56 protein-coding genes and 1 pseudogene (2 of these 57 running past the window's edge) are annotated in these 57,671 nt (G+C 34.3%); 10 read left to right on the top strand and 47 right to left on the bottom strand.

Annotated elements, in window-relative coordinates:
• On the top strand, positions 1-547 hold the 3' portion of the coding sequence (locus MKY02_RS08845) for a 2,3-butanediol dehydrogenase (protein ID WP_038182783.1). The gene continues 503 nt to the left of window position 1, outside the view; only the last 547 of its 1,050 coding nucleotides appear in the window; its start codon lies off the left edge, out of view; it ends in the stop codon at positions 545-547.
• A 157-nt stretch (positions 548-704) separates the two neighbouring features.
• Entirely contained in the window at positions 705-1,223 is a 519-nt protein-coding gene (locus MKY02_RS08840; RefSeq protein ID WP_076035255.1) for a hypothetical protein, read from the top strand.
• Positions 1,224-1,288: 65 nt separating this feature from the next.
• On the opposite strand, the gene MKY02_RS08835 is transcribed toward MKY02_RS08840, so the two are convergent.
• From MKY02_RS08835 to MKY02_RS08770, 14 genes and pseudogenes are all read right to left on the bottom strand, one after another.
• Entirely contained in the window at positions 1,289-1,921 is a 633-nt protein-coding gene (locus tag MKY02_RS08835) for a TIGR04104 family putative zinc finger protein (protein ID WP_076035254.1), read from the bottom strand.
• Entirely contained in the window at positions 1,902-2,429 is a 528-nt protein-coding gene (locus tag MKY02_RS08830; RefSeq protein WP_038182788.1) for a sigma-70 family RNA polymerase sigma factor, read from the bottom strand. The genes MKY02_RS08835 and MKY02_RS08830 overlap by 20 nt, the downstream gene beginning before the upstream one ends.
• An 837-nt stretch (positions 2,430-3,266) precedes the next feature.
• Entirely contained in the window at positions 3,267-3,806 is a 540-nt protein-coding gene (locus tag MKY02_RS08825) for a GNAT family N-acetyltransferase (RefSeq protein WP_340710990.1), read from the bottom strand.
• A gap of 525 nt (positions 3,807-4,331) precedes the next feature.
• Entirely contained in the window at positions 4,332-5,624 is a 1,293-nt protein-coding gene (gene hutI, locus MKY02_RS08820; RefSeq protein WP_038182794.1) for an imidazolonepropionase, read from the bottom strand.
• A 6-nt stretch (positions 5,625-5,630) separates the two neighbouring features.
• Positions 5,631-7,301 carry a urocanate hydratase gene (hutU, locus tag MKY02_RS08815; protein ID WP_076065267.1) on the bottom strand — a complete coding sequence of 557 codons (1,671 nt, stop codon included), beginning with the start codon at positions 7,299-7,301 and terminating at the stop codon, positions 5,631-5,633.
• A 15-nt stretch (positions 7,302-7,316) separates the two neighbouring features.
• A pseudogene (locus tag MKY02_RS08810) lies at positions 7,317-7,484 on the bottom strand (YjiH family protein); the annotation flags it as partial.
• 443 nt (positions 7,485-7,927) lie between these two features.
• Positions 7,928-9,097 carry a hypothetical protein gene (locus tag MKY02_RS08805; RefSeq protein WP_038182802.1) on the bottom strand — a complete coding sequence of 390 codons (1,170 nt, stop codon included), beginning with the start codon at positions 9,095-9,097 and terminating at the stop codon, positions 7,928-7,930.
• A 34-nt stretch (positions 9,098-9,131) separates the two neighbouring features.
• Positions 9,132-10,310, bottom strand: coding sequence for an amidohydrolase (locus tag MKY02_RS08800; protein WP_051448661.1), 1,179 nt, complete (start codon positions 10,308-10,310; stop codon positions 9,132-9,134).
• A 71-nt stretch (positions 10,311-10,381) separates the two neighbouring features.
• Positions 10,382-11,899: a histidine ammonia-lyase gene (gene hutH / locus MKY02_RS08795; RefSeq protein ID WP_076035252.1), complete on the bottom strand. Its 1,518-nt coding sequence runs from the start codon at positions 11,897-11,899 to the stop codon at positions 10,382-10,384.
• Between the two features lie 35 nt (positions 11,900-11,934).
• Positions 11,935-13,251 (bottom strand): Na+/H+ antiporter family protein, encoded by a 1,317-nt coding sequence (locus MKY02_RS08790; protein WP_076035251.1) that lies wholly within the window; start codon positions 13,249-13,251, stop codon positions 11,935-11,937.
• A gap of 58 nt (positions 13,252-13,309) precedes the next feature.
• Entirely contained in the window at positions 13,310-14,470 is a 1,161-nt protein-coding gene (locus MKY02_RS08785) for a M20/M25/M40 family metallo-hydrolase (RefSeq protein ID WP_051448662.1), read from the bottom strand.
• A gap of 13 nt (positions 14,471-14,483) precedes the next feature.
• Positions 14,484-15,752 carry an imidazolonepropionase gene (hutI, locus tag MKY02_RS08780; RefSeq protein ID WP_340708928.1) on the bottom strand — a complete coding sequence of 423 codons (1,269 nt, stop codon included), beginning with the start codon at positions 15,750-15,752 and terminating at the stop codon, positions 14,484-14,486.
• Positions 15,753-15,767: 15 nt separating this feature from the next.
• A complete protein-coding gene (locus tag MKY02_RS08775; protein ID WP_340708927.1) occupies positions 15,768-17,105 on the bottom strand; it encodes a YjiH family protein in 1,338 nt (445 codons plus the stop codon).
• Between the two features lie 61 nt (positions 17,106-17,166).
• The gene (locus MKY02_RS08770) at positions 17,167-18,888 is read right to left on the bottom strand and encodes a urocanate hydratase (RefSeq protein WP_038182817.1); all 1,722 of its coding nucleotides are present in this window, start codon (positions 18,886-18,888) and stop codon (positions 17,167-17,169) included.
• Between the two features lie 314 nt (positions 18,889-19,202).
• Between MKY02_RS08770 and MKY02_RS08765 the strand changes: the two genes are divergently transcribed.
• Entirely contained in the window at positions 19,203-20,891 is a 1,689-nt protein-coding gene (locus MKY02_RS08765; RefSeq protein WP_083669573.1) for a sigma-54 interaction domain-containing protein, read from the top strand.
• Between the two features lie 254 nt (positions 20,892-21,145).
• Here the strand turns inward: MKY02_RS08765 and MKY02_RS08760 are convergent, their stop codons facing one another.
• Entirely contained in the window at positions 21,146-21,823 is a 678-nt protein-coding gene (locus MKY02_RS08760; protein WP_038182820.1) for a hypothetical protein, read from the bottom strand.
• Positions 21,824-23,032 carry a pyocin knob domain-containing protein gene (locus tag MKY02_RS08755; RefSeq protein WP_051448664.1) on the bottom strand — a complete coding sequence of 403 codons (1,209 nt, stop codon included), beginning with the start codon at positions 23,030-23,032 and terminating at the stop codon, positions 21,824-21,826. It lies immediately after the preceding gene.
• Positions 23,033-23,689: 657 nt separating this feature from the next.
• On the opposite strand from MKY02_RS08755, the gene MKY02_RS08750 reads away from it, so the two are divergent.
• On the top strand, positions 23,690-25,165 hold the full coding sequence (locus MKY02_RS08750; protein ID WP_340710987.1) for a helix-turn-helix domain-containing protein: 1,476 nt from the start codon (positions 23,690-23,692) through the stop codon (positions 25,163-25,165).
• Positions 25,166-25,251: 86 nt separating this feature from the next.
• Here the strand turns inward: MKY02_RS08750 and MKY02_RS08745 are convergent, their stop codons facing one another.
• The 8 genes from MKY02_RS08745 to MKY02_RS08710 all read right to left on the bottom strand — a co-directional run bounded on the left by MKY02_RS08745 (position 25,252) and on the right by MKY02_RS08710 (position 32,324).
• A complete protein-coding gene (locus MKY02_RS08745) occupies positions 25,252-25,908 on the bottom strand; it encodes a uridine kinase family protein (protein ID WP_038182824.1) in 657 nt (218 codons plus the stop codon).
• 442 nt (positions 25,909-26,350) lie between these two features.
• Positions 26,351-27,136: a GNAT family N-acetyltransferase gene (locus tag MKY02_RS08740; RefSeq protein ID WP_038182827.1), complete on the bottom strand. Its 786-nt coding sequence runs from the start codon at positions 27,134-27,136 to the stop codon at positions 26,351-26,353.
• Positions 27,137-27,472: 336 nt separating this feature from the next.
• Positions 27,473-28,483 carry a hypothetical protein gene (locus tag MKY02_RS08735; protein WP_340710986.1) on the bottom strand — a complete coding sequence of 337 codons (1,011 nt, stop codon included), beginning with the start codon at positions 28,481-28,483 and terminating at the stop codon, positions 27,473-27,475.
• Positions 28,484-28,675: 192 nt separating this feature from the next.
• Positions 28,676-29,659 (bottom strand): glycerophosphodiester phosphodiesterase family protein, encoded by a 984-nt coding sequence (locus tag MKY02_RS08730; protein WP_076035242.1) that lies wholly within the window; start codon positions 29,657-29,659, stop codon positions 28,676-28,678.
• A gap of 212 nt (positions 29,660-29,871) precedes the next feature.
• Positions 29,872-30,291, bottom strand: a complete 420-nt coding sequence (locus tag MKY02_RS08725) for a hypothetical protein (protein ID WP_038182837.1) — start codon at positions 30,289-30,291, stop codon at positions 29,872-29,874.
• A gap of 243 nt (positions 30,292-30,534) precedes the next feature.
• Positions 30,535-30,921 (bottom strand): hypothetical protein, encoded by a 387-nt coding sequence (locus MKY02_RS08720; protein ID WP_038182840.1) that lies wholly within the window; start codon positions 30,919-30,921, stop codon positions 30,535-30,537.
• 395 nt (positions 30,922-31,316) lie between these two features.
• On the bottom strand, positions 31,317-31,742 hold the full coding sequence (locus tag MKY02_RS08715) for an HIT family protein (protein WP_038182842.1): 426 nt from the start codon (positions 31,740-31,742) through the stop codon (positions 31,317-31,319).
• A 66-nt stretch (positions 31,743-31,808) separates the two neighbouring features.
• A complete protein-coding gene (locus tag MKY02_RS08710) occupies positions 31,809-32,324 on the bottom strand; it encodes a GNAT family N-acetyltransferase (protein WP_038183267.1) in 516 nt (171 codons plus the stop codon).
• A gap of 583 nt (positions 32,325-32,907) precedes the next feature.
• Between MKY02_RS08710 and MKY02_RS08705 the strand changes: the two genes are divergently transcribed.
• Both MKY02_RS08705 and MKY02_RS08700 read left to right on the top strand, forming a co-directional pair.
• The gene (locus tag MKY02_RS08705) at positions 32,908-34,296 is read left to right on the top strand and encodes an alkaline phosphatase (protein ID WP_038182843.1); all 1,389 of its coding nucleotides are present in this window, start codon (positions 32,908-32,910) and stop codon (positions 34,294-34,296) included.
• A 67-nt stretch (positions 34,297-34,363) separates the two neighbouring features.
• The gene (locus MKY02_RS08700; protein ID WP_038182844.1) at positions 34,364-34,999 is read left to right on the top strand and encodes a DUF4352 domain-containing protein; all 636 of its coding nucleotides are present in this window, start codon (positions 34,364-34,366) and stop codon (positions 34,997-34,999) included.
• Between the two features lie 169 nt (positions 35,000-35,168).
• Here MKY02_RS08700 and MKY02_RS08695 read toward each other — a convergent pair whose 3' ends face one another.
• From MKY02_RS08695 to MKY02_RS08685, 3 genes are all read right to left on the bottom strand, one after another.
• Positions 35,169-35,495 carry a YnfA family protein gene (locus tag MKY02_RS08695; protein WP_038182847.1) on the bottom strand — a complete coding sequence of 109 codons (327 nt, stop codon included), beginning with the start codon at positions 35,493-35,495 and terminating at the stop codon, positions 35,169-35,171.
• 257 nt (positions 35,496-35,752) lie between these two features.
• Positions 35,753-36,787: a phosphotransferase family protein gene (locus tag MKY02_RS08690; protein WP_038182851.1), complete on the bottom strand. Its 1,035-nt coding sequence runs from the start codon at positions 36,785-36,787 to the stop codon at positions 35,753-35,755.
• Between the two features lie 57 nt (positions 36,788-36,844).
• Entirely contained in the window at positions 36,845-37,387 is a 543-nt protein-coding gene (locus tag MKY02_RS08685; protein WP_038182854.1) for a DJ-1/PfpI family protein, read from the bottom strand.
• 237 nt (positions 37,388-37,624) lie between these two features.
• On the opposite strand from MKY02_RS08685, the gene MKY02_RS08680 reads away from it, so the two are divergent.
• A complete protein-coding gene (locus MKY02_RS08680; protein WP_051448666.1) occupies positions 37,625-38,002 on the top strand; it encodes an NUDIX hydrolase in 378 nt (125 codons plus the stop codon).
• Between the two features lie 70 nt (positions 38,003-38,072).
• Here the strand turns inward: MKY02_RS08680 and MKY02_RS08675 are convergent, their stop codons facing one another.
• From MKY02_RS08675 to MKY02_RS08630, 10 genes are all read right to left on the bottom strand, one after another.
• The gene (locus MKY02_RS08675) at positions 38,073-38,909 is read right to left on the bottom strand and encodes a DUF6612 family protein (protein WP_340710984.1); all 837 of its coding nucleotides are present in this window, start codon (positions 38,907-38,909) and stop codon (positions 38,073-38,075) included.
• A 153-nt stretch (positions 38,910-39,062) separates the two neighbouring features.
• Positions 39,063-39,464, bottom strand: coding sequence for a hypothetical protein (locus tag MKY02_RS08670; protein ID WP_038182856.1), 402 nt, complete (start codon positions 39,462-39,464; stop codon positions 39,063-39,065).
• A gap of 304 nt (positions 39,465-39,768) precedes the next feature.
• Positions 39,769-40,698: a GNAT family N-acetyltransferase gene (locus MKY02_RS08665; protein ID WP_340710982.1), complete on the bottom strand. Its 930-nt coding sequence runs from the start codon at positions 40,696-40,698 to the stop codon at positions 39,769-39,771.
• A gap of 135 nt (positions 40,699-40,833) precedes the next feature.
• Positions 40,834-41,280, bottom strand: a complete 447-nt coding sequence (locus MKY02_RS08660; RefSeq protein ID WP_038182858.1) for an ASCH domain-containing protein — start codon at positions 41,278-41,280, stop codon at positions 40,834-40,836.
• A gap of 135 nt (positions 41,281-41,415) precedes the next feature.
• Positions 41,416-41,979 (bottom strand): nucleotidyltransferase family protein, encoded by a 564-nt coding sequence (locus MKY02_RS08655; protein ID WP_340708921.1) that lies wholly within the window; start codon positions 41,977-41,979, stop codon positions 41,416-41,418.
• Positions 41,980-42,223: 244 nt separating this feature from the next.
• The gene (locus tag MKY02_RS08650; RefSeq protein ID WP_038182864.1) at positions 42,224-43,057 is read right to left on the bottom strand and encodes an MBL fold metallo-hydrolase; all 834 of its coding nucleotides are present in this window, start codon (positions 43,055-43,057) and stop codon (positions 42,224-42,226) included.
• An 85-nt stretch (positions 43,058-43,142) separates the two neighbouring features.
• Positions 43,143-43,706, bottom strand: coding sequence for a GNAT family N-acetyltransferase (locus MKY02_RS08645; RefSeq protein WP_038182867.1), 564 nt, complete (start codon positions 43,704-43,706; stop codon positions 43,143-43,145).
• A gap of 113 nt (positions 43,707-43,819) precedes the next feature.
• On the bottom strand, positions 43,820-44,731 hold the full coding sequence (locus tag MKY02_RS08640) for a GNAT family N-acetyltransferase (RefSeq protein ID WP_038182870.1): 912 nt from the start codon (positions 44,729-44,731) through the stop codon (positions 43,820-43,822).
• A 101-nt stretch (positions 44,732-44,832) separates the two neighbouring features.
• On the bottom strand, positions 44,833-45,126 hold the full coding sequence (locus MKY02_RS08635; RefSeq protein ID WP_038182872.1) for a CD3324 family protein: 294 nt from the start codon (positions 45,124-45,126) through the stop codon (positions 44,833-44,835).
• A 207-nt stretch (positions 45,127-45,333) separates the two neighbouring features.
• A complete protein-coding gene (locus MKY02_RS08630; protein WP_340710981.1) occupies positions 45,334-46,212 on the bottom strand; it encodes an AraC family transcriptional regulator in 879 nt (292 codons plus the stop codon).
• 967 nt (positions 46,213-47,179) lie between these two features.
• Between MKY02_RS08630 and MKY02_RS08625 the strand changes: the two genes are divergently transcribed.
• On the top strand, positions 47,180-47,632 hold the full coding sequence (locus MKY02_RS08625) for a hypothetical protein (RefSeq protein WP_076035234.1): 453 nt from the start codon (positions 47,180-47,182) through the stop codon (positions 47,630-47,632).
• Positions 47,633-48,101: 469 nt separating this feature from the next.
• A complete protein-coding gene (locus MKY02_RS08620; RefSeq protein ID WP_076035233.1) occupies positions 48,102-48,953 on the top strand; it encodes a DegV family protein in 852 nt (283 codons plus the stop codon).
• A gap of 460 nt (positions 48,954-49,413) precedes the next feature.
• Here MKY02_RS08620 and MKY02_RS08615 read toward each other — a convergent pair whose 3' ends face one another.
• The 6 genes from MKY02_RS08615 to MKY02_RS08590 form a co-directional block, all read right to left on the bottom strand.
• A complete protein-coding gene (locus MKY02_RS08615) occupies positions 49,414-50,163 on the bottom strand; it encodes an ABC transporter permease (RefSeq protein WP_076035232.1) in 750 nt (249 codons plus the stop codon).
• Entirely contained in the window at positions 50,164-50,925 is a 762-nt protein-coding gene (locus MKY02_RS08610) for an ABC transporter ATP-binding protein (RefSeq protein WP_340710980.1), read from the bottom strand. It lies immediately after the preceding gene.
• Positions 50,926-51,096: 171 nt separating this feature from the next.
• Entirely contained in the window at positions 51,097-51,441 is a 345-nt protein-coding gene (locus tag MKY02_RS08605; protein WP_038182879.1) for a DUF1048 domain-containing protein, read from the bottom strand.
• Positions 51,442-51,512: 71 nt separating this feature from the next.
• Positions 51,513-51,833: a PadR family transcriptional regulator gene (locus tag MKY02_RS08600; RefSeq protein WP_076035231.1), complete on the bottom strand. Its 321-nt coding sequence runs from the start codon at positions 51,831-51,833 to the stop codon at positions 51,513-51,515.
• A gap of 686 nt (positions 51,834-52,519) precedes the next feature.
• Complete coding sequence (locus MKY02_RS08595; RefSeq protein WP_038182882.1) at positions 52,520-52,774, bottom strand: hypothetical protein; 255 nt, start codon at positions 52,772-52,774, stop codon at positions 52,520-52,522.
• Positions 52,775-52,975: 201 nt separating this feature from the next.
• The gene (locus MKY02_RS08590; RefSeq protein ID WP_076035230.1) at positions 52,976-53,314 is read right to left on the bottom strand and encodes a hypothetical protein; all 339 of its coding nucleotides are present in this window, start codon (positions 53,312-53,314) and stop codon (positions 52,976-52,978) included.
• Between the two features lie 186 nt (positions 53,315-53,500).
• Here MKY02_RS08590 and MKY02_RS08585 point away from each other — a divergent pair, with 186 nt between their 5' ends.
• Complete coding sequence (locus MKY02_RS08585) at positions 53,501-55,165, top strand: ribonuclease J (RefSeq protein WP_038182883.1); 1,665 nt, start codon at positions 53,501-53,503, stop codon at positions 55,163-55,165.
• A gap of 286 nt (positions 55,166-55,451) precedes the next feature.
• Here the strand turns inward: MKY02_RS08585 and MKY02_RS08580 are convergent, their stop codons facing one another.
• The 4 genes from MKY02_RS08580 to MKY02_RS08565 all read right to left on the bottom strand — a co-directional run.
• Positions 55,452-56,072, bottom strand: a complete 621-nt coding sequence (locus MKY02_RS08580; RefSeq protein WP_076035229.1) for a class I SAM-dependent methyltransferase — start codon at positions 56,070-56,072, stop codon at positions 55,452-55,454.
• Positions 56,073-56,363: 291 nt separating this feature from the next.
• Entirely contained in the window at positions 56,364-56,741 is a 378-nt protein-coding gene (locus tag MKY02_RS08575; protein WP_038182885.1) for a hypothetical protein, read from the bottom strand.
• A gap of 57 nt (positions 56,742-56,798) precedes the next feature.
• Complete coding sequence (locus MKY02_RS08570; RefSeq protein WP_076035228.1) at positions 56,799-57,056, bottom strand: hypothetical protein; 258 nt, start codon at positions 57,054-57,056, stop codon at positions 56,799-56,801.
• A 229-nt stretch (positions 57,057-57,285) separates the two neighbouring features.
• On the bottom strand, positions 57,286-57,671 hold the 3' portion of the coding sequence (locus MKY02_RS08565) for a HEAT repeat domain-containing protein (protein ID WP_038182887.1). The gene runs 52 nt beyond the window's last position; 386 of the gene's 438 nt are visible here — the last part of the coding sequence; its start codon lies off the right edge, out of view — the gene reads right to left on this strand; it ends in the stop codon at positions 57,286-57,288.

Genomic DNA, 57,671 nt, shown 5'->3' with positions numbered 1-57,671 from the left:
TGATACAGTAGCTATTTTCGGTGCAGGTCCAATTGGATTATTAACTGCTATCGCAGCAAAAGCAGCGGGTGCTAGTAAAATTATCGTGCTAGATTTATCTGAAACTCGCCTAGCAAAAGCAAAAGAACTTGGTGCTACTCATGTTATTAACTCTGGTGAAGTAAATGGTGTTGAAGCTATTCACGCTATCGTACCAGATGGTGTCGATGTATCATTTGAAGTAGCTGGTGTTGCACCTACATTTAAACAAGCAATTGATGCAACTAAAGCTCGGGGTACAATGGTAATCGTCTCTATCTTTGCTCGCCCTATTGAATGGAATCCAATCCATTTAACAAATACAGGTGTGAAAATCACTTCAAGTATTGCTTACACACCAACATCATTCCAACAAACAGTAGACTTAATGGGTACTGGTCAATTAAAACCACAAGGTATTATCACAGACCGTATCCAATTGGATGATATCGTAGAAAAAGGCTTTGAAGCTTTAACAAACGATAAATCACAAGCTAAAATCTTAGTAGAATTAAGCGGAGCAAAATAAGTCTAATATATATAGAAAGGCACTCGGGATATCGAGTGCCTTTTTTTCTTACTCTTATGATGAACGAATAACATCTCCCCCCCCTTCGCAATCAACTTTCTATCACTAATCACAAATCTTTGATATGATATAAAAATGACGAATGGAGGTCAATACAATGAAACATAGTGAATTACGTAAACGTATGTTAAAAAATGAAGATCAAATCAAATACTTAGATGCCGACCTACGTGTTGTCCAATCAAAATATAATATTGAAGTAACTCGTTTTTTTAAAAAACATGGCTTAATTGATTTCGATGAAATTTTTGAAGGTAAAACAATCGGAAAATTATTCCAAGAGCTACCTGAAAGTAGCCCTATTAAAAAGGCTTATCAAAAACACTTCAAACATTTCCTATTTGAAATGTTCTTCAATCTTTCTATTGAAAATGAACAATTTAAAATCGAAGTTTTCTTAAATAACGATGAATATATCGTATTAGATGAAGAAAAAGAAAAAATTTCGCCAATGATTATGGACATGCATAAAGCAATTGAACGTATGCAAACTGAATTTATGGAAATTCAACAAAAGTTCGTAGATATGCGCCAAGAATATATTATACGTGGAGAAGAACTTTCAAAAGAAAAACAATACATTCAAAGTGAATTAAATCAAACCCAACTGAACTAATTATTACCTATTATTCAAAACAGCTAAGTGATCATCTTCTTAGCTGTTTTTCTATTCAAATACAGTCACCATAAATTTAAATCCTCATCGTTTTGAAGCTTCAAATTATATGGCAGTAATATAAAAGCAGTAGCGATAATAGCGACATACATTAAAACAATTTCCCACCAATAGAAATCAAAAAATGCATTGATCAATAAGACTACGTTGGATAACAAGACTAATTGACTCATACGAATTCTTGATTTCCTTGTCTGATATTGATTTTCCCCACAACTGGGACAACTCATTGCTCGATTGAGGATGAACATCTTTTTAATCGAAACTCGCCAACTCCACTCTTCATGACAGTTCTCACAAACTGGTAACTCAAATGGTTGAAAGAATTTAACCATACTCAAAATAATAACCCCAAAAATGACAAAAGGCAGTAATTCGATTAGCCAATCCAGCTGTAAGCCTGAATCTGCTTCTGCGCCTGTAACTACTTTTTCATATCCACCAACATCTTGGAATAGTAGTATTGCAAAAAGAATTAGAACAGATGTACAAGCTACGAGTACAACGGGATACCGCCAATTAGAGTGCAATTTTTTAGTTGGATTTTCCGCCTGTTCAAGCATTCTTCTTTTCACATCATTTTTTAAGAAAATTTGTTGCTGAAGCTCACGATCTAGATCATCCTTTAAACGATTCATGTTGCCACCCCTCCCATTCATAACCTGCTAATTGCTTATGTAATAACTTACGTGCCCGCTGCAATCTTGTACGAATCGTTGCCTCTGGACAATCTAATATTTCAGCTATTTTCACCGTATTTATTTCTTGATAATAATATAAAATGATAACTTCTCGGTACAATATCGGTAGCTGCATTAGAGCCTCTGTCACTCGCATTCGGTCCGCTGCTTCTAAAACGAGATATTCTGGTGTTCTACTATCACCCTTCCCAGTCATTTTATCCATTAAAATCAGACGTTTTCGCTTCCAACTTCGTAAATAATCATGACAGCGATTGACTGTTATTTTCACTAAATATGTTTTTAAAGATGCATTACCTTTAAATTGACTTTGCTTTTTATAAAATGCTATAAAAACATCTTGCACGATATCTTCAGCAATCGTTAAATCTTTCACATATAAGTAAGCAACACGTAGTAAGTAATCGCCATACTCTTCAATAATTTCTTCCAATTGTTTAGCCAATCCACGCCCTCCTTTCAAGCAACCAACCTATAGACGCCGGTCGACTCATTTCCGATTCATTATTTTTTTAAAAATATATACTTCTCTATTAAACCATAGAAAAAACCTCTGATTAAAAAATAATATAGGGTAAATAATATAATAAAATAAAATTAGACCTTATATTTAGAGGTTTTGGGTTTGATTATATATAATCAAACTTTATAATCAAACTTTTTATTTGTATAGGGGTACAGCCTGTATTTTGGAAATTTTGAACGTTAAGAAACGTTAAAAATATGCACGATTCTATGCAACATCATAATGAACGCAGCCAGCACCAAAACACGCTCAACTTGTTGCTGCGACTAGCTTTGTAGAAACGTGCATAAAAGTATGTATAAATAAAGTTCCACTAAAAAAGCGACAAATGTTGATTTAACAACGTTTGTCGCTTTTTCGTGTATTACCAAACTTGCGTTTGGGAACGTTTATTGAATTTGTAATGTATATAGTATGTAGTGCTACAACAATGCCACCTGAACTTGCCAAATGATCTAGCGTAGTTATATACTTGCAGTAATAAGAGTGCATAAAAAAAGACATTAGTGCTACAACACTAACGTCTGGTAACAAGTGACTTTTTATCAGAAGCTGATCAAAAGGCGATGATATTTACAGATTCATTGATTGAAATGGAACAGTACATAAAAGAGTTTATACCTGTAACCGTTAGAACATATTAATCAGACAGAATGAGCCCATCTCTTAAAAGATGGGCTTTAATATTCTCAAACGGACGTTTGACTTCGCATAGTTGGTCTTATACTGTACGATGCACTATTCAAATTGTTAGCTTTATAATCCGAGTCTGGCACCTACTTCAGCATACTCTATATCTTTTCTTTCTGCATTCCAATTACCCCCTGTTTGTCCGTCCCATATCGCTCCTGTTTCAACGAAACCGACAGACGCAAACAACTTCCGGACGGCTTCGTTTACCATCCAATATGATGTAGCAACTGCATCGGCTTTTCCTTGTGGAAACGACTTTATGTAATCAATAACTTTCATCATTGCTTGTTTGCCAAATCCTTTGCCTTGATGCTTTTTATCAATCATAAAGCGATTAAGTCCATAAGTAGATTTATCTCCATATTTTTCACATAAAAATGCACTTTCCTCCAGTTCGAAAAATCCAATATCGACATATCCTATAACTTCATCATTGTTGCATATAGCGAAGATCATAGGAGGTTTTTCGTCGTTGAGTATCTTTACATAGGCTTTAGCCAAACAATATATGCTGGAATCCACATTTCCTTTCTGCTCGTCTGTTATGCTTAACTTCAACACTGCCTCAAAATTATCGTGGGTAATTTTTCTTAATTCAATCATTTTTCTTCCCTACTTCCGAAAATATAAATTCGCTGCATCTGCCCGTAACGCCGTTCCCGTCCCCAAGGGCAAGGGCGAAGCGCCGACAGGCGGCGCGTCCTTTTGTGCCTGCCTTAAACATACATCCTTAGCACCACCCCCAATAATCTGGATTAGCATTCATTACAGCTTGTACTAACTTCTTATGCCAAATTCTGCTTTTACTATGATTCTTTATTTGATATCTGTGTAATTGCTCAAAAAACATTGTCTTTCCATTATACTCAACTAGAAGAGTAGGAAAGTTTATGCTCCTACCTGTATTATCCCTATATGTTTTTGAAGATACCTGAACGTATACCATATATATTCACCTATACCTAAATTTTGATTATAATATTACATATAATACCATAAATATTTCTATATAAATACAATAAAAAAGGTACTACATCATTAAAATGTAATACCTTTTAATAGTTTGATTATAAATATTTCACCCTAGATAAGTAAACAATCAGAGGCTCTTCCATAATTATATTATGCTCAATCTGTAACGTTTTGTAATTCACTACATAGCACGCCATTCTCAACAACAACTCGACCATTCTTAATGACCGTATGTGTATGATTCATACCATAGAAGTACTGCAGTTGCTGATAATTTTCAACATCTAGGATGAGTACATCTGCTTTTTTGCTCGCTTCAAGTGAGCCAATTTCATGCCCTCTATTAATCGCATAGGCTGCATTGATAGTTGTTGCTGTTAATACTTCCTCCATTGTCATGCCCATATTCATACATGCTAAATTCATGATAAATGGCAGAGAGATTGTTGGTGAAGAACCTGGATTAAAATCAGTTGAAATCGCTACTGGAACGCCTTCATCAATCATTAATCGTCCTCTAGCGGAATCTGCTTTTAAAAAGAATGCAGTCCCTGGTAATAATACCGCAACCGTACCAGCTTCGGCCATATCACGAATGCCTTTATCAGATGCCACTAGTAAATGCTCTGCTGAAATAGCTCCCACTTCAGCAGCAAGCTCAGCGCCTTCATATGGCTCAATTTCATCTGCATGAATTTTAGGGATCAATCCATGTTCTTTCCCAGCTAATAATATCCTGCGTGACTGCTCAGGAGTGAACACACCTTTTTCACAAAAGACATCATTAAACTCGGCAAGATTGCCTTCCGCTACTCTCGGAATCATGTCATTGATAATAATGTCTACAAATGCATCTGGATTGTTTTTATATTCAGCAGGAACTGCATGAGCACCCATGAAGGTACTCACTACATCTACTACATGATTTTCCTGAAGCTTTTTCGCGACTTGGAGCTGCTTTTCCTCAGTAGTCCAATCTAAGCCATAGCCACTTTTCGACTCAACAGTTGTGATACCATGTTTTAAAAAATTATTGAGATGTTCATATGTTTTTTCATAAAGATGTTCAAATGTTGCTTCTCGTGTTTTTTTCGTCGTAGCATGAATTCCACCACCGGCATTCATAATGTCCATATAGGTTGCACCGTTTAGACGCATTTGGAATTCATTTTCTCGAGTACCACCAAAGACTAGATGTGTATGTGCATCCACTAAGCCTGGCATAACCACTTTACCAGTAGCATCAATTATTTTCGCTTGTGATACCAATTCTGGATAATCTGCTCTTATAGATGCTTTTGTACCTGTTGCTATAATACGATCTCCACTTATTAATACACTACCATTTTCAATGATTTGTATATTGCTCATTTCTTCTTTTATGCGAGCTTTTTTCTTCGTGCCCTGTAAAGTAATTAATTGATTTGCATTTTCAATCAGTATAATCATATGTGATCACCCTTCTGTTTTTAACATTGGCATATGCACATTCTTTTCTTGTGCTGTTTTGATAGCGATGTCATAACCTGCATCCGCATGACGAACAATGCCCATTCCAGGGTCTGATATTAATACTCTATTAATCTTTTCTGATGCCATTTCTGTACCGTCTGCGACAAGCACTTGCCCTGCATGTTGTGAATACCCCATTCCTACTCCGCCACCATGGTGGACACTTACCCAACTCGCGCCTCCTGCAGTATTGACTAAAGCATTCAATATTGGCCAATCAGATACTGCATCTGAACCGTCTTTCATACCCTCAGTTTCACGGTTTGGTGATGCAACTGAACCTGAATCTAAATGATCACGGCCGAATACGATTGGTGCTTTTAACTCACCAGATGCAACCATTTCATTTACTTTTAAAGCAAAACGGTGACGGTCTCCATATCCTAACCAACAAATACGTGCAGGTAGACCTTGCCATTTGACCATTTTCTGTGCCATATCAATCCAGTTCACAAGACCTTCATCATCTGCAAACATTTCTTTAGCAAGAGCATCTGTTTTGTAAATATCTTCTGGATCACCTGAAAGTGCAGCCCATCGGAATGGTCCTTTTCCTTCGCAGAATAATGGACGAATGTATGCTGGAACAAAACCAGGGAAATCAAATGCATTTGCTACACCCATTTCTTGAGCGTATTTGCGAATATTATTACCGTAGTCAAATACTTCTGCTCCTGCAGTTTGGAAATCTAGCATGGCTTGCACATGATCAGCCATCGCTTGCTTTGCCTTTTGCTCATACTTTTTTGGATCACTCTTGCGTAACTGAAGTGCTTCATCAAGTGTCATATGATTCGGAATATAGCCATTTAATGGGTCATGCGCACTTGTTTGATCCGTTACGAAATCCGGAACAATCCCACGGTCAAAAATTTCACGATAGACATCCGCACAGTTACCTACAAGGCCTATTGAAGCAGGTTCATTTTTGCCTTGAAGCTGTTTAGCTAATTTCAAGGCTTCATCTAAATCTTCCGCTAAATAGTCACAATACCCTTCCTTGATTTTACGCTCAATACGTTTTTTATCGACTTCAACAACTAAAATAACTGCTCCAGCCATTTTACCAGCTAGCGGTTGAGCGCCACTCATACCACCCATGCCACCAGTTAAGATTAATTTCCCTTTTAAATCTGCTGTGCCAAATACTTTTTTGCCCGCTTCCACAAAGCTTAAATATGTGCCTTGCAAAATGCCTTGTGCACCAATATATATCCAACTTCCAGCTGTCATTTGTCCATACATCATTAAGTCTTTATCTTCTAATTCATAAAAGTGCTCCCAATTTGCCCACGCAGGAACTAAGTTTGAATTTGCGATTAATACACGTGGTGAATGCTCATAAGTGCGGAATACTGCTACAGGTTTCCCTGATTGCACAAGTAAAGTTTCATCATTTTCCAGCTTTTTCAATGACTCAATAATTTGTGCGTAGCTTTCCCAATTACGAGCAGCTTTCCCTATTCCCCCGTAAACAACAAGTTCATCAGGGTTTTCAGCTACTTCAGGATCCAAATTATTCATTAACATACGCATAGCGGCTTCTTGCGTCCAGCCTTTACAAGTTAATTCACTGCCAGTTGGTGCTTTAATATTTTGCATAACATTTTCCATCATGACACACTCCCTTTAAAATAGTAAAAATGCGATTGGTGTTACTAGAATTAGTGTTAAAACAACACGTTGGAACCAAATGATAATTAGTTGACGTATCGTTAAAGGAATAATTGCTGAGAAAAATAAAATAACGGAAATAGACACAACAGCTACAATAAATTTTGTCACGACCGTTGCTTTCACGTTAAAAGATGAGTATATTGTAGAGCAAGGTGATTCAGAAGTAATTGTAACTGAAAAAAGACTATCATTTTCTCGAATGTCCTCCATTTCAACCACTCCCCTTTTTATAATTTTAAAATTCTGACCATTAAATATATATGTAAAAAAGTTTTAAAAAAGAGGAATTATTTTGGATTACATGGAATTATATTAGATTAGGCAAGGAAATTCTTTAAAATATTCATTAATATCGTGTTAATCATAAAAAATCATTTATCATCTTAAATAGAAAGTACTACATTGTTTATTTATTAATATTAGAATTCGCTAAAAGATTGTCATTTATATAACCTGCTATTTAATATAAAACAATAAAAAAGAGTAGACCAATGCCAGATGTATGGCATTGGTCTACTCTTTGTAATTTAATAAATAATTAAATTTAATTGAATATTCTGGATTTAAAGGGTGTTAATTAGTATAGAAGATATAACTACAGAGCCGATTGTAACTGTGGTGAATCCTCCAACTAACATTGGTGTTAATACCTCATTGAATATTTGTTCTTGTTCTTCTTCGTTTCTTCCAATACTCCGTCCTACTTCTTCACAGATAATATAATCCCCTGGAAAACCGAATGTCGATGTTAAGGCGACTGGAATAGCTTTGTTAGGATCCCATTTAAAAATTTTTGCCCCTATAAATCCACCAACAATTATTCCTATCACGCCAATTATTAAAATAGTTGCTACTGCTGGCAAATAATCTATAAACATACTAAACGTAATATCATTGCTCATAGCAATAACCATTACAATTATCCCTGCCATACCAACTGTAAAACTGTTTGAACGCTCCATAATTCGATCAGGGAAAATCTTAACAAGTCTACCTATAATACCTATAGACAATGCCCATAAGCTGTAAGGGATTCCTGTCATTTTAGCAAGGGCAACTGCTAATGCACCACCAACAAACAACATAAATAATAACACTAAGTTAGAAAGATACTTTTTAGGAATGACTAATTTCATTTCGTTTTCTTCATCAAATTTTTCACTATTGGTCGATACAAAAGTTCCATTTTCAATTTTCCCACGTATTTTCAAAGCATGTTTTCGTAGTAATAACGAGGCAATCGGCATGCCTATTAATGATTGAAATGCCAATATTAATGCTGGTATCGTTAAAAGACTAACAAACCCTAATTCTTTTAACCCCTCCGATGTTATTAATACTGCCATTATGCCTCCATTTAATGGTCCAACTCCTGCGACTGCTGTTCCATAGTCGAATATAAATGTGACTATCCCTAGAATTAATGAACTCGCAATAATCATTCCAATGATAGCGATAATTACAGCTTGCCACTGTGACTTTATCATTTTCAACGGTATTAATGTGCCCATATGCACTAATATTGGTGCAGTACCCAAGACTGCTCCTACGGTTAAAAACGAAGAATTAATTATTAAATCTTTTGGAAAAATCCCTGTCCAAAGTAAAACCAAATACCCAACCATAGCCACAAAAAGCATTGGTACTCTTGCCTTTGTGATAATTGATATTACTTCACCTAAAGCTATTAATCCCAATATAAACATACTAGCGATTACTGGATCTGATAACATTAATGTCCTCCTTTTATGATTAGGATATTAAAAGTTACATATTTAATTTCTTAGCCGTATGAACAAAAACTTTAACACCTATCTCTAAGGCATCTTCATTTATTTGAAACTTTGGATGATGATGTGGGTAATTCAAAGTTTCATCTTCAAAACCAGCTCCAATTCCAAGAAATACTCCTGGTGCTTTTGATAAGTAAGCAGAGAAATCCTCTCCCCCCATAAAAGGCGGTACATGAAGTATATATTCTGCGCCCATCTCTTTCTTCACTACTTCTTCAATAGTAGCAATAATTTGCTCATCATTATATACAGAGTCATATCCATAGGTAAATTCCAAATTATAATCTGCTTCATGTGACGCTACGATATTTTTGACATTCACCTCAATCTGTCTTGCTATTTCCTCTCGGACGCTTCGAGAGTAAGTTCGAACCCCACCTCCGATTACAATCCTTTCTGGAATAATATTCTTCGCTGCTCCTCCATTAAATTCTGTTACTGCTAAAACTGCTTGTTCTTTTGCAGCAATTTTTTGAGGGATAATCTGATGTAAACTATTCACAATTTGTGAACCTATTAAAATCGGATTAATGGAATCTTCCGGCTGTGAGGAATGACCTCCTTTGCCGATAACATCAATTTCAAATGTATCAGAATTCGCTGTAAAATAACCTGGGCAAAATCCAATTTTCCCAGTTGGTAGCATGCTAAAAACGTGTAAGCCCAAAATTCCATCAACACCATCCATTACATTTGCTGCTACCATCTCACTCGCACCACCAGGTAACACTTCCTCAGCATGCTGAAAAATGAAACGAATCTCACCTTTAATTTTATGCTGTTGCTTTGATAGTATTTTTGCTACTCCGAGTAGGATGGCCGTATGTGCATCATGTCCACAAGCATGCATTACATCAGGAACTTTTGAAGCATATGGAAGATCCACTTCCTCTTGAATAGGTAGTGCATCCATATCAGCTCTAAATGCAATCACTTTTCCAGGTTCGTTTCCTATTAGGCGCGCGACGATACTTGTTTTAGTAGGTTTAGAAAGTTCGAGATTTGGAAAAGTTGATAAAGTTTTAAATATAAAAGCTGATGTTTCATATTCGTTGAAAGATAATTCCGGGTTTTCATGTAAATACTGTCTCCAGGAAATAACATCATTCATTACTTGTTGAATTGCTGTACTTTGTTCTTGTATCTTACTCATGATTCCACCCTTTTCTCTTTATTTTTTTTAAAAAGAATAGGATGAGAGTATCTCATCCTATCACTCATTAATTAAAGTAAATCATTACTTTGAAGTAAAAATTTCGCAAGTGCTTCTGTTTCTTCACTTATTGCTTTATCTGCAGTAAGTGGTGGACAAATTTCTCTCACTTTCTCTAAGTAAGCTCTTGTTCCTGGAGCTAATTGATCCTCTATTTTCTCTAAATAAATTGCTTGTGAGGCTGCAATTAGCTCTATTGCTATGACCCTTGCTACATTATGCACAATTTGATGTACTTGTCTTGCAGCTGTTGTTCCCATACTCACGTGATCTTCTTGGTTACCAGAGGTTGGAATAGAATCTACACTAGCTGGATGGGCTAGTACTTTGTTTTCAGAAACTATTGAAGCAGCAACATATTGTAATACCATTAGGCCACATTCTAACCCTGGGTCAGTAGCCAAGAATGGCGATAACCCACTTAATGATGGGTTAACTAGCCGTTCTGTACGCCGCTCTGAAATATTTGCCCATTCAGATACACTAACTTTTAGAAAATCCATTGCTAGAGCAATTGGTTGACCATGGAAATGTCCGCCAGAAATGACTTCTCCATTTTCCAACACGATAGGGTTATCGGTAGTTGCATTCATTTCTGTTAATAGACGTTCTTCTACATAATTAAATGTCTGCCAAGATGCGCCGTGTACTTGTGGAATACAACGAATAGAATAGGCATCTTGCATTCGAACCTCACCTTGCTTAGTAACTCGTTTACTCCCTTCTAACCACCCGCGCATTCGACTTGCTACAAATTCAAGTTCTTTATGTGGTCTAACTGCTAGTAATTCTGGATCAAATGCTGAGATAATTCCTTGTAGAGCTTCCATTGTTAAACATGCGGCCATATCTGCTGCATAACCGATTCGCTCTGCCTCATTTAAGGTTATCACACCAATTCCTGTCATTGCCTGTGTTCCATTTATTAAGGCCAATCCTTCTTTTGCTTTTAATCTCACCGGTTGCAAACCTACTTTTTCTAAAGCTTCTCCACCAGTAATAATCTCACCTTCAAATTCGGCTTTGCCTTCACCTATTAATACGAGAGCAATATGCGCTAAGGGAGCTAGGTCTCCACTTGCTCCTACTGACCCTTGTGACGGCACCACAGGATGAATTTTATTATTAATCAAATCCACTAATAGTTGCAAAGTATCTTCACAAATTCCGGAGAACCCCTTAGCTAGAGCATTTGTACGTAATATCATCATTGCACGAACAATTTCTTTAGATAGTGGCTGACCTACTCCTACCGCATCAGCACGCAGTAAGTTCAATTGTAATAACTCAATATCCTCATCCTCTATCTTCACATCACTTAACTTTCCAAACCCTGTATTTACACCATAGATTGTCTCACCTTCAGCTAATCTTTTTTCAATACGCTTCCGACTTTCCCGAACTCTTTTCCAACTATTATCTGAAATAGAAACGGTCGCTTCACCATCCACAATTCGCTGAATATCATGTCTAGTAAGCGAATTACCATCCAGTTCAATCGTTTTTAATTTTACTGTTGTTTCTCCCATTTCAAAACCACCTCATAAATTGAATATTCTGATTTTTATAAAACCATTGCTGCAATAATTCCGAAGATAAATAACGGAATGTTGTAATGAATAAATGTTGGTACGCATGTATCCCATATATGATCATGTTGTCCATCTGCATTTAATCCTGATGTTGGTCCAAGAGTACTATCTGATGCTGGGGACCCCGCATCTCCTAATGCACCTGCCGTACCAATAATGGCAGCAGTAGCTAAAGGACTAAAGCCTATTGAGATACATAAAGGAACAAATACAACTGCAAGAATCGGTACAGTTCCAAATGATGTACCTATTCCCATTGTTACAAGTAAACCAATAAATAACAATAGAATTGCTGTAATTAATTTACTATCTCCTGTCACACCATTTACGGCATTTACTAATTCGCTAATTGCATTCGTTTCTTTTAAAATAGTGGCATATCCAGAAGCTATAAGCATGATAAAGGCTATCACCCCCATTAATTTGACGCCACCTTGCACTACATCTTCGCCCTCTTTTATCGTTACAATTCGACCTACAAACATTACAATAATTCCAGATAATGCCCCTAACACCAATGAACTAAACGTTAATTGAATTGCTAATGCAACAATTACAGCAAAAATTGTTATTCCATCTCTAAGCTCAAATTTCCGTTTCGGATGTTCATCTTTTGCTTCTTTTAAAAATTCAATATCTTCATTTGTTTGTGCATAATTTCGTGGCTTTCGATAAGTAATGAATATCGCTATAAACAAACCAACCCACATGCCAATAGCTGGTATAATCATTGCTAATGGAACACTAGTCTGATTTATTGCCATACCGTTCTTAGTCATTTCCGTTGCAATAATACCCTGGAATATCAAACCGTATGCTACTGGGATACACATATAAGGCATTTTCAAACCAAAAGTCAGAGCTGAGGCTAATGCTCGACGATCAATTTTCAATTTATTGAAAAAGTATAAAAGCGGCGGAACTAATATGGGAATAAAAGCAATATGAACAGGTATTAATGTTCCGGACAAACAGGCGGTTAAAGCTAATCCAAAAATAAAAATGTACTTACTAGGTTTCTTAATAGTTAATAATCTATTAATTAAGACATCTGGTATACCAGAATGAGCAATCATCGCTGCAAAAATCCCTAATAAGATATAACTTAATGCTGTCCCAGATTGCGCTCCCATACCATCTATAAAAATGGTCATTGTTTCATTAAGCGGTAGACCAGCAACTAAACCTGCTACTATCGCAGCAATCAATAACGCAAAGATAACATGCACCCTTAATAAGCTTAGTACCGTTAGAATAATAACAGATATCAACACCGGATTATCTAACATATTTCCCCTCCCACCTTATTTAAGAAATCGCTTTCTTATTCTAAAATAACACTACAAATTATTTATTATTCTCATACCATTGCTCTATTAATGAAGCTGTTAATCTTCCTGTATTAATTAGATTTTCTATACTAATACATTCTCTATATGAATGAATATTCTGGAACCCGTTACCTAAAGTAATACATGTTAAGCCATTTTCATTAAGTACATTTGTATCTGCTCCTCCTAACGTATTCGTTAAATACGGCTGAATGTTAATTTGTCGAGATGCATCTGTAACATTTTGAACGAGAATATGTTCTTTAGGAATATCAAAACCGCTGTATTTCTTTTCTAGAGTGATTTCTACTACTCCCCCCAGTTCTTTTGCTGCTTCTTTCATCATCTGTTCCATATGTCGAAGTTGCGCATTTAACTTTTCTTTTGAAAAACTTCTTACTTCTCCAGCTAGTGTGACAGTACCCGGAATAATAGATGTTAATTCTCCGCCTTCTATCAGACCAATATTTGCTAAGGTCTCTTCATCTACTTTACCTAACTTCATTTTTAGTAAACCAGCCGCTGCGATTACAAAAGCACTATTACCTTCTTCGGCATTTAGAGCAATATGCGCCGCATTTCCTTTTACCTTTAAATAAATGCGACTACTAAAAGGTCCTTTTAAAATGGTTTGACCAACATCCCCACTACTATCAAAAATATAACCTACTTTACTTTTAACCTTGCTATAATCCATAAAACGAGCACCTACTAAACCTGGTTGTTCATTTACAGTTAACAACAATTCAATAGGGCCATGAGGAACCTCACTCTCAATAACAGCTCGGATAGCTTCGATATAAGAAGCGAGTGCTGCGCGATCATCTGCTCCTAAAATAGTTGTGCCATCAGAATAAATGACACCATCTTTTATAATTGGTTTAAGGTTTTTCGTTGGTAAAACGGTATCCATATGTGTTGAAAAGAACAATGGTGGAATAGTAGAATCCGTTCCTTCTTTCCAAGCTACTAAGTTCCCAACTTCACCGTTAAAGTTGTTATGTGCTTCATCAAATTCAATTGTAAATCCAAGTTTAGGAAGTTCATTTGCTAAATAATCAGCAACAAGTTTCTCTTTTGTGCTAGGGCCATTGATTTTTGCAAGATCTAAAAATAATTTTAGTAAGCGTTGTTCATTTACTTGTGAAGCAGCTTTCGAATGCAATTCCACTTTCATTTTTATTCCTCCTCTATAATTCAACATTCTCTAAAATTTTGGCTTTTTCCTCATAAACTACTTCCCCACGTTTAATCACTGTATCTACTAAATTCGAACCAAGTTCATAGGCAACATGCTTATAATTTGGTACATCCCATATTTGAAGATCTGCAAGCTGGCCAACAGCTATTGTTCCTCGATCTTCTAAATTTAATGCCTTTGCTCCGCCCCAAGTAGCAGCTTTAATCGCTTCTTCAACTGAAAATTGATAAAGCCTGCAGGCCAATTGCATAACAAATTGCATTGACGTTGTATAACATGCAGGACACATATCCGTTGCAAGAGCTACAATCATGCCAGAATCCAACATCCGTCTAGCATTAAAAGGCTTTTTGTGAGCAACTGCAAAATCAAGCGCAGGCATAACGACTCCAACGACTTTTCTATCTGCTAATCTTTTCATAACATGATCTGGAGTATAGTTTAAGTGATCAATTGATACCATTTTCATATCAGCCGCTAAATCTGAACCCCCAATATAAGAGTACGCATCAGCATGAATTTTAGGAAGCATGCCGGCTGCTAATCCCGCTTCTAAAATTTGTCTAGACTCTTCTGCAGTAAAATAGCCTTCATCACACCATACATCGCAAAATTCAGCTAGATTCTGTTCTCCAACTTGCGGAATCATTTCTTCAATAATAACTTTTAAGTATTGTTCTTTTGTCATGCCCTCTGGGAAACCATGTGCACCTAAAAATGTATTTATTACATCTATTGGTGTCTCATCTTGCAATTTACGGCCCACTTCAAGAATCTTTAACTCGCTTTCAATCGTTAAACCATATCCACTTTTACTTTCAACTGTTGTTGTACCATGCTTGAGCATTGAATACATTCTTTTTTTGGATTGGTTTAACAATTCACTTGCAGGTTGATCACGAGTCAGTTCAATTGTTCGATTAGGGCCGGTTTTCATTTCTAATTTCTTTACATTTTCTTCAACATTACCAAAAAGTTTAGCTGCATATTCTTCCACCCTGCTACCATAAAAAACCAAATGTGTATGTGAATCAACAAAGCCTGGTGCTACAACTTTTCCAGTGGCATCAATAACATTGCGATTGTCTCGAACATAGCGTTTATTCACTTCTTTTTGGGAGCATATTTCAATAATTACTTCATCTTTTATGACAATTGCAACATTAGTTAACGGACAAATATCTGACATTTTGTCACCTACACAGCTTACTACTTGTGCAGGATTTTCAATAATTAACTGTGGTCTAATCTTAGTCAAATCAATTACTCCTTTCTACAAAAGCAAATATACAATTGGCGTGGCAATTATTAACGTCAACACTGTTCTAATGAACCAAATAACTATCATTTGACCAACGTTTATAGGAATCTCAGTTGATAAAATACAAGGTATTAGCGCTGAAAAGAACAAAATAGCCGAAATAGATAATACTGCAATAATGAACCTAGTTTCTAATGGCGCTTCTAAAATAACTAATGATGGTAAAAACATATCGATTAAATTAATAACCGCAGCTTTTGCCGCTAACAATGGTTCTGCTATTTGTAATAAATAAGTTAGTGGATAAAAGATATATGCTAGGTAATCAAAAATTGGCGTATTATTCACTAGAAGCAAGCCTATTAATCCAATAGACATAATAGTTGGCAGTATCCCCATTGCCATTACTATTCCATCCTTTACGTTCTCTATTATGTTTTTCCAAATACTTTTTGCATGCTCTGCGGTAGTTAAACCTTCATTCCAAGCATGCTTCAATCTATTTTTTGTAACAATTTGTTCAGGATCACCTGGCTTATTTTTATAATAGTTATTACTCATGTTACGTATCGGCCAAATACGTACTGTAATTGCTGTCACAAGAAATGTTACAAAAAATGTCGTCCAAAAATACAAATTCCATATAGGCATCAAATCCAGTGTATTAGCTACAACAATCATAAAAGTTGCGGATACCGTTGAAAATCCTGTAGCTATAATTGCTGCTTCCTTTGCCGTATATTTTCCTTCCTTAAAGATACGGTTTGTTATTAATAAACCTATGGAATAACTACCGACGAATGAAGCAACAGCATCTACAGCAGATCGTCCAGGGGTTTTCCAAAATGGTCGCATAATAGGCTGCATTAGAATACCAATGAATTCTAATAGACCATATCCTACTAGAAGTGCTAAAAAAACAGCGCCTATCGGGACAAGAACACCTATTGGAGTAAGTAGTGCGTTGTACCAATATGGTCCCATATCCTCAGCCATCAACCAAGCTGGCCCAATATTAAAAACAACTAGAACTGCTGCAATCGCACCAAATACTTTTAAGAAAGAAATAGCAACTTCAATCCATGAAGAATTCCATGTTTTTTTATAAAATGGATAAAGAGCACCCAGAATTACTATTACTAAAATGTAGTAAACAATAATGGAACTAAAAGTTGTTCGAATCCACCCAACTAAGTGATCTAGTGGGATAGAGTTTTTTCCATTAATCGTAAGCGGTAAGAAAAACATAAATATGCCTAATATACTGCATAAGAAGAACTTTAAAATAGTTGTCGCTGAATACTTCCTGTTTTCAACTTGGTCATTTCCTATTTGCCCTATTTTTTGCATTTTTCCACCTCAATTCATTTAAAAAGGGCCTAACATTTTTGATTAGACCCACAAAAATTTATTACTTCAGCACACTAGTTTTTTTTACATCTTTTGGTCCAAATGTAGCTGTTGGCTCCCACCATAATGGAACTTGAATACTTTCATTTGTTAATTTACCTTTCCCATTTGCTACTTCTTTAGCAGTTTCATAACCTGCTTGTGCATGGCGTATTACTCCAATACCCGAATCGACTGTCATAGCAACTTCAAGGCGCATATCCGCTTCTTCAGTACCATCAGCAATCATTGTTACTCCAGTATGAACAGCTTCACCCATAGAATAATTAGCCTGTAGGGCGATTAAGTCACACATTCCAACTGCATTCAATAAGCCATTTAATACTGGCCAGTCCGAAATTAAATCTCCACCATCTTTCATATTTTCAGACTCAAATGTTGGATTTACAATTGATCCAGAGTCTAAATTGTCGCGAGAAAATGCAACTGGTCCGCTCAATTCTCCTTTACGGATCATGTCATTTACTTCTAGTGCAAATTTTTTGCGTTGGCCAAATCCCATATAACAAATACGAGCTGGTAATGCTTCAATTGGAATATGTTCTTTTGCTAACTTAATCCAACGTGTGACTAATAAATCATCACTAAATTTTTCTAAAATCATATCATCAATTTTACGTAAATCTTCAGCTTCACCTGACATACAAATCCATCGGAATGGCCCACGTCCTTCACAGAATAATGGACGGATGTATTCTGCAACAAATCCAGGTAAACGTTTTGCTTCTTTTGCATCCATTCCCGCATCAATACATTCTTTACGAATGCTCGTGCCATATTCAAATGAATTTACGCCCAAATCTAAGAACTTTATAAGTGCATTAAGTTCACGAACCATAGTTTTACGAGCTTCTACTAGGTATTTATCGCGATCTGATTTACGTAATGCCTCAGCCTCTTCTACTGTATAATTCGCAGGTAAATATGCAAATGGATCATGCGCAGGAGTCATAGAAGTAGTAATGTCTGGCAAGAAATTCTTCTCTAAAGCTTCTTCAAAAATATCTGCAGCGTTTCCAACTACTGCAATACCTATTGCTTCTCCCTTTTCTGCTTTCTCCTTTGCTAGTGAGACGGCTTTATCGAACGATTCAACAACTACATCTATAAATCCTTTTTCAATACGGCGATTAATAATTTCAATATTTGAATCGCATAAAATCGCGACACCCCCGTGCATCGTCATAGCACGTGTTTGATTTCCGCCCATGCCCCCTGCACCTGCAGTCAGTAAAATTTTCCCTACTAATGAATCGTTGTAGTGTAAACGAGCAATTGCAGAAAGTGTTTCAAATGTGCCTTGAATTACACCTTGTGTTCCGATATATTCCCAAGGTGCTGCAGTGTAATTAGCATACATCGTCAGGTTTTTATCTTGTAAATCATAAAACGTTGGCCAATCAGCTTTCATGATATTTGTAGTTGCCATAACAACAGTTGGAGCATATTTGTGTGTTTTGAAAATAGCAACCGGCATACCTGATTGAACGACTAAAGTTTCATCATCTTCCAAGTTTTTAAGAGAATCAACAATCGCATGGTACGATTCCCAATTTCGAGCTGCTTTCCCAATCCCTCCATAGATTACTAACTCCTCAGGTTTTTCTGCATTTTCCATATTGTTTTCAAGCATTCTTAAAATTACTTCTTGTCTCCACCCTTTACAACGAAGTACATTTCCTCTTTGTGCTTTTACTGAGTATAAAATTTCTGGTGTTTTCATAAATAAATGCCCCCTTTTAGGTTATACAAATAATATAAGCAAAAGGTGTGCCAACTCTTTTTTATAAAACCAAATCACTAATGGTTAAATAATAAGATATGGGACTTTCAACGAATTTAATTATTTTCATAAGAGTTAAATTAAATTTTTTCATTACATTTCTCTTTAAAAACTGCAGATAAATTTTGCACAAAAAAACTATAAATCTATAAAATTCTTATTTTTCTGAAATATCAATGTTTTATGTTACAATTCTATGTAGCAGATAAATTTTGCATATATGAGCATAATAGTTTCAAAGGGGGACTTTTTCATTGATCGAAGAATTAAAAAGACTAGTGGATAACCTTTGTACGAATGTCATTGTGATGAACGAACAGTTTGAAATTCTATGGTGGAAAACCCATCCGAATATTTCATTACATTTGCGAAAAAATATTTCTATTTGTGAAGTATTTCAGATAGATAAAAACGAGTTGGAGAATAATACAATCATTTCAATTGATGGACGTCATTATAAAATAAAGTTAGACTCTTACTCATTTGAGTATAATTTTATATTTCTAACATTCGAAGATATTGGTGACCTTTCAAATAATCAAACTAATCGCCTTTTTTGTTTAGAAGAAGTCTTAGAAAACCTTAATGAAGGAGTAATAATTAGTGATCGTGATGGGTGTATCATCTACTACAATAAAGCTCAGGAACAAATGGAACAAATGAAAAAAAATGTAGTTTTAAACAACAAACTTTGGGATGTTTATAAGTACAATAGAAGACAATCTGAACATGCGCATATCTTCAAAACGGGTAAGCCCATTTACGCAAAATACAAAGCTCATTCTAAAACAAATAATGGACCACAATACGTGGGCTATAGTTCTTTTCCCATACAAAAAGACGGACAAACAATTGCAGTATTTTCGATAAGCCATACTGAAACCAGTTTAAAAAACAAACTTCTAGAAACAATTGAATTAAAACGTAGTCTCGTTTCAAAGGATTTTCAGGTGATAGGAAATACAAATGGAACTCTATATACATTTGAAAATATTAAGGGCGAGAGTCATGTTTTAAAGAAGGCAATTGAAGAGGCACAAAACATTTCACTTTACAATACTGATGCTCTAATTGTCGGTGAAACTGGAACAGGAAAAGAGTTATTTGCTCAAAGTATGCACAATTTCAGTCCACGTGCGAACAATCCATTTGTAGCTGTAAACTGTGCGGCAATTCCTGAAAATTTGCTAGAGAGTACTCTATTTGGTTCAGTTAAGGGAGCCTTTACTGGTGCGGTTGAACAAGAAGGATTATTTGAATATGCAAAGAATGGAACTTTGTTTTTAGATGAAATAAATTCATTGCCGATAACTCTTCAACCTAAACTTATGCGCATTTTACAAGAAAGGGCAGTAAGAAGAGTAGGTAGTAATAAATTAATTCCTATTACTTGTAGTGTTATTAGTGCATCTAATGAGGATCCAGAACTGCTTGCTTCTGAAGGTAGAATGCGATTGGATTTGTTCTATCGAATCGCACATTCAAGTATTTATATTCCCCCATTAAGAGAAAGAGCTGAAGATATATTATTTTTCATCAATCACTTCCTATCAACTTATCAAAAAAAGTATTTAAAACAAAACATTGTACTCTCACCTACACTTTTTAAAACTTTACTCTCGTATGACTGGCCAGGAAATACAAGAGAGTTACAGCACTTAATTGAGAATTTAGTAATTCAAGCTAAGTCTAATGAAACTGTTATCGAATCCTTTTTACCTCATTATCTAAGAAAAAAACTCTCAATTACAGATCGTGTCGAAGAAATAGCAAGGCCACTTAAGTCCATCCTAGAATCTAATCAAGCTAATTATATAGAAAACATACTTGTACGCAATAAATGGAATATAACAGTTGCAGCAAAACAATTAAATATTTCAAGACAATCGTTACAATACCACATAAAAAAATTAGGTCTGGTTAAATCTGAAGAAGTATTTTAGAGTATGATGTGAGAAATATAGATACTCGATTGATATATAGATCAAAAAATTAGTTATAGTAACTAAAAAAACAAACCTATCTACCAACTTATATTGGTGATTAGGTTTGTTTTTTATTATATATTTTTCAACTATGTACTAAGATACTTTACACCTACACTACATATTTTCCTATCTGTTATGGATAAGGGACATAACTTCACGTTTATCAACAAAACGAACAAAAAGGGGCACTGTATGTCCCCCTTGTGTTTTTACACTAATTTAATCGTCATACCTGCTTTATAGACTTTAAAGTTTAACGAATCATCCGTGCTTTTGTCACCATTTGCAGCAAATATTTTTAACTCAATCTGATCTGTCGCCAAGATTGAATCCGTGTTTAACCGAATACTTTTCAAATCCTGTTTAACTCCAACGCTTGGAGTGCTAAACATAATAGCCATTCCATTAACTAAATACTTTTTTTGAGTAGCGTTCCATACATTCACTAGTACAAAGTCTGCTTTGGTTAAGGAATATGAAATTTCTATAGACATTGTAAAATCATAATAATGATTTGGAACTAATAGTCCAATCGGTATAACAAGCCCCGTCCCCGCCCAAGGAGTTGAAACATGGAAATAATCTGGTGTATTTTCTATAATAATTGATGCCTTGTCATTTGCCCTTGCTTTTGCCGTGTTAATCGGCTTGATGATGTTCACAACACCCTTAATGGCTTTCAGTCCCTTGTGGGTTTGAATTCTAAGGAAGGAAGAATTTTCAACCCCACCCACCTTCGCATCGACTAGTTCATAGCAAGCTAGACCTTTATGCGTCATCATCTTTAGAGATTTATCCAGGATAGTCGCATCTTTCATTGAGTACAATGGAATTTCAAATGTCCCTTTTGCTGTTTGGATGCGTTGATAGGCAATAGGCGTACCCATCTATAGATCACTCCTAATCCATACCTTACCAATCGCAGGATTCACTGGGTCTGCTGATAATACTTCGATGATTGCAGGACCATTAACACTACCTTTTCCACTCAATTTCCATGGTGTCCAGTCGGTTAAACCGAACTTTGATCTAATATAGAAATTCTCAGTTCCTTGATGTGGAACATAAAATTGCGCTACGTTGTCGCCCGTTGTGAAAACGGTCATAATTCCATATTCATAGGCACCTACTGGCTGATGAAGAGCTGCTGTTAATCCAGATGGCTCAATGATACGATACGTTCCCATTTTTTGAACCGTATTCCAGTCACGCCCCACTAATTCACCTTCTGAGGACAATCCACCTACACCGATTCTGTTAGTGTGCTCACCATTGTTGACATAACGTTCCTCAGGAAAGAACATCATATTTATATTGTTCATAGAGCTGGTAGAGGTAAATTCCGCAATAGGTCCTTGATGTTGAATCATATGTGTATCCCATAGAACGCCCGTGAATGTATTTCCCATACCCGAAATTTTCAGAATTTGCTTCGTAGTTGTGCTTGGTTGAATCTGCAGATTAGTAAAGATGTTACCTGAACATTCAAATGGAACACTAATATTTGATTCAATCACGATCATTTGATTACACTCTGACAATGTGATCTTATCGAATCGGTTTGCATTGATCCACGTTTGGCCCTTAGTTGGTTCCGTTGCGTTTAATCGAATTCCTATGTCAAAATTCCATATCACCAGTCGTTCAATATTTAGAAATTGAATTTGATGTGTGTCTCCACCCGAGAATAAAGATAAACCTATCCCGCTAGTCGTTGACGTCCAGTTCCACATGACTAAATCACGTATAACTGTTTTGACACTAGTACTATCATACCTATATTTTCCGTCTAAATAGACAACTTCCTTCGCGTAATTATTAATTCCTATACTAATCGTACCACCACAAAAAGAAGCTCCTTGTTCCAACTCAAAACCTCTCAAATTTGCATCTAATGAGTAATGAGTTGCACGTTCTCCTCGTAACTCTACACCTTCACGGATTTTAATTGTTGCGTTTAGTTGGTATTTACGTTCTTCTGCAATGACGACTTTTTGCTTATTAGCAAACGCAAAATCTAACGCCGCTTGAATTTTGATGGCATCCGTCGCCCCTGTAAAGTCACTGACAAACACCTGTGTTTTGGATTCACTCATTCGGAACCTCCACTAATTTAAATTTTAAACCCCTTAACGGAACTTCACCTCATAATCAGACTCTCGGTCTTAATTCTCTTTACCTATATCAAAATCAAGTGGTAAAATGTCCCACATCAAATAAACGAATCTTAGTAATTAGTTCATTTATTTAGGTTTCCTACTTTTAGATTGATTTTTTAGTGGATGGTTTACTTCAACACTTATTGTGTGATCTGTATTTCTAAAACTTATCGACAATGTTTTATGAAATTCCAATTATCACCTCATAATATCCTCAGATTCGTTCAATGACTTCTTCTAAACGTTCAGCCATATGGTGGCTTAGGTCTATGGAAATTTTAAAGTCTTTTCAATCTCACTAATTTCCATATAGCCGTTTCCAGAAATCATTGTTTCAAAACATCATATGCTAATACAGTTTATCCCACGAATTCATTTGCAGTTGTTTAAATAATTGTCTTTAAATCATATAAAACATTTCAATAAACTGTTGGCAATCTAGGTATCATTTAGACAATAGCTTTGAATAGGTAATATAACAAAAAGAGGAATTATTTTAGATTGTATAGAATTATATTAGATTAAACAGGGACTTTTATTAGATTTTATATCAATAACGTATTAATCATAAATAATGGCGTGGTGGTGAGCAGGATGAAACTATTAATCATCGATAGAGATCAGACCGAAAGAACGGGCATTCAATGGTTTATAAAACACTATCAGTTGGATATTACAACTGTTTACGAAGCAGGAACTGCTGAAGATGCTATAAATTATCTTGAAATGGAGAATCCCGAAATTATTTTGCTAGAACTTGAAATATTAATGCAAGATAAAAAAAATGGATTAAAGAGGGCTTTATCGATTCAACCTCATCATTTAATCACAATAACTGCTGAACCCTTATTTAAGAATGCACAAGAAGCTCTTTCTTTACGCGCTTTAACTTTGCTAGTAAAACCAATCGATTTGAATTTGTTAAAACAGTATTTAACACTTGCATCGAGGCAAGTATTGAATACTTTTAACGATACGCTTTCCTATGTACAAGAGAAATCAATGTATCCAGCGTTCTTTATAGATGATTCTCCTACTCCAATAGAAGACAATGTTTTTTGCTTTATGATAGAAACTGAGTTTTCAGAGCAAAATGAGTTACTCTTTCATTGGCTACAATCCCTACCATTTTCACAGCACTTTACCTTTTATCCATTATCCAAAAGAATTATCTGCTTTTCAAATGATAAAAATCTAGAAGAGTTAATTAAAAAGGGAAAATCAATTATGCGAGAGTGGACTAAATCCAATAATGCTTATTTAAATATGGCTATTTATGATTTGCCTAATAAATCCATAAAAACGATGTATAATGCATTAAAACAAGCATTGAGTTTACGTTTTCAAAATGGGTTTTCTCAAATTTTTCATGTTAGTCAAATGCCTGTCTACAAAAAATTCGATCACTTTTTAACAATTGAACAACAGCGCCTTTGGATTAAAAGCTTAGAGCAAAATGATGTCCAAACTATTAAGATATTTTTGTATAACATTTCTAATTTGGAGATTTACTATCAACCAGATGCCATCCGCATTCATCTTACAAGCATATTAGCTCAAGTAAGACGATTTATGCTGAAATACCAAATGGATAAAATGATTGAAGTGGAAAAAAAATACGACTTATTGTTTGATATGATTTTGAATCATCCAGTACTCTACACCATCATCCAAGAATTCGTCCTTTTTTGCCAAGATGTAATGAATCAGGCAGTACACCAAAAAGAACACGGCCAGTTTGATTATGTAAATGGAGCACTAGATTACATTGACCTTTATTACTCCGATAACACGTTGAACCTTAAAATACTCGCCGACTTCTTAGGCATTAGCACAAGTTACTTAAGCATGTTATTTTCAACAACTAAAGGAGTTACTTTTAAACAATACTTAAATGAAAAACGTCTTACCCATGCTATTCAACTGCTTAGAGAAACAAACTTGCCAATTAGTGAGATCGCCACAACTACTGGCTTTAATGATGCAAATTATTTTTCAAAAGTATTTAAATCGAAATTTACGACTAGCCCTATATCATATCGCCAGCAAATGAAATCTGTAGTTGATTGAGTGCTAGTTTTTAATACCTTATTTGAATATGGTTGTACACAAAAAAGAATCCATTTTGAAAAATACCTATTCAAAATGGATTCCCTTCATTTCACTTTAAATTCAAATGTATTTTTTTCTAGACATATTGTTTCATCAGAAGTTTTGATAATAATATCAAAATGCTGACTGTACGGATGCATAAACACTTCGTACTGAATCCGACGTTCATCATGAGACTGCCTTAAATAATTGATATCTGTTCCCCTTTCAACAATATCACGGCTTGATCTTCTCATTAATTCTGTTTCACTATCTGTATAAAAGAAAATTTTTAAATCAAATAAATCTGCATTAATAAATGCGACACTCATTCCTTCTACAATCGTTACTTTGTTTTTCGAAGAAATTAACTCACTTTTCATATAGTGTGAATCTATCGTATACAAATCTAAACCATTTCTAACCATCTGAACATCTCGTTCTAAGGAAGACAAATGATGCGCGGATGGATGGCAAGCAGTCATTTTATAACGATGATTTTCATTTTGATATGTATAATCGATAATTGCATGCTTCCGTATGTTCGAACTAACAATATATGGATCAGTATTAATATAATTCACTTCGTCTGAATCTAGTAGCTTTAAAAATCTATTGGCAAATGTTGTTTTTCCAGCAGCACCATGTCCTGAAATACCAATAACAATTTGTTTATCGCTCATTTTGGCCCAATTTATGATTTCTTGTAAAATCTTATCCATTATTCTCCCCCTATTACTAATGAAATAATGCTCCTTCTTTGCATTATACTTGAAATTCAAAAAGATGGTATAAACCCCCATCATATCACTATTTTTATAATGCTTTGATATTTATTAACATTATTCTCTATCTATTTTAGTCTACAATCGTGCCCTTTTTTGAAGGTATGATGAGTACTGTCACTTTTATTGCATAAAAAAAGAAGCTAATCACAGCTCCTTCTTTTACTTAGTATCCTCCCCTATTGCTTAAGTTGCTGATTTAGTAGTTAAATCAAAATTAACATCTTCTATAAATTCAATAACTTCACTGTTAGGACTGTAAATCAAAGCCTAATAGAGGTGGTTCTCCAAGAGATAGTTGGTTAGGTATAATAATTTGTGCCAATTTTTTATAGTTTCATTTATTTTTTCTCTTTAATTAGTGTTTTCTGATAAACATTTAGCTATTTTTTATAAATATTGAATATTTATTAGGTTGTCTAAATCCTAATTTTCCAGCTAATTTAATAGATGCATTATTTAATATGTCACAATCCCAGCGAGGCATTATATTATTTTCTAAACAGTGATTTATAAATGCTTTTGCATTAATAGCGGCTAATCCTTGTCCCCTATAATCTTCGTGTGTTTCAATATCCATTTCTGAGAATTGAAGTGAGGAAAAAATCGAAGTACATTCACTAACCACTCTCCCTTTATGTAGAATACAATAACCGAAACCCTTTTCAATAAAGTTTGACACAGAACCCCAATATTCTTTATAGTAATTTCCATTATATTCAGAGCTACTATTAATTAACTCTTCATCTATTCTTTTTATAGAATATTCACTGGCAAGAGGACTTTCATCTTGAAACTGTTTCTTATGGTCATACGTAAAAGTATACCAGCCTCTCTGCTTTAATTTGTCTTTAAAAAGTACGTTAATTACACAATCCCAGTTTTCAGATGCAGAAAATAAAGTAAATCGTAGTCCCTCACTTTTTCTATTACAATACAATTCAAAAAGAAAATCATTAAACTGATGATTATCTTCTTCCCCAGCAATGAAATAAATACCGGATTCTGTTCCAATGAGCAATGTCTCAACATTTTTTGAGTCTACATAAACAATTCCATTAATATAATTATTTAATATTGAATAGACAAAAGTTGGTACAGTTTTCAAATTACTTTCTATTACTTTTATCGCTTTATCAAAATCTTTAACACTTAGTGTTATCATCCTATTTAAACCTTCCCCTTGGTACTTAATGAATAGACTACCAGCTATATCACTTTATTGGCATTCTAGAAAACACTTCGCATATTTACGAAACAATTATTAGTATCCAATTATCAATATCTGTTCTCAAACTCCCCCTCCATTGAAAACATTCAGTCACAAACAAAAGGATTGAATCCTGTGCAATACAGAGTCCAAACCTAAAGTGTCGGCTATGAAGTTTGATACATATCAATGTGCCAATTTCTTATAGATTCATTAATTACTTCTCTTATGTTTTGGTTTTCTTTAGTATAATCAATTCTAAAATAGATAACTTTTAAAAAGTTCAAGATGTTATTTTTGCATTTTTTGCAGCTGATTGGCCTGATAATAATCGGCTAGCTCCAATTCTAATCTGTCATACAAATGTACTTTCAGATAATTAGATACAAATTGTTCTTTCTCTTTTTCAATTGTTGATGAATAAAAGAGTTTTTTGAAAAGCCCAATTTTATTTTGACTTTCAAACTGACTTAATGCTTCAGCTCGTAACTCAGAAACAACCCCATTCTCAATGTGGCGTTCTCTCAACTTCACAGCAATATCCTTCACTTTATGAGCCGTAATGTCTTGAATTTGATCTTTTAATATCTCATTGTCCTTTATCAACTTCTCTGTTTGTGCTTTTATCTCTTCCATCTGTTCATTCGAATCATTAGGAAAAGCAACCAATCTTTGCTTGAAGAAATCTTCATTCACTACTATTTGAGTTTCTGATTCATCCTTCTTTTTAAATTCAAATAAGCCTGTTTGAAGCATTTGATTTAGTACATTACTAAGAATATCTACTTTCTCACCTAAATGGTCTGGAACTGTGACTGCTGTTTCTTCAGAAAAATGTGGTCGTGGATTTACACGGCCTACATCATCTATGCCTAAAAGTTCTTTTAAACCTTTCACTCGATACTCATCTTTTAACAACATAATCATTCTCAGCTTTAATATGGCTAAGAATGATAAACGTATTACCGTTGACGTGGAGGGGGTCAATTCTTGGTCGAGAAAAATATATTCCTTAAATGGTTTGATATAGTATCTTAGCTTCGCATCCGATATGCCAAACCACACAGCGACTTCCGTAATTGAATAGAACTTCTTTTCAATTATTTCTGCTAAATAAGAATCGCTGTATAATATCTCTTCCATAGGTGTATCACGTACGACCGTAAATAATGGATCATGAATTAATACTTCTTGTATTCTTTTCTTCATTTCTTCCGTTACTTTCAATTCGCTCACCTCTGTCCTATACAGTCCAAATTGATATTTATCTTCTATAATTAAGAAAAAACTATGCTTTTTCATCACATTTTCTCCACTCTCTAACTCTATTCTATTAATTTCTATTCTTTTCCTTCTAAATTTAAAAATTCACTGACAAAAAACACCATTCGCTAATGAAATGGTGTTCAAAAATAGTAATTCTAAACTAACTAAAAAACAACCCTGTGTCCTATTTTTCTATGGAACCAGGTTTGTCTTTTTGCTTACTAAGCTTTACTTGTTATATAAAGGTGCAATTTTATCAATACGATTCGTCCAAATACCCCCTGAATAATCTTCAGGAAGACGTTTGATATCTGCTGGCGTATCAAAACCACTTGAAAAGCCGGACCCATTGCCTCCAACAACAATAACCCTCGTATCTGCATTATCCATTCGTTTTAGAAAACGGTTTGGCCATCCCCAAAGCCACGGTGTTACTTTTTCTGGAATATGTAATTGACCGTGCTTAAGATTTGTAGGCAAATAACCTGTCCACCCTATAGCCATATATATTATAAGGTCTTTTTTTAATGTAGCTTTTGACATTGTACGTAAACTTGGTAAACGCTCTCTTAGTGTAGCTATTGGTTGATCGCCGCCATACACAGTTAATTGTTCGAGGCGATTCGCTGGCAGCTTTTCTAGATAATTCGCCATTTGTATTCCTTCATTTTCATCATCACTTTTGATGTGAATCAGGAAAGAAGTCTTTGGAAAGTAATTCAATACTTCATCAAGTGTTGGCATTAGATCTATTCCTTTACCTCGGAAAGGAAATGTTTTTCCTTCATCTGCCGTATAACCGTATCCGATGTCTAATGCCTGTAATTCACTAGTTGTATAATCTCTTGTCACACCTTGTCCATTTGTCCGACAATCTAGTGTCCAATCATGGAAAATCACAAAATTATGATCTTTCGTAGGTTGCACATCAATCTCCACCAAATCTGCTCCAGCTTTAATTGCCGCTTCCATAGAAGGAATCGTATTTTCCAAATAAGGATATTCTGGTTGGTTAATACGCTCTGCTGTACAAGTATCGTTTTCTATACCTTCCATCGAAAACGTTTGGGCAAGTCCTCTATGCGCGAGAAGTAGTGGAGCTCCCTCTCCCCGTTTTGCAAACAAAGAACTATTGTTTACATATATAAATACAAAAAGGACAAGAAGGAACCAAATTGATTTACGTTTAAATAGCCTCTTAATTTTTTTCATTTGTCTCTCCTTCTGATGATCCATTTGGAAGTTGTTTAATACTTATAAACGGAAGATACAATATTTATTATTATCCGAAAAAAGTAATACATATTCAATGGATCATATTTAATACTCTAATAATAAAGTAAATTTTCAGGAGAATGGTAGATGTGGCAAATCCAATTAGCAAATGGCTATATATTGTATATAATATCTAAGAAAACCGTACATCACTTTTTCCCTAGTCTAAATCCGGAAACAAATACAACTAACATACAAATAAAAGTAAGAATGATAATTGTTGAACCATCAATCATAGTTAATAGTCCTGCTAATTTACTCGCTAACCATACAAACGGAAGAATATAGTACTGTGGGATGGCAGCGACGTTTCCAAATCTCCCCACTTCATCTGTTAGGACAAATTGCCAGATGAATAATACCAACGAAATCAGCCATACACTATTCCCTAAAATCAATCCTTTCATAGAGCTCTTACTAAATCGCCCGATTATGTAACCAACCCATAACCAATATACTAAAAAAACAATTTGCGCGATCAGAGGATAAAATGGAATCATTGATTGATGAGCTAAGTATCCATAGATGCCTGGAAAAACGATCAAAATTAAGCCTAGTATATATTTCATCCTGTTCATCTCCTTCTAGATTAAGTTTCAAATTCCTTAAACTTGTCTACTACCTCTTTCCATTAATATTCACCAGATTTGTAGATATTACTGATTGATATAGAAAAGCTCAACAACTATGAACTTTTTTATTACTAAAATTAATGATAGATAATAAGCAAACAAAAAAAGAACTGCTGCTTCACATTTGAAGTGGTAGTTCTTTTAAATGAAATATAATTTTTCAAAGCTACTATATTTTTTCTAACCAATAAGTTTCTTCTTATTATAATGATGGCGAATTGAGCATGAGACAGCTACAATGAGGATGAAAAAAACAGCACTCATACTGATAATAAAACGAACAGCATAATTTGCTTCAGAATCCGCTAAATTATCCATGATATTTATATAAATCGGGAAAAATAAAACGCTTCCAAATACAGTTTGATACGGAATGATTCTACTAGTCTCATCGGTGAACACTATTCCATCTAATATAAATAAGATTAAAAATACAATACTTATAATAGCAGCTACCATGACAAATTCACTTTCCATTTTAAAGCTGCCCATATCTATAACATACGCTAAATAAAATAAGACGAATCCTATAAACGCTGAACTCACAATTTGCTTTACGAAATTCATCTTTTCATCCTTTCCAGAAAATTTATTATTATATTACGGCGCCTTCACAAAAATTGAGCATATATCATCTTCATTGAAACTGTACTTTACCTTTTTCTATTAACTTAAATAACAGTGTAAAAAACGGCAATTGCAGAACTACTCCTTTCACAAATGCCCAATATTACATTCAATACTTGTTTGATATTAGAATTGTGAAAAAATGCTGCTAATCAGAATTTTAGTATGTAGCATTGTTAATTCATACACGCTTTCTACACCGTACACTAGTCTATGCCTGAGTAGCATTTTTGTGCCAAATGAGTCATTTACTTTTTAATCAAGCTTTCAAAATGTTTTTTAAAAAAATAAAGGAACTCCACGTGACCGGAAGTTCCTTTTACATTCACTATTATTTAGTTAATTATTTCATTAACTACATCGATAAGTTTTCTTTTTGTCTCCACTAAATTAATATCTTCTTCTATATAATTATCCTCACCTGAATAGAAAGTGGCGAATGATTGATCTTTGTATCTAGGTACAACATGCATATGATAATGAGTTAATTCATTGAAAATGCCACCGTTTTGGCAAATGGTAATACCATCAGGGTTAAACAGTCTTTTTATTGCTTTAGATAAAAGCATAGATGCCTTCATTATTGCATTAGCAGTATTTTCATCAAGATCTTCAACATCATAAATGTGCTTTTTAGGCAATATTAAAACGTGGCCTTCGTTGTATGGATCATGGTCCAAGAAACAACATACGTAATCATCCTCGAAAACAACATGAACTTGATCATTTTTATTAGCTAGACTACATCCTAAACAGTCCATTTTAAACTTCCTCCATTAGTACATTAAATTTGAGAAGTAATTTACATATAAATTATCTATTATTTTTCATTTTAAATATTCTTCTCTTAACACTGCATAGTAATATTCATCCCACCATGTATCTCCATGAGGTATACATTTTTTGAAGTATCCTTCTCTTCTCATACCTATTTTCTCCATAACTCGATAGGATGGAATATTCTCGGGCTGACAAGTGGCAATTATTCTATGTAACTTTAAATCTATAAATCCATAGTCTACAAATGCTTTGGCCGCTTCAGTAGCAAAACCCTTATTACAATAGTCCGGATTAAACACCCAACCTATTTCATAAGTATGTTCACCAAAGTATTTAAAAAATTCAATATGACCTATCAGGAGATTTTCTTCTTTTAGTATAATTGCAAATTTCTCAGCTTTATCGTGCAAATTATTATTCACTAACTGCTTTGCTTCATCTTCATTTAACACTCCTGATGGCATATACTCCATTACGTTTGGGTTAGATGTATATGCATATAAATTTAACCAATCATCTTCTTTAAAATTTCTGATTAGTAGTCTTTCAGTATTTATCAACACTTCCATTGTCATCATCCTCCAATTCTAAATTGCATCAAATATCTTCCTTCAGACCACACTAACTTCCTTAATTATACAACATAACTCTAATTTGTAATTACCAGTTGTTTAATTCTTTTAAATTGACCGATTGACCGTTCAACAAAATAAGGCAGCCCTGTAATACTTTACATTTTTTCTTCAATTGGTTATTTCCAGAATCCAACCATTAACGCTGTTACAATACAACCAATTAGAAGTGAAACTACATTCCACCATGAGGAGCTTGTGATTCACAGCCAAAGTATAACGCTAATCCGCCAGCTATTGCCGCACCAACTACAAAACTAACATTTAATTTCTTTATTATGCGTTGATTCTCAAAATAAAAACGCTAAAAATAGATGTGGCACTGATATTACAATTGAATTTCTAAAAATAAATAACCCGATTTTGAACATACTATAAAAAAAATTAACAGTTTTGCGATGATAGTTAATCTTTTCTTTACAATGATTTACATATCTCTTACATGGCGATAACACTTCCATAAAACTGTTTCTGTATATTTTAGATATACCAAAGTTTAGGAGGAATTATATTGATGAACAAGAATTTCAAGAAGAAATTACTTGCGTTTGCAGCTGTATCTACTCTGGCGATTAGTAGCCTAGGAGTACCTTTTTCTGAGGCGCAAGCAAAATCAACAGCACCAAAAGAACCCGAAATTAAAAATATTATCTTCCTTATTGGAGATGGCATGGGTGTTTCTTACACTTCAGCCTATCGCTACTTAAAAAGCAGCCCTAACTCAAAATTTGTCAGTCCTACAGTGTTTGATAAATATCTAGTTGGGCAACAAATGACGTATCCAGAAGACACAAAAGAAAACGTAACAGACTCTGCATCTGCTGCAACAGCAATGTCAGCAGGTATTAAAACATATAACAATGCTATAGCAGTAGATAATGATGAATCAGAAGTGAAGACTGTCCTAGAATCTGCAAAAGAAATGGGCAAAGCTACAGGACTTGTAGCAACATCTGAGATTACACATGCAACGCCAGCTGCATTTGGCGCTCACGATCCAAGTCGAAAAAACATGAACGGCATTGCAGATGACTATTACGATGAACTCATTAACGGCAAGCACAAAGTCGATGTTCTGCTTGGTGGCGGTTCATCACTATTTATCCGCGAGGACCGAGACCTTGTGAAAGAATTTAAAAAAGATGGCTTTAACTATGTGACAACAAAAAAAGAGTTACATAAAAATAAAAATAAACAGGTTCTTGGCTTATTCGCAACTGGTGGTATGGATAAAATGATTGACCGCAAAGCTGAGACACCTTCCCTAGCAGATATGACGAACTCTGCCATCTCTAGCTTAAAACAAAATAAAAACGGATTTTTCTTAATGGTTGAAGGTAGCCAAATCGATTGGGCAGGTCATGACAACGACATCGTTGGAGCAATGAGTGAAATGGAAGATTTCGAAAAGGCATTCAAAGCAGCCATCGACTTTGCTAAAAAAGACAAGCATACATTAGTCGTTGCAACAGCTGACCACTCTACTGGCGGTTTCACAATTGGTGCAAATGGCGATTACAACTGGTTTGCCACTCCAATCAAAGCTGCTAAACGCACACCCGATTTCATGGCAAACAAAATTGCGAATGGTGCCGATGTTGAACAAACTTTAAAACAATATATTAATCTTGATTTAACAGCTGAAGAAATTCAATCGGTAAAAGATGCAACAGCTAAAAAAGAAATTGATATCGACAATGCAATCGAGAAAATCTTCGATACGCGTTCAAACACAGGTTGGACAACAGGTGGTCATACTGGAGAAGATGTTCCTGTATACGCTTACGGTCCGTCATCAAGCAAATTTGCTGGCCAAATTGACAACACTGACAACGCTAAAATCATCTTCAAAATTTTAGAGCAAAATAAAAAGAAAAACAAAACAGTCATCAAAGATAAATAACATAATTTTAATAAAGGGCTGACACTCCTACCGTTAGCCCTTTATTCTATTAAATGGAGGTTAATAAATGAAAAAATCACTCGGCTTTTTACTTTTACCATCCTTATTATTTGGCTGCTCCGACAAAGATTTCAGTACTAGCTCCCCTGCTTTGGCTCAAGAAATAGAAAGCAATTACCTCGATGGGTATGGAGCAAATCCACAAGTACCTGATGACCGCACATTACTCACTGTCGGACAATCCATCAAAGATGCGAAAGGCGAAGCAACATTACAGAAAATAAACTTAAAAGAACAAACAGTTAAAGTCGGGGATATTAAATTAACAGTGAAAGATACAAAGCTAATTCACCTGTTCCCCGATTACAGTCTAACCGACTATTTCCACAGCCTCACCCATGACGAAGAATTTGATTATGTGAAACTCTTTGTGGAAATCAAAAACAGTTCCACCCAAAAAGTAAACTTCGCACCAATCGCTATGATTGAAACAAATACTGGTCAGAAAATCACTTGGGATCAAGACATTTACTTAGAAAACTTAAACGAAGAAATTGAAGGTAGTGCATCTAAGAAAGGCAATTTGGGATTCATCGTTGATACAAAAACGAACCTTGAATGGATTGAAATTACAACAAGTGATGTATTTGATGGAAATGAAGCAAAGGTTGCTAACGCTAAAAAGTTTAGAATTTATTTTTGATAAAAAAGCTATTTAAAAGAAATTTAAACCTTTAAATTATCCAGACTTAAATTTAAAAAGGATAAATAAAAGGGCATTACATATTATATCTACCTAATATGTAATGCCCTTTCCTTTTTATTAAACTAAAGCCTCCAATACTTGAATATGCCATGTACAGTTACTATTACTATTGACGCGGTGCTAATAACATTACGGCTACACCAACTAAGCAAATTCCTGCACCTACCCAATCGTACAAATCGGGTGCTTTTTTATCAATCCCCCATCCCCACAGGACAGAAAGAACGATAAATACTCCTCCGTATGCAGCATATACTCTACCGAACGATGGAAACGATTGAAATGTAGCAATAACACCGTATAAGGCTAAGGCTATTCCTCCACCTATACCCCAATAATATGGTTTACCTTCTCTTAACCATAGCCATATCAAATATCCTCCGCCAATTTCAGCTATACCTGCAAGTATAAACAAAACAATTGCATAAAAAATTTAGACCACTTCCTAAAAAAGTATTCTATAAAACAAATTATAACTTATACTTATTCAATTGCCTGTCCCATTTGTTGTAGAAAAAAAAGGGGCCGTCTGAACAGCTTAAAGATCTTTTCCTAAAAAGCCTTCGGCAATTGAACAAGAAAAGCTGTCATAGCAGCAGACTTTATTAATTGGACTATTGCTGCTATTTGGCGTCGTTCTTAATTTTTTCATCATACTTCCTAACAATGAAAAGTAACTGGTAATACTGATTATATAAACTCCCATTGTTCAATCTCTCTAATAAGCTCCTCCATCGTTTTCAAATAATGTTCTACCCAAACAGAAAATGACATATCCTCATCCCAAGTAACTGCACCGATAGCTTTTGCACAGCCCCAATCTAATGTTCTTTGCATAAGCATATGTACTTTTAAACGTTGTATGATTTGCTCTTTTTCATCAGTTCTAGTCATATATATCTTAAAAAAATGCTTCGCCACATCTAATTCGTTATGATCTATATACATTGTTAACATTTTTATCAAATCAGCTAAAGGGTCACCAAAATAGGCATTGGTAAAATCAAATACTCCACTTATTTTCCACTCGTGCCCTTCATACAGAATCAAAAAATTACCAGGCTTAAAATCACCCATAACAAATGTTGGTGTATCAAATTGATCAAAAGCATCAAGAGATTCTTGTAGGACGTTTTCTACCCAGTTCACATCACCTAGTGTTATTTTAGAATATTTTTTTGCATCCTCCACCCAATAACGAATTCTATTAAAAAGCCAAATTGTAAAACCCTCTTTAAATTCACTTAAGTTCTTCGTGTTAGGATTAAATTCTCCGCATACATCTACTTTCCAACTATGTAATTGCAATAGCGTGTTCGCCATACTTTCTGCAATCTGTATTTTATCTTCACTCATTAACTTATCCGCTACTTCTATATCGTTCAAATGCTTACCTTTTAGTCGTGGCATAATAGCATAACTCCAACTAAAATACGAATTAGTTGCACCAATGAAATACGGCGTGGGAACAGGTACATCACTAATTCCCGAAATGTTATTCACAAAAAAATGTTCCTCCTCAAATTGCCCAGGAAATAGTGGATTCCCTTTTAAAACAAACTCACCTTTAGAGGAATGAACAAACATTGTCTGACCCATTGCACCATTATCAGTTTTTTTAGAGGAAATAAGTTTACCTAAATTGTGTTGATTAAGCATTTGTTGTAATTGCTCATTCGTAATAACACCTAATTTATTTGAAGCGAAAAGAATTTTTGTTGTCATAAATTAGCCCCCATAGTATTTGAATTGGATGTGAAATTAATATTCTGAAAAAATATTTTAATCTCTATACCATGCCTCTTCAAATTCAACTTTAACCACCTTACCAAATAGTGCTCCCCACTGAATAAATCCAGAACCCCAAGCTGTTATTACATTTCCATCTTGAACCACTAGATCTTCTACATAGTTCGCATCATCAAATAATCCGCATTGTTCTCTATGTTCTGCCAACAATCCAACTGTGTATTTTTTTCCTTTTAATAATCCTGCTTTTGCTAGTAACATCGGGGAACTTGAAATACTTGCAATAACAAAGTTTGCTTGGTTAGCAATCTTTTGAACAAACTCTATATATTTTTCATTTTCAACAACACTTGCAATGTCCATACATCCAGTAAGTAATAGACTATCAAATTCTTGGTAGTTTACTTGATCTATTGTTTCATCAGCAACACAAGTTAGACCTGCCTCCCCTTTTACTCCTTCCTTTGTTAGTGCAATTACAGAAATTGATTTTCCACCTTGCATTAGAATGGATAAAGCAGTCGTCAATTCATACTCGCTAAATTGTGGATATAATAAAACCGCCGTTTTTTTCATAGAATATTCACCTCTTTTTCAAGTTTCTCTAAAAGTTCTAAAATCTTGTTTTTCACTAAATGATATTACTAATATAAAAGGAGAATAACAGAAGTATTACTTAAGCTTTATACATAATTTTATCATATTATCTAATTTATAACTTTTTATAAAATTTTACACATATGTAAACGTTCATATATACTCAAAATGTAGAATTTATAAGTATTATATTTATTACATATGGAGGCGAAAAAAATGGAAATGCCAACTCATATTGTTGCTGTGGATGCATTAATTAGAGTAGTAAAAGAAGAAAGTGGAATTGACATTACTGTATCAAACTTAATCGGTGTTTATTCAAATACAAGCACTCATAAATGGTACGACGGTATCACTGACGTTCCTACAAAATTAATGCTAGATTATAGGTGCAAACCAGTTGGTGGGGAGTTAGCTATTTCAGAAGAAACATCAGAAAGCTGCTGGGTTGCTAAGGATACAGTACTGGAGTATTTTACGAAAACTGCTTTTCGAACTCGTTATGAAGCTTATTTGAATTTCGATGGAAATATTAAATATATGGAATATATCACAGATCCTGAGTTTGAAATCAAATTGAACAGAACTGTCTAAATCATTCTTAACATTGAGACACTATGGACAAAAAAACCGGTCATAGCTTTTCAGCTACAACCGGTTTCTATTACATTTCTTGTGCTTTTTCAGTTACTTCTTTTGGTACTGTAATCGGTTTAACACTATTGAAGTTGCTCAGTTTTAAGTCAGTGTCTGTTTTCATCTTCATTTCATTGCCTTCTACTTTCATCGTCATATTCATAATTGTTTTCATATGCTCGATATTGTAGTCATCTTTGTTAATGTAGATTACATACTCAACATCATCAAATTTCATGTCATCAATTGCTGGTTTTTCAGCACCTTGTGCCATTTGCTCAAGTTGAGCTTCTACTTCAGTTTTAATGAACTTTGTAAATTTCTCACCTTCAGCTTTTAAAGTTAACACGTATTTGTCACCTTCCGTATCAACTTTAAAGTCCTCTACAAATTCACTAAGTTTTTTCAGTTGTTCTGAAGGATCAGATTGCTCTTTATAAGAACCTAAAACTAGATCATATTGCTCTTTTGGCATCTTCATCCATTGATTCACTGTTGATTCTTTCATATAGAAGCCTTTATCTGTCATATACCCTTCCATTTTAATATCCATTGCTTCTTCCGCACCAACATCTTGCATCTTAGTTGTTGAAGTAAAATATGAACTTAGTGGATCAGCAATGATATCCATTTTCATATCACTAACCAGATCAATCGACATATCTTCTTCACCGTCTTTAAATACCATGCTTTGCTTGATATCACCATTTGCAGAATAGCTTTTTAGAGATTCTTGCTGTTTTAAAGTTTTCTCATAAAGTTCTTTCGCAGTTACATCTGAATCTCCGACCTTTTCATTTGCATTACATGCGCCAAGTACGCCCACTACTAGAAGCATGACGAATGGCAAAAACCATTTTTTCATTAATAAACCCCACCTTTTAACTTTTAAATAGATATTAACTTTAATCCTTAAAGGAAATTTTGTTAAATTTATCTATTAATAGTATAGTACGAATCTAAGAATAAAAAGTTTCATATTTTACTATTTTATGTATATAAGAATATTTTAGTATAATTATAGTGAATCCGCTCTTTTTGATATTTTCTTCATGACAATATCAATACAAAAGAAAACTGTTACACATAACAATGCAATCATTAATCCCGTTTGAATATATCCTTCAGGTGAACCACCTGCAATGAAATTATAGACTGCGAAAATCATTAAACATATTACGCCACTAACGATGTGAAGCAGAAAACTTATGATTTTCTTTAGATGATATTTGTAACAAAAATTTTCAATAAACATTGAGGAAAGTAATCCAAATGTGAAAATGAATGGAATTGTTACTGAACTGACAACAAATCCAATGATGAAATAGTCATTAGCATTTACTTCAATAAAAAATAATGGAAGAATAAAAAAAGTGAACAAGGCAGTTAAAGTCGCTACGAATAGTTTTTGTGACAACATCATGATCAATTCCTTTCAGACATATATTCAAATAACTCAATACAATGTCTAATGAAACGGCACATACTCTAGAGTGATTTTGCCTAATTTTCTACATTAGTTAGATTAAGTTTATCATACACCGAAAGAAATTCTTCTGGAAATTTAGTATTTATTTGCCTAACTTCATTTTTTTACAACATAGTGTATATACAAAAGGGTATTAAATTCAAAACACTTTAATCAGCTATAAAAAACACATTTTGCATTATATGTGAATTAGTTAAAAAATGTTCGTTTTAATTTCATCAATACCATTTGATAATTACCCTTTAATCACTTGATAGTAAGCTTCGAGCAGTTCTTCGACTAGGATGTTATCTATTTTCATACCTGTGATTTCGCTATTCTGTATTTCTACATCTTTGAGATTGCAATGACTCAATTTGCTTCCTTTCAAATCACATCTCTCAAATAATATAGGATTATTTTCTTTTCCAAGATCTGTGTCTTTAAAATGAACTCCTCCTAAAGAAGCCAAAAGGATTTCGCTGTTTGCAAGATTTAAATCCGCAATAAGTGAATTTCTAAAATTTATATTTTGAAATTTTGAATGGCTAAGATTGCAATTGCTAATATAGCTATTCATCAAATTACTATTACTAAATGAACTGCCTTTTAAATTTACTTGATAATATTCCGCTTTAGACATATCACAATTGTCGTACTGTATTCTTGAAAGTTCTTTATTTTCAACTATATTTTCTTCTTCAACAGGTATTTTTATTTGCTTTGTATAATAGTATTCATCTTTCGTTTCGAAGGTTTTTTCATACCCCTTCTTTTTGTAAAAGTAATGATTATTGATTTGCCGGCTAGACGTTTCAAGTTCCCATTTCCTTACATCATAAAACTCTTTTTCCACTAAACTTATCGCTCTTGAACCAAATCCTTTACCTTGATAAATAGGGTCTATGAATATACGGTCAATTCTCCCAAAAGATCTCCCCGATACTGTAACAATAATACCTCCAACAATGATTTCATCTATAATAACCTTATAATAATTCAACTCTTTAATCATATATTTGTTCATTTCTATAGATGCATATCCTGGAGGTTGAATATTATAATCTGCATAGGCTTCCTCTTCTGACAACCACTTTTTCGCTTCTCTGTCAAAAGTTTTCTTCATAATTTCAGTTAAAATCTTTGCATCATTCATTGTTGCTTTTTCTATCGTTAATGCGGACATATAAATGTGCTCCTTTTTGAAAATAACCATTTTTATTTTAGAAAGATAGAAAGAATTATGAAAGTAATAATGAATCACCATAATTTCTATTCCAAACATCTTATTCGAAATCTAAAATTCTAATAAATCGAAGCATCATAATCTATTTTTTATATCGATGAGTTTAAATCTCTCACATACAAGAAGCATATCCTCTGTAAATGTTAAACCGTATTTTTGTAATTCTGAACTGAAGAAATTTACATGTATATCTTTCCATTTCTCATATGTACCATCACCTTCAGCAATTGCAAATTCTTCAGTTACCTCATTCATAGGTACTAATGAAACTTCAACTGTTTTGACAATTGCAACAGGTTGCTCTTCGCTATTCAAAATAACCCCGTAGTCATTAATCATAGGTAACGGCATATTTTTCAACTCATAGAAAGCATGACCAGAACATGTTGCTGTTTTCTCTCCACTAACTACTTGTTCGGCTAGCCTATCAGCCGTGTCACCGAACTTCCAAGTACTTACTGATGTTGGCTTATTCTGTTCTCCCCAATATTCGTTCCAATACGTTTGTGCTTCTTTATTCATTTTAGAACCTCCTATACCTTCTTTATTGATCTGATTTTATTTTCATCTATAGTGTGAAGACTCTTTACTTATGCTCGAAGCAGTATAATATGGGAATCGTTAATAAAATATTTATTCTTCATAAAGTAGTTGGATTCAGAATTTCAACTTCAATTTAGGCCAAATCTTATCCCAGTTCTTTGTCTCAATTCTTCTTACATAAATATCATGCATAGGCATGCCTTTCTTGAATTCTGGAGTTGGTTTTACTACACAAGATAACAAATCCTCTACTCCGTATGGAGCACATAACTCAACTTTAGAATTATTTAAGCGTATACCAATAGCAGTTGGAATTTCTGAAAAGTGAGCGATTCCATCTTTAGAAGAAATGTAAGGTGCAACTCCATTTATCACATGCATTCTTGCTTGATTTTTCACCGACCAAGGCTCGTCAGGCTTCATACTTAATAATTGCTGCTCGAGACTTTTTTCTATTTGTTCATCTACCTCTTCAGCATTGAAGTAAATGACATCAATATCTGCTAATGGCGTTCTTTCACCATAGTTATGCAGTAGATCCCAAGCCTTACTCCGAACAAAGCCAGCACAAACCCAACAGTCTGGCAAATTCAACTGTTCTACAGCTTGTAAAATCTCCATCATCCATTTATCTTTTTTTATCGCTTCTATAAGACCAAGTTCATTTTGTAAAACCAATGAGAATACACTACCTTTCTATATTTTAATAATCGGAAATATTCTATTCTAGTAATTGCAGTTTTTCAATGAGTTAATTGAATGTTTCATCAGTTGAAATACACAGTTAATTATTGCTAATAAAATCCTTCTATGTCAAATACAGAAATATAATGAGAGATTCAAAATTTTAAAACATGATTAAATTATCTATATAAACGTTAGTAAAAAAGCGTTTTGGAAAAAGGTAAATGAAAACATGGATTTATCTAAGTCCGAAGCTTTTCATGAAAAAGACCATATCATTTGAAGGTTCTATATCAAACTGCTTTTTGTATGCTACTACTCCCTCTTCTAAGCTTGAACATTTTTCAGAAATAGCAAAACTAATATTTAATTGCTCCCAATAGGATACTATTTCTTCTCTACTGCAAACTGACTCATGAGAACATATATAGTAGTCAGCGTCATACTCTTCGATTATTTGTATCATCGGAAATAGTTGTTTAGCATCAAAATGGTTGCTTCCCTGTATTGTTCGCCCATAAATACAGTCACCTAAAAATAAAGTCTTCTCTTCAGGTATATATAAAATTGTTGAATCATCCGTATGTGGACTTACAATTTGGCGTATCTCACATGTAACCCCACCTAAGTCAATTTTCATTTCACCATCAAAAGATAGATTCACATTTTTAGGTGAAAAATTCTCTCTATCCGTAATTTCTGCCTTAATACATTCTATTGAAAAATCATTAAAAACACCTTTAGCTTTTGCTAATTCTAATGATTTTTCATCATATTTAATACCTTGATACATTTTCAAATAATTACTTGTTTTGATATTTGCAATTGAAATCAAATCCCATTCTTTTAAACCAAAAGTATGATCCCAGTGATGATGTGTTAACACCAAAAACTTCACCGATGGCAGGCCCATTTTATCTATTTCTATTTTGAATTCATTTGCATGTTTGGGAGAATTTCCTGCATCAACAATTAAACAAAAGTCGTCACCTATCACAAGTCCTAACACGGGTCTATCCGTTTCATCACTATTTTTCATATAATAGATTCTATCAGTTATTTTTTCTAACATTATTATCACTACTCCTAATTTTTTATTGAAGTCTTTGCGTAACAAATTCAGTCGAAATATGCTGAGATGTATATACAATCACCTCTCAGTTCTGAAACTCTGTATTTAACAAACTATATAACCACATGTTTTTACATTCTCCAGTAACACTATGGCATTCAAACTTCCTTAAGTAACCTTCTTCTTTGAAGTTGAATTTTTTTAATAACACCTTTGATGCTATATTTTCATCACTAACAAAGGCTTGAATTCTTACTAAGCCTAAATGGTCAAATCCTATTGATAAAACCTCATGTACTGCTTCGGCCATTATTCCACGACGCCAATATTGCTCTGATAGTTCATAACCAATTTCAGCCCTTTTCCCTTCAAATTCACTTAAAAATATTGTTCCTATAATTTCATCTGTGACTTTGTCTGCAATTGCAAAACGAATAATCCAACCTGCATCATAACCTTTGTTCCATAGTTTGATAACTTCATAACTTCTTTCTATTGTTTCTGGTCCATTCCAATCAAGATTTCGATATACATTTTCATTTGAATAATATTTTAATAATGCAGGAGCATCTTCCAATCTTAATTTCCTTAAACGAATTTTTTGAGTTTCTATTACTGGAAACTCTTTTAATATTTTTGCAAAATCCATTTTTATTCCCCCATAAAATGCTAATTGGTTAAAACTTTGTGCTATATGTTCGAATAGGTTAAATCATCTTCTGAATGCGTTAAATCAAGGGCCGAGTAGATCAAATCATTTTTTCATGTATGTGATAACATTGGAAACATCAACTTGTTATTTTTAAATAGTTTTTCTTTATCCCCCATTACCATAAGTGTAGAATCCTCTTCTTTATAAAGACTTACTTCATAGTTTTCACTGTTGATAGGCATAAAATTCAGTATAGCTCTCTTTGTCTGTTCTGTTGCCAAGGCATTTAGTACATTTTCAATTTCTATTTTCTTGGTTGCCAAAATATCATATAGAATCAATGTATCTTCTTCATAATCTGCTACAGCAATTGCATTTAAGTCTTGTATATAGAAAAGATTATACTTAAAACTGAACAATTCAAAATAGTTACAATAGAACATGACTAGCCCAGCGTTATCCACCATTGAAAGTGCAAATTGTGCTGCAGCATTCTTTGCTGTTTCATAAAGCAGATTAAGATCGATAACATTATCGATGTCCATTTTTCGGACAGAATAAGGACTTTCAATTATTGAAATTTGTTTTGAAGCTTGATATTCATCAACAGATATAAATCCGAACTTAGGATAAAAATCAAGAACACTGTCATTAGCGAAAAGATAGAACATATCACATTTATTTTCCCACTCCTCTATAACCGTATCCATTAGCACTCGGCTTAGGCCTTGGTTGCGGTATTGTTCATCTGTCATTACTGTACCCAACTGAACAAATCGTTTTTTCTCCCCTAAGACGATAAAATCAATGACACTGACTGTAATATGAGAAACCATTTTATCGTTGTCTAACAGTGAATACAAAATACAATTCTCTTTCCAATAACCACTTTTATACCACTTTTCAAAATCGAAATTATAAGTTTGTTTAGTTAGCAAATTAAAACTGTTTCGTAGTTCATTATCATCCTGGTAGCGGGAAATCAATTTATAGTTTTTGCCGTTAATCATTACGTTCTTCATTTGAATTTCCTCCTGATTTCTATCTAAATAAAGTATAACTTAACTACATAACTGGAAAATACCTCATCCTTTTTTCATAAATGAAAATAAGCCAATGTAGTTTATAACCACATTGACTTATTATTTGCTTTCTTTTCTTTTAGTATGATTCTTTGGATACTTTTTGAAGATAAATAATATTTTTCTGCTAAAGTAGTTGTATCTATTCCCGATAAGAAATCGTTGTAAATATTAGAATTCCTTAAATCCAATTCTCTCCTTGTAGCAGTACCTGATCCCCAAGACTTTTTATTTTCTTCTCTTCTTGGGATATAAATATATTCACCATCGACATATTTCTGTATTAACTCTACTAGCTCTGCTGGCAGAAGATTATTTGCTCTTTTATAGCTCATTTTTGCACTCCTAAATTTTAATAGTTCTTTTAGGAATAGCAAAGGCTATTATTTTGTTTATAATATTTTGCAATAGCCTTTACTATGCAAAATTAATAGTACCTCTTCTCATAAAATGCATCCCTCCTTATGTTGTATTGCTTACATTACTGTTTCAAGTATATGTCATATCATACCACATTTTACAGTGAAAAAGCTGAACATGAACTACTCACTAAAATCCAAATTACTCGGTTGTTTTGGCAAATGCTCCTGTGTAAGCATATTTGTCGTAGCTACTTTTTCATTCACTTCTTCAAAACAAAATCCATCAGCCCATACTTTCCCCGTTCCAATAAGTAATACACCAAAGTGAATAGAAGCACTTTCTTCTGGAACATCTAGAATAATTGAATAGTGATTCCAATCTGTTGTGCCTTGAATGGAGCGGTTATCCATATTATCAAATTGAATAGTATCGCCAGTAGTGTTATCAATCCGAAGCCATGCACCGCATTTTAAAACGCTTTCTGTTTTTAAATAACATGAAAGCTTTAGACGTTTCCCTTTATAATTATTTGCTTGGAAACCTTGCATAATTGTGGCAAACTGCTGAGCGTTTGCTTCCCCTATTGCAAAGAGTAAACCTGATTTTGTTCCTGTATGAAATACATCTCCGTCCACTACGAAATCATACAACTCTGGATTAGATCCGCTTAAGCTCCAGCCTGTAATTTGTTCACTTTTATTCATTTTTTTCTCCTCCTCCATCATTCGTACAGCCTGCATAAGCTTTCGATATTTCCCTGGTGGCAAAGAGTAAACATCTTTAAATGCTCTTGTAAACGCCTCTTGAGATTGAAATTGAAATAGTAAAGCAATCGTTAAAATTGATTCATCTGAGTGCAATAGTATCAATGCAGCCATCGCAGTCCTACGTAAACGGATATATTCGCCAATTGATTTCCCTGTTTTTTGTTTAAAAATCCGAAGTAAATGATACTTCGAATATCCGATAACTGATGGGAAAGTATCAAGTTGAATCTCTTCCGTCAGATTGCTTTCAATATAAGAAATTGTTTTTTGAGTTACTTCGCTGTAATACATCTTGCTCACCTCAAAATCATCATACCGAATATAGAGAATATTTTTTTGATAAATCTTGCTAAAGTTTACTGCCCGTTTGTTTATTAACTGTTCAGCAAAAAATTGTACAGTATTTAAAAATCATTAAGACTGTTTTTATCGAATTTATTATTCCGTTACACCTAAATTCGATAAAAACATTATCTTCCCTTTAAATAATTTCCATTTGATTATTCGGTGTTCTTTAAACGCTAGGAGGATATTATAGTTTATGAAAAATCGGTTAGTTGCTTTAAAATTGTTACTTTAACAAATAATAATGTTGTTTAATTCGGTTAGCGAATAATGAAGATTCCCCCCCTTTTAATTTTTATGTTTAGCTTTCCCTCTATCCACATAGATTAAAAATAAGTAGCCTACGAAACTAATTCCCCTTAGTTAGCTATTGATATAGGAAAAAACTTAAGCTTCACTTCGCCCTTCACTGCATTTTTGAAATAAAGCCAAACCGCTTGTTTAAAAAAGATAGTTTGAATTGGATTTTCATACCATCTTTTCTTTATCCTATATAATATATGTAAGAATATACCAATGTCCGTATAGTTAAGAAAGGGTGAAAGTTAAAAGAGAGCAACAGCCCATGTTGTTTCGTAATTCACTAAAATTCCAAACAAAGCAATAATTGTTGACAGTATATATATATAAATTTTTTTGAAAAATACTATCCGTGTGATGGATTATTTAAGATGTAAAAGAGTTTATTAAACTAAATTACACAAATGAAATTGAAGAAACTCATCGAATGTAGTCAAAAAGGTCGTCCTATATAGAGGCTTTTTTTACTTTGTGAAAATCTATGAAAAACAATAAAAAACTATTTATAAATATTTGTATCCATCAAATAATTATAATAGATATGAAATATATATTATATTGTGTAGTTGTGTTAGAATAATAATGTCTAAAATTAGAAAGGTAGGGAATACATATGAAAAAAAGAATCAAAAAAGTACTAGTGTCATTGGGAATGGCTTCAGTATTACTTGTAGGTGGGGTCACTACTACAAGTGTAGCGCCAAAACAAACGGAAGCTGCTGGCTTTGAGGTATTTAAATATAAAAGTGGCTATTTTACTAACTATGTAGATTCAAAAAATTACTACGAGAAGTGGAGTAGCACTTCAAAAATTGCTTTACTTAATGGTTCTATTAAATCTAGTAGCTCCGCAAGTGGAACTTACAAAGTATACATACAAATTAAGAAAAATAATAAGGGAAGTTGGAAGACAATCAAAACTATTAACGCTAAGAAAAACGGAACTACCAAGTTTGAGTCTCCAAAATTCTCGGATAATGATGGATATAGATTTCACCTGGTGAATCAAGGAACAAAAAAGAAAATTACCTATGATTTGTCATGGGCACCATGGGGATATAAATAATAGATGTTTTAAACCACTCAATCGAGTGATAAAAAATAACTTATACATTTAAAGTAATTCAATAATATTTATTTCAATAAAAGCCTACATCCTTAATCGGGATGTAGGCTTTTATCGTTCTAATTCACTTACTAATTTTATCTGTTGGTTTGAAATAAAGATTGATCAAAAGTATTCTGCAAAGCTTGATTTAATAACTCACCTAAATTTTACCTTTATAAAAAAGATTGATTAAAAAGGCGAATCAAACCACTGATAATACTGTATTCGCCAATTTCAACCTTAAGTTTTACTCAAACTTTAATATAAATTATCAATCATTATTTAAAACCATCGCATCATTATTTCAAATCTACAATTACTTTACAAGTTTAAATCATTTCAACATATATCCTACATTTTTAATGTATAGTTAGAGTGAATTTTAAAAGCTAAGCACTAATAGAATATAAGTTGGAGGAGATGTACAGTGAGAAGAATTATTTTATCGACTGAGAGCGGGGCCGATTTACCGGAAGTTTTAGCGGACAAACATGATGTACAAGTGATACCGATGCATGTAATCATGGATGGTCAGGATTATTTAGACGGTCATCTATCCGTAAATGAAATTTATGATTTTTATGATCGCACAAAAAAGATACCATCTACATCTGCCACTAATGTCCATGAGTATAATGAGTTTTTCAAGAAAATTAGAAAGGATTTTCCTGATAGTGTCATTATTCATATTGGTTATACGTCAAAGGCATCTGCTTCCTTTCAAAATGCGTTAATAGCAGCGGAAGATTTAAAGGATCTTTTTTTAATTGATGCTTTGAACGTTACAGGTGGATTAACTGCAGTTGTGATGTATGCTGTTACTTTGCTAGAGAAAGAACCTAGGATTGATCCTGTTCACTTAATAGAAAAAATTGAATCAAAGGTTCCTAAATCAAGGCTTGCTTTCATTCCTGGTAGCTTAGATTTTTTAAGAGCAGGTGGACGAGTAAGTAATTTAGCTTATCTCGGAGGTGCTTTGTTGAAAATAAAACCATGCATTGAATTAGTAGAAGGAAAGCTTGTTTCAACTAAAAAATATCGTGGAAATATGAGCAATGTTGCTGAAAAATTAATGCGTGATTATTTAAATCAATATGACATTGATAGACAACAAATTTATTTTATATACTCAATCGGACTCAGTGGAAATATCAAGCAACGGATAAATGAAATTGCAAATGAAACTGGATTCAAAAATACAACTTGGATTCAAGCCGGTGCTATGATTTCTACTCATTCTGGTCCTGGAGGATTTGGGATTGCAGGATTAGAAGTTTAAATCTTGTATACAGTATATTGAAAATCTAAAAAGGCTTCATCGATAAGAAGAAGCCTTTTGTTTTATACCATTTTTTTTAGGCATAGCGTCATGAAAATGCGGATTTACATTAATAAGGAAGTTTCAACCAACAAAAAGTACCTACCTCTGTCAGTTCCTTGTTCAACTAAAGCCCCCGTTAGTTTAAGTACATTTCTTCACAATCTCACACTAATAAACCTTTTTAAGTCCTTTTTTTAAAGTCCTATTTCATGAAATGGTCAAATATAAAAATAAAAGCACAATTCTTATTCCAGAATTGCGCCCGATTGTTGAATAACATGAAGGTGTTTTATAGACAATAGTTACCATGAGAACATGACAAATAATTAAATAACTGAAAATTTTTCCTTGCATTTTCCAAACATATATTTTAATTCGGAAGATTTAGTTGCTACGAGACACCGAACCGATGGTGTACTTATCCTAACTGACGTTTAAATGCATTACTGGCGAAGAAGTAAGAGATAACCGTGATGCCGACGCACCAGGCAAGCGCGATCCAGATTCCGTTGCCAACAGACCCTTCATACAAAAGGGCACGAATCGCATTCACAATTGAAGTCACGGGCTGGTTCTCAGCGAACGCACGGACAATTTTAGGCATGGTTTCTGTGGGAACAAAGGCCGAACTAATAAACGGTAAGAAAATCAACGGGTACGAGTAGGCTGTTGCCCCTTCCATAGATTTCGCTGTCAATCCTGGAATGACAGCCAGCCATGTCAGCGCTAGCGTAAACATCGCGAGGATCCCAACTACGGCGAGCCAATCCAGGATATCAGCGCTGGACCGAAAGCCCATCAAGATCGCGAAGAGGATAACCACCACGACAGTAAGCGCATTGGAAACAAGCGAGGTCAAAACGTGAGCCCATAATACAGACGAGCGCTTGATGGGCATGGTAATGAAACGCGCCATCAGCCCGCTCTTTACATCCGTAAACAGCCGCACGGAAGTGTAAGCAACGCCGGATGCGATAGCCATCAGCAAGATTCCAGGCAATAAATAATTGACGTAGTTGTCCGTACCTGTCTCTATTGCACCTCCAAATACGTAGACAAACAGCAGCATCATCATAATCGGCGTAATCGCCACCGTGATAATCGTATCCGGGCTGCGCATGATGTTGCGCATTAAACGCCCTAGTAATACCCCTGTTTTGCTTTTCATTTACATCTCCTCCTTTTTGCCAATGATCGCGAGGAAAATTTCCTCCAATGTCGGTTGCTTCTCGAAGTATTCCACTTTCGCTGGCGGGAACATCTCTTTAAGTTCGGTAAGGGTACCGGTCGTGATGATTTTTCCACCATGCAGGATGGCGATACGATCCGCCAGTTGTTCGGCTTCCTCCAGGTACTGTGTCGTCAGCAAGATGGTCGTGCCGCCGCCGGCAAGCTCCTTGACAGTATCCCAGACTTCAATCCGCGCTTCGGGGTCAAGCCCTGTCGTCGGTTCGTCGAGAAAAATAACTGCTGGCGTACCGATCAGGCTCATGGCGATGTCAAGCCGGCGCTTCATCCCGCCGGAATATTTGTCGGCCCGGCGGTTGGCCGCATCGGTCAGGCTGAATCTTGCAAGCAGATTGTCGGCGACTTGAGCAGGATTGGGAACTCCCCGCAACTTGGCGATCATCATCAGGTTTTCCCGCCCGGTGAGCATGCCGTCTAAAGCTGAGAATTGCCCTGTCAGGCTGATGCTCTGGCGAACATGATCCGGTTGTCGCTTGACGTCAAAGCCGCAAATACCTACTTCACCGCCATCGGCCTTCATCAGTGTCGAGAGGATGTTGACCGTCGTCGTCTTGCCCGCTCCATTTGAACCAAGCAGTGCGAAAATTTCGCCACGACGCACCTCAAAATCCACCCCCATTAAGACTTCCTTGTCTTTAAAGGATTTTTTTAACCCTTTTACAGATATCGTTGCATTGCTCATACTTTTATCCTCCTTTTAATAAGCGTCTTGCGGAGCTAGATTGCATATACCCTTCTATATAGTATGACTGATAATAAGTATTACTTACTACCGGGTATAAAATAAAACTGAATAACGAAGGTGGAATTTCACATTTGTAATCAGCTATTCAGTCGGTATTATCTATTGAATTTATTTTTTTCCTAATCGATTCAAAATACTCTGATTCAAATCTTCACGATACTTGGCGACATAGGTTTTAGCGTTTGCCACTAGTTCGTCAGCAAATGATGCCACGTCGTCCCCAGTGATTTCCAGCACTTGTCTGCCTTCCGCCGCACTAGATTCGAACAACTCGATTAATTCATACTGTATGTGCAGCATATCCATCCCGCTGCCTCCCGCTGAGAAATTCCACATGTAGTTTTGAATTTTCTTAAATACAAACTGGTAGTCCTCTGGCAGGGCTTCAACCCGTGCCATCATCATCTTGTATTCTTTTTTATCACCAATCATTTTTTTGAACATTTCCATCATGTTATTTTTCCTCCTTTTTTATAAAGCTGAACAAGGCACTCCAAAAATATCGGATAGAATATCTTATGATGCTAAGTTGACTTCAAGACATTGATTTTTGATGATACAAAATCCCATTTTTCCCAAAACAATACAAGTTCCTGGCGACCAGCCTCATTAAGTGAGTAAAACTTGCGGGGCGGTCCCATATCTGACGGTTTCTTTTCTATGTTCACCAGTTTTTTCTTTTCTAATCGCACTAGGATGGTGTAGACCGTCCCTTCTACGACTTCGGTAAACCCAAGCTCGTTCAGGCGGCGGGTAATCTCGTACCCATAGGTTTCATGGCGGCTGATGATTTCCAACACGCAGCCTTCCAGCGAACCCTTAAGCATTTCAGTTAAATTTTCCATGTTCAAAGCCTCCTTTACCTCCTCTATTTTGTCTGACTTATATTCAGTATAACTTAGTACTAAGTAAAATTTTTTACTTAATAGCTTTTAGGAAATCGAGCTATTAAGTATTACTTATTACAGGTATATCGTAACACCGAGTAGCGAGGCTGTCAACTGTTTTTCTTAAATTATTTTTGTGACCTCACTATTCAATGGTGTTGGTATCCAGTGTTACTTATTACAGGTATATCGTAATACCTAGCAGAGGGAATTTCAACTGGATTTTCTAAATATTTCTATAACCAGTGCTTTTACTTCCTCCTATGCTTCTTTCACAATGATTACACCCTGGATCATTCCCATCCAGCAGCTGTACATGAGAATATGGAAATTCTATCCCTTCATTATTTTTCGATTATCTTATTCACTACTTGCTCATTAATTTTTTTAGTAAAAAGCCGACTTCTGTTTCAATGAACACACCGAATAGATTTAGAAATTTGCTGTTCATTAGTATTACATTCGAAAAGATTACTTCAGAAATTTTAGTTCAAATAGCTAATTCTATTGATTATTGCATCGAATCAAAAATTTTTCTTCTTCAACTATCTACACCAACCCTATATTGCAAATTATCTTTTTCAAAAACCAATAAGTTTGCACCACTTATACTCATGAAATATGCAGTGTTTCCTCCCTTAAGCCTAAAATCCTTTATTACTTATCTTTTTAGAATTATGTCTAACATACACGTATTCCAAAATTAAAGATGCTAACAAAGCAATCATAACGGGCATCAGCGGTTCAATAGATACATAAATTCCACTTTCGCTATTTTGATGAGTATAAGCTAAAGTTAGCCACGAAATCGAAAACTCATGCCCAATAAAAACTAAAGCAATAGTTAAAACTATAAAACTCATAACCCCCACAAAAAAGCCTTTCAGTTTTAATTTCATTTTTTCACATCCTAACTAACTGCTTTTTTTCTAACGAATCGAATATGGAAATGTTCATTTTTTATTATATAAAGAAATTGAAATTAATCCCAGTTATATTACCCTTTTTAAACAACTATTTTTTCAAATGACTTCATTGTAAATTGAACAAATCTCTTGTCACTTTATATTTACATTAATTAATACTAAGTAAGTTTATTTCTATTCTTTTAAGATACCAATATAATCTGGTGCAAGAACGATATATATATAATCGTCACCTTTTTTGTAAATAACACTATGCCCATCAATTTCCACTTGTTTCCACCCACTCTTTTTAATCATTAACCGATAACTAAGTGGAACATCAGTACCTGTCGATGGTTCCCATATATAATTTTTAGCATTCTGATTTTCACTTTCTAATGTAGCACTATTAGGAACAGGGAAATCATAGAATTTTTGTAACTCAAAATAATTTTTATCTACATTTGCATAATAAAAGCCACCTACTCCTACTAAGAGAGCAATAGCAACTATCAATAGTACTAATCGTTTCATAGTATCCTCCCCACTATTTAAACTGCTCTTTCAGATGTAAATTTCTTAATGCTACTACTAGAACCTTCAATATTCAGTGATTTCGTATAGAACGATGACTCAAAAGCAATACTGAAGAATGAATTCAAAACAGCCTAAATTGCATTGCAATAATAAAAAAGAATAGTCGAGTAGGAGGACATTATTTTGACTCTAAGTAATAAAACATTATCTATTTTCGCCTTAGGTGGTATCAATGAAATAGGTAAAAATATGTATGTTATACAATACGCAGATGATATTATAATCGTCGATTGTGGAGCTAAATTTCCGGATGAAAGTTTATTAGGGATTGATCTTATCATCCCTGATATCGATTATTTACAAGAAAACAAGGAAAAAATCAGGGCTTTAGTGGTAACACATGGCCATGAAGACCATATTGGTGGAATTCCATACTTTTTGAAGAAATTAAATGTTCCGATATATGCTACTCGTTTTACACTCGGATTAATTGAACTAAAATTAAAAGAACATAAACTATTTAGGACTACAGAATTGGTACAAATCAACTCGGATTCAAATTTAGATTTTGGTGAAATCGCTGTAAGTTTTTTTAGAACAAGCCACAGTATACCCGATTGTTTAGGCATTGTCTTTGACACACCTGAAGGAAAGGTCGTTCATACAGGAGACTTTAAATTCGATCTAACACCAATGAATGATCAATATTCTGATATTCATAAAATGAGTGAGATTGGTACACAGGGGGTATTACTACTCATATCCGAAAGTACAAATGCAGAACGCCCTGGCTCTACTCCTTCTGAGCAATTGGTAGGTGAACATATTGAAGCCGCCTTTATGAAAGCTAAGCGTAAGATTATTATTTCGACCTTTGCTTCAAATGTAAATCGTATTCAGCAAATAGTCCATGCAACCTTAAAAACCAATCGAAAGCTTGCATTGCTTGGTCGTAGCATGGTGAATGTCGTATCAGTTGCTGTAGAACGCGGATATTTAGATTTACCAGATGGCTTGCTAATTGAGTCACGAGACGTAAAGTATTTACCTCCTGAAGATGTCGTGATTTTATGTACAGGCAGTCAAGGAGAACCACTAGCGGTCCTTTCTCGCTTATCGACTTCGAATCACCGGGAAGTAAAAGTGTTACCTGATGACACGGTTATTTTTGCAGCATCCCCTATTCCTGGGAATGAAAAAGATGTATCGCGGATAGTAGATAGCTTCTTTCAAATGGGAGCCAAAGTTATTTATGGATCCGCTAGCAAAACGGGAATGCACGTATCGGGACACGGCTATCAAGAGGACCTAAAACTTATGTTAACATTAATGAAACCAAAATATTTTATTCCTATTCACGGTGAATATAGGATGTTATACCTACATCGCTTGTTAGCTGAATCCGTTGGCATTGAAAAAGACAATACCTTCATCATTAAAAACGGAGATGTGGTCGATATTGAAAACGCACTAGCACGTCAAACTAGAAAAGTCCCTGCTGGCGATACTTACGTTGATGGAATCGGTATTGGCGAAGTAGAGGACATTGTATTACGAGATCGAAAACAACTATCTGAAGACGGTATGCTTGTCATTGTTGTAACAATTATTAAAACAGAAGGTACACTTGTTTATGAACCTAACACCATTTCCCGCGGATTCGTTTATGCAAAAGATTCCGCAGAGCTTATTAGAAACGTAAATGACATTGTTAAAACAACAGTAAATGAATCTTTAGATGGTAGCATTAATAAAATGAAGAAAAAGATAAAAAAATCTGTAGGACAGTATATAAATACTGAGACAAAAAGAAAGCCGATGATTTTGCCTGTTATTATTGAGGTTTAAGCAAAAGAATTTTTCAATATGATTTATCTCGACAAGATAGAGTTAGAGTCCGCGGATTCGAAAATTAAAGGAATCATCGCTCATAAATGTTATCTAATAACGTTTATGGGCTTTTTATTATGTACTATCTTATTTTCTTTCTACCTGTTTTTAATGGATGCTCAAGAAGGTTTTTTGTTTTAAAAGCTATTAACTCAAAGATTTTTGCGAATAAATAGAGAGAAATTTATTTTGATAAAGTTCTCTACATTCTATCATCAACTAATGTCCCCCTAGTTGATGAACATTAATGAATTTTAGCAATTATTATCTTCCTATACATTCCATTCATCATAATTGGTGTATCTTCTTCTATTTTTAAATGTTTATTATTTTTTGGAATTAATTCTTCAAAACTTCTGCCAATATCAGTTCCTAATGCGCTAATAATTGGTCTTAATAGTAATTTTGGTAACGAGAGCTTTTTATTTTTAGGAGCAAATTTATCAAAAATAATTACTTTTCCTTCGTGCTTTAAAACTCTCGATATTTCTTGAAAACATTTATTGGCATCTGGTACAACTGAAAGTATTAGACTTGCTACTACATAGTCGAAAGTTTCATCCTCAAAAACCATATTTTGAGCATCCATTTCTAAAAATCTAATCCTAGTATCCTTGAATTTTGTTTTTGCCTTTCCAAGCATATCAGGTGAATAATCAATTGCAGTGATATCTACGTCAGAGCAATTGATTAACTCTAAATCAGCACCCGTCCCTACACCAACAAACAAAATTTTGTGTTTGCTATCGAATGGTATCGATTGGAATATTTGTTTTCGAGCATTTAAGAATATACCCGAATTAAAAATCTTATCATAAATTGGCGATCCGATTTTATAAATAAATTTGTTCCAAGAATTATTCAAACCCCTACACTCCCAGTTCATTTTTAATTCTATCAATCAATAACATTCTTAAATTTTTTAAATCACTTTCATATTTTCCGACATATTAATATTTTCAATTGACTATTCTGCCACGTTTCTTGGAGCGGAAATATGCTCTATACATTATTGAAGTAACGCAGCCCGCTAGCACAAGGTTCTAATATATTGTATAATTAATCTTTTCTATAATGTACAACTTTTAGATTATCTTGCCTATTAAAGAGAGTTGTCCAATCTTTGTGTTGTACCCGTTGTGTTTTAGCAACATATTTATGGGTAATTGCCGAACTTGTATTCTGCTCTTTGTAAAAGTATTTTTTGAACCCCTTCTACTGATTGATTAATGGATATCGTCAAATCAGTTGTATAAAAACCCCCTACTTCTAAAAGCTCTTCTACTTTGTCCAGTAACAATTCTATAATATCTATTTCATTGTTTTCCGCATTTACTACAAAGTGAATGATGCTTGCAATTTTTGAGCTAGTATCTAAATTCACCAATAATAAACCAACTGGTTCAGTATGAGAAATGGCCCCTACACCCATAATATCATTTCCGAATTTTTCTAGTTGTTTAAAATATGCTGGTAGTAAAAGCTTATTAAAACTATAAAAATTAAAATGATTTACTTCCAAAACTTCAAACATATCTTCACCTCTTCAACTAATAAGCCCAAAATTAATTAGACTTTTCACGGATTAATTTCAAACCAATTCATATGAATCCGTGACAACATTGTACAAGAAACTATTTGTATTATCTGTGCGGTAATTCTCACTAAAAGCATTCTTTATATCAGGTACAGTTTTTACCTCAATACTATTCGAAGAGACAATTTGGGTACCGTTTGTAGCTTCAATAAAGTAGTAATATACAAGAATAGCGCTACTTGGAAAAACGTTATCAACATATGTTTGAATACCCGCAGAAATGTTAGAGGCAATTGTTGTTGCATCAGTCAAACTATTTACCGTATTATAGGTTTTTTGTAGGGAGGAAATCATCAGTTTACAGAAAAACCTTATGTTTATGATTTTGCAAAAAGATGAAGGAGCTATAGGCTGATGGTGAATTTGCAGTAAAACAATAAAAGCGACATGGCTAGAAATGAACGCCATGTCGCCTTTTTGTATGAAATTTTCGTTGCGTTAGTTTTTCCATGTACTACGCAACTAGTTGGTTTTAAATAAATTATTTATTTAAGCTTGTCCATTTTTGTTCAAGCCATGTTTTGAATTCTTTACCTTTATGACCTTCGTATGCATCGTATACATCTAAGCGCATACGTTCAAGTTTTCCAGCGAAGTCTTCAAATGTGTGATCAGCTGGTAAGCTTTTCTTCACACGGATTAGGATTTTATCAGTACCTTTGATAATATCAAATTTTTGTACTTTAGGTGGCTCTATATTTTCACCAAATGCAATTAGTGCTTTGTAAGCAGCCTCTTGTACTTTGTATACTGTATCATTTTCCATACGGTTTTTAAGAAGATCGATTACTTTAGGGTGTTTACAAGTGCTTAACTCATTTACCGCTGAAAGACGATCTCTCCAGCTAGACGTGTAATTCGCTTCTT

The sequence above is a fragment of the Viridibacillus sp. FSL R5-0888 genome (assembly GCF_038009105.1).
In the GTDB taxonomy this organism is placed as follows: domain Bacteria; phylum Bacillota; class Bacilli; order Bacillales_A; family Planococcaceae; genus Viridibacillus; species Viridibacillus arenosi.
The sequence above is the reverse complement of the archived record's forward strand: the minus strand, read 5'-3'. Positions and strand labels throughout refer to the sequence as shown.

Coding starts and splice junctions, on each gene's coding strand:
- MKY02_RS08625 (WP_076035234.1), top strand. CDS start 47,180: ATGAAAAAAAGAATCAAAAAAGTACTAGTGTCATTGGGAATGGCTTCA.
- MKY02_RS08645 (WP_038182867.1), bottom strand. CDS start 43,706: ATGGATTTTGCAAAAATATTAAAAGAGTTTCCAGTAATAGAAACTCAA.
- MKY02_RS08770 (WP_038182817.1), bottom strand. CDS start 18,888: ATGAAAACACCAGAAATTTTATACTCAGTAAAAGCACAAAGAGGAAAT.
- MKY02_RS08740 (WP_038182827.1), bottom strand. CDS start 27,136: ATGATAACACTAAGTGTTAAAGATTTTGATAAAGCGATAAAAGTAATA.
- MKY02_RS08800 (WP_051448661.1), bottom strand. CDS start 10,310: ATGAGTAAGATACAAGAACAAAGTACAGCAATTCAACAAGTAATGAAT.
- MKY02_RS08575 (WP_038182885.1), bottom strand. CDS start 56,741: ATGTTTGAAGTTTTGGAAGTAAATCATTTTAATTTTTATAGTTTTAAT.
- MKY02_RS08680 (WP_051448666.1), top strand. CDS start 37,625: ATGGAAATGCCAACTCATATTGTTGCTGTGGATGCATTAATTAGAGTA.
- MKY02_RS08650 (WP_038182864.1), bottom strand. CDS start 43,057: ATGTTAGAAAAAATAACTGATAGAATCTATTATATGAAAAATAGTGAT.
- MKY02_RS08720 (WP_038182840.1), bottom strand. CDS start 30,921: ATGAATTTCGTAAAGCAAATTGTGAGTTCAGCGTTTATAGGATTCGTC.
- MKY02_RS08805 (WP_038182802.1), bottom strand. CDS start 9,097: ATGTTATCAGATCCAGTAATCGCTAGTATGTTTATATTGGGATTAATA.
- MKY02_RS08640 (WP_038182870.1), bottom strand. CDS start 44,731: ATGAAGAACGTAATGATTAACGGCAAAAACTATAAATTGATTTCCCGC.
- MKY02_RS08660 (WP_038182858.1), bottom strand. CDS start 41,280: ATGAATAAAGAAGCACAAACGTATTGGAACGAATATTGGGGAGAACAG.
- MKY02_RS08600 (WP_076035231.1), bottom strand. CDS start 51,833: ATGGAAAATTTAACTGAAATGCTTAAGGGTTCGCTGGAAGGCTGCGTG.
- MKY02_RS08665 (WP_340710982.1), bottom strand. CDS start 40,698: ATGTCCGCATTAACGATAGAAAAAGCAACAATGAATGATGCAAAGATT.
- MKY02_RS08825 (WP_340710990.1), bottom strand. CDS start 3,806: ATGATTGAATTAAGAAAAATTACCCACGATAATTTTGAGGCAGTGTTG.
- MKY02_RS08745 (WP_038182824.1), bottom strand. CDS start 25,908: ATGGATAAGATTTTACAAGAAATCATAAATTGGGCCAAAATGAGCGAT.
- MKY02_RS08750 (WP_340710987.1), top strand. CDS start 23,690: ATGAAACTATTAATCATCGATAGAGATCAGACCGAAAGAACGGGCATT.
- MKY02_RS08610 (WP_340710980.1), bottom strand. CDS start 50,925: ATGAGCAATGCAACGATATCTGTAAAAGGGTTAAAAAAATCCTTTAAA.
- MKY02_RS08715 (WP_038182842.1), bottom strand. CDS start 31,742: ATGGACTGTTTAGGATGTAGTCTAGCTAATAAAAATGATCAAGTTCAT.
- MKY02_RS08835 (WP_076035254.1), bottom strand. CDS start 1,921: ATGAATCGTTTAAAGGATGATCTAGATCGTGAGCTTCAGCAACAAATT.
- MKY02_RS08785 (WP_051448662.1), bottom strand. CDS start 14,470: ATGAAAGTGGAATTGCATTCGAAAGCTGCTTCACAAGTAAATGAACAA.
- MKY02_RS08590 (WP_076035230.1), bottom strand. CDS start 53,314: ATGAAACGATTAGTACTATTGATAGTTGCTATTGCTCTCTTAGTAGGA.
- MKY02_RS08685 (WP_038182854.1), bottom strand. CDS start 37,387: ATGAAAAAAACGGCGGTTTTATTATATCCACAATTTAGCGAGTATGAA.
- MKY02_RS08635 (WP_038182872.1), bottom strand. CDS start 45,126: ATGAGCTATAAAAGAGCAAATAATCTTCTGCCAGCAGAGCTAGTAGAG.
- MKY02_RS08730 (WP_076035242.1), bottom strand. CDS start 29,659: ATGAAAAAAATTAAGAGGCTATTTAAACGTAAATCAATTTGGTTCCTT.
- MKY02_RS08615 (WP_076035232.1), bottom strand. CDS start 50,163: ATGAAAAGCAAAACAGGGGTATTACTAGGGCGTTTAATGCGCAACATC.
- MKY02_RS08790 (WP_076035251.1), bottom strand. CDS start 13,251: ATGTTAGATAATCCGGTGTTGATATCTGTTATTATTCTAACGGTACTA.
- MKY02_RS08735 (WP_340710986.1), bottom strand. CDS start 28,483: ATGAAAAAGCATAGTTTTTTCTTAATTATAGAAGATAAATATCAATTT.
- MKY02_RS08705 (WP_038182843.1), top strand. CDS start 32,908: ATGAACAAGAATTTCAAGAAGAAATTACTTGCGTTTGCAGCTGTATCT.
- MKY02_RS08725 (WP_038182837.1), bottom strand. CDS start 30,291: ATGAAATATATACTAGGCTTAATTTTGATCGTTTTTCCAGGCATCTAT.
- MKY02_RS08675 (WP_340710984.1), bottom strand. CDS start 38,909: ATGAAAAAATGGTTTTTGCCATTCGTCATGCTTCTAGTAGTGGGCGTA.
- hutI (WP_038182794.1), bottom strand. CDS start 5,624: ATGATTATACTGATTGAAAATGCAAATCAATTAATTACTTTACAGGGC.
- MKY02_RS08595 (WP_038182882.1), bottom strand. CDS start 52,774: ATGAAATTAAAACTGAAAGGCTTTTTTGTGGGGGTTATGAGTTTTATA.
- hutU (WP_076065267.1), bottom strand. CDS start 7,301: ATGGAAAATGTTATGCAAAATATTAAAGCACCAACTGGCAGTGAATTA.
- MKY02_RS08670 (WP_038182856.1), bottom strand. CDS start 39,464: ATGTTGTCACAAAAACTATTCGTAGCGACTTTAACTGCCTTGTTCACT.
- MKY02_RS08760 (WP_038182820.1), bottom strand. CDS start 21,823: ATGGGTACGCCTATTGCCTATCAACGCATCCAAACAGCAAAAGGGACA.
- MKY02_RS08775 (WP_340708927.1), bottom strand. CDS start 17,105: ATGCAAAAAATAGGGCAAATAGGAAATGACCAAGTTGAAAACAGGAAG.
- MKY02_RS08840 (WP_076035255.1), top strand. CDS start 705: ATGAAACATAGTGAATTACGTAAACGTATGTTAAAAAATGAAGATCAA.
- MKY02_RS08605 (WP_038182879.1), bottom strand. CDS start 51,441: ATGATGGAAATGTTCAAAAAAATGATTGGTGATAAAAAAGAATACAAG.
- MKY02_RS08690 (WP_038182851.1), bottom strand. CDS start 36,787: ATGACAACAAAAATTCTTTTCGCTTCAAATAAATTAGGTGTTATTACG.
- hutH (WP_076035252.1), bottom strand. CDS start 11,899: ATGGGAGAAACAACAGTAAAATTAAAAACGATTGAACTGGATGGTAAT.
- MKY02_RS08630 (WP_340710981.1), bottom strand. CDS start 46,212: ATGTATTACAGCGAAGTAACTCAAAAAACAATTTCTTATATTGAAAGC.
- MKY02_RS08755 (WP_051448664.1), bottom strand. CDS start 23,032: ATGAGTGAATCCAAAACACAGGTGTTTGTCAGTGACTTTACAGGGGCG.
- MKY02_RS08700 (WP_038182844.1), top strand. CDS start 34,364: ATGAAAAAATCACTCGGCTTTTTACTTTTACCATCCTTATTATTTGGC.